A 57,671-nucleotide genomic window follows, 5' to 3' on the forward strand; every position below is an offset into this window, starting at 1 on the left:
ATCAACATTAGTAACTGGTTTTACAGATATTATGGCAACTCCATTTGAAGTATACACCGTTACTCCACTTAATAATGGGTTAGTTAGTGGTGGGATTTTTGCCGCTGCACCTGCGCCAGGAAATGCTTTAAAAGCACAAAAAGCATTGGAAGGATTGAATGCAGCAAGAGATCTTTTTAACAGTATTTCTCCAGCTTCAAAACCAGGCGGTAGTGATCAAGGTTCAGGCGAACTAGGAGCATTGACTTTAGCTCCAGGTGTTTATAAATCAGCAAGTGGTACCTATAAAATTACCAATGGTGATTTAACTTTAGATGCGCAAGGTAATGCAAATGCGACTTGGTATTTCCAATCAGCATCTTCATTAACAGTAGGTTCTCCAGCCGCAGTTAGAAGTGTTAAATTGATAAACGGTGCTAAAGCAAACAATGTTTTCTGGTACGTAGGTAGCACAGCAGTAATTAACTACGCCGGTGGTGGTGTAATGGTTGGAAATATTATTGCCGAAAATGGTGTGACATTGTCTGCACCTGCAAATAGTACTACTCTACCTGGTCAAGAAACTGTATTAAACGGAAGAGCTATTTCATTAGTATCCTCGGTTACTATGGTTAATACGATTATAAACGTTCCTGCTAATTAAGCAACAATCCTAAGTTTTACATATCCCGTCTTCGGGCGGGATATATTTAAATAAAACCTAATAATAAAAGAAAAAATGAAATCAAAAAATATTCATACTGAGAAACCATGTGTTGCATGGTCTCCTACTCATCTTACCATAAAAAGCGTCGGAATAATAGCTTTAGCTTGGTTAAGTTTTCAAACAACTGCTCAAGCGCAGGAAACTATTGCGGTTAAATATGCAAAACCATCCTGGTACTTTGGTGTAGCCGGTGGAGCCAATTTTAATTTTTACCGAGGTTCAACACAACAAATGAATGCAAGTTTTACGTCGCCAAAGACATTTCATGATGGATTTGGAGCGGGACTTTTCATTGCACCGCTTTTAGAATATCGCCCTGCTGATTCAAGATGGGGTGTTATGTTGCAAGCTGGTTACGATAGCCGTAAAGGTGATTTCGATCAAGTAACTACGGTATGCGACTGTCCAGCTGATTTATCAACTGACTTAAGTTATATTACAGTAGAACCAAGTGTTCGTTTTGCTCCTTTTAAATCTAATTTCTATCTATACGGAGGTCCTCGTTTGGCTTTCAACTTAGATAAATCATTTACGTACCAATTAGGAACTAACCCTGCATTCCCAGAACAAACAGCTAACGCTGCAGTAACAGGTGATTTTGATAGAATCGAAAAAACAATTGTTTCTATGCAAATTGGAGCAGGTTATGATATTCCTCTTTCAACAGATGCAAACAAAACACAATTTGTATTGTCTCCTTTTGTTTCTTTCCAACCTTATTTTGGTCAAAATCCACGTTCAACAGAAACTTGGAATAATACAACTGTAAGAGCAGGTGTTGCTCTTAAATTTGGACAAGGAAAAAATATCCAGGAAGCTACTGACATCAAAGCTGATAAAGAAGTATCGTTTTCTGTAGATTCTCCAAGCAATGCTCCAGGAGATTTGAGACTAACCGAAATTTTCCCTCTTAGAAACTATGTGTATTTTAACAATGGTTCAACTGAAATTGCTAATCGTTATGTTTTATTGAATAAAGATCAAGTAAAAGATTTTAAAGAAGACCAATTGGAAGTTTTTGCTCCAAAAAATCTATCAGATCGTTCAAAAAGACAAATGACTGTTTACTATAACATTTTAAACATTCTTGGTGACCGTATGCAAAAAAATCCAAATGCTACTATTTCTTTAGTAGGTTCGTCAGAGCAAGGACCAGCAGATGGTTTAGCTATGTCAGAATCTGTGAAAAAATATCTAGTTGATGTATTTGCAATAAATCCATCAAGAATAAGTACTAAAGGTCAAACAAAACCAAATATTCCATCAGAACAACCGGGTGGAACACTTGAACTAGGACTTCTTCGTGAAGGTGACCGTAGAGTATCTATCGAAAGTACTTCTCCAGCTTTATTGATGGAATTTCAAAGTGGGCCCGATGCGCAGTTGAAACCTGTAAAAATTATTCCTTTACAAGAAGCCCCTGCTTCTAGTTATGTAACTTTCAATAATAAAGGTGCTGCTGAAGCTTTATCTACATGGTCATTACAAATAACTGATGAACAAGGTAAAACACAAGCTTTCGGACCTTATACTGAAGACGAAGTGAAAATTCCTGGAAAAGCAATTTTAGGAAGTCGTCCAGAAGGCGATTTCAAAGTAAAAATGATAGGTCAAACTAAAAGTGGCGCTGTTGTAGAGAATGAAACTCCTTTACATGTAGTACTTTGGACACCAGCTAAAACAGAAGAAGGTCTTAGATATAGCATTATTTATGAATTTAATAAATCAAAAGCGATTTCAATCTATGAAAAATATTTAACTGATGTTATTACACCAAAAATTCCAGTTGGAGCAACAGTACTAGTTCATGGTCATACTGATGTTATTGGTGGAGAAGATTACAATAGAGATTTATCATTAGCTCGTGCAAACGATGTGAAAAATATAATTGAAAGTGCACTATCTAAAGCTAACAGAAAAGATGTGAAATTTGAATTAAATGGGTTTGGAGAGGATGAAAGCAAATCTCCTTTTGAAAACAAAACTCCTGAAGAGCGTTCTTATAACAGAACTGTTATAATTGATATTGTGCCAGTAAAATAATAAGTCAATGTAACAACAAACTTATTTTTTTAAATTTTAAAAAGAGGATAGAAACTTAACAGTCTATCCTCTTTTTTTGTTTAAATTTTATAACAGCCCTAATTCTACTACTGTTAAAATCAATTCCACATCTATTTTAAACTCTTAAGTCAATAAATATAATTATCTTTATAACAACAACTTAACCGTAAAAAAAGATGAGAAACCAACAATTGTTCATACCAGAAAAAATTGGCTCTATAGATTTAAAAAATCGGATTGTCATGGCACCTATGACCCGATGCAGAGCTATAAAAAATGTTCCCAATGAGTTGATGGTTGAATACTACAAGCAGCGTTCTAGCGCTGGCTTAATCATTACCGAAGGTACATCACCCTCCCTAAATGGACTTGGATATGCTAGAATCCCAGGGATATTTAAACAACGACAAGTGAGTGGTTGGAAAGAAATAACCAAAGCAGTACATAAAAACGGAGGTAAAATCGTTGTTCAGTTAATGCACTCAGGAAGAATAAGTCATCCATTGAATATGCCGGAAGGAAGTGAAATACTTGCCCCTTCTGCTGTTAAAGCTGACGGACAGATGTGGACCGATTTAAAAGAATTACAAGATTTTGTCGTGCCAAAAGAAATGAGTTTACAAGATATTATACACGCTAAAACAGAATATGTTTGCGCAGCAGAAAATGCCTTATTTGCCGGATTCGATGGCGTTGAATTGCATGGGGCCAACGGATACTTACTCGAAGAATTCCTATCACCAATAAGTAATATCAGAACAGATGAGTATGGCGGCAGCATTGAAAATCGATGCCGATTTGTGATCGAAGTAGTAACTGCCGTGGCAGAAGCCATTGGAAAAGACAAAACAGGAATTCGTTTATCTCCTTATGGTGTAGCCAGTGATATGCCACATTATCCAGAAATAGACGATACCTATGATTATCTATCAAAAGAACTGAATAAAATTGGTATCGCATATATCCATCTTGTAGATCATTCGGCCATGGGAGCGCCTCCCGTACCAATGGAAATAAAAAAAACAATTCGGAAAAACTTTAGAAATGCGCTAATTCTTTGTGGTGGCTATAACCAAGAAAGTGCAGAAGTTGCAATTGCAAGTGGACTCGCTGATCTGGTAGCCTTTGGAAGACCATTTATAAATAACCCAGATCTTGTGGAACGATTTAAAAATGACTGGCCACTTTCGCAAAATCTTAATGCCGATTTATTCTATACTGCTGACGAAAAAGGATATACTGATTATCCACGCTATACACCATAATTCAATATATATTTTCGAATTGAAGAATGTTATTTCATAAAACACAATTTAAAAATGGAAAATATTAACCAATTACTTGAGTTATTAGGGGCGGAAGAAGAGTTTTTGCTAAACCATGTTTGCAAAACAATTACTAAAGACCAAATTCATTTGCCTCATCCCGATTTCATAGATTCTTTTTTACAAAGCAATCGAAACGGACAAACTATTAGAAGCTTAACACAAATTTACAATCATGGTAGACTATCCGGTACAGGCTATCTATCAATTTTACCGGTAGACCAAGGGATTGAGCATACTGCCGGAAGTTCATTTGCTCCAAACCCAATGTACTTCGATCCTGAAAACATTGTGAAATTAGCTATTGAGGCAGGTTGCAATGCTATCGCTTCTACGATGGGTGGCTTAGCAATGCTTTCCAGAAAATATGCACATAAGATTCCCTTTATTGTAAAAATCAATCACAACGAATTACTAACTTATCCTAAAAAATACGACCAAATAATGTTTGGGAGCGTAAAAGACGCTTGGAATATGGGTGCTGTAGCAGTAGGCGCAACGGTATATTTCGGTTCAGCCGAATCAGATCGGCAAATAATAGAAGTTTCAAAAGCATTTGAAGAGGCTCATAATTTAGGAATGGCTACAATTCTATGGTGTTACGCTAGAAATAATGCATTTGTAAAAGACAATGTTGATTATAACTCAGCAGCCGACATAACAGCTCAAGCAAATTATTTAGGAGTATCCCTGCAAGCGGATATTATTAAACAAAAAATGCCCACAAATAACGGCGGATTTACAGCGATTGAGTTTGCAAAAACAGACCCAGAAATGTACACAAAGTTAACTAGTGACCATCCAATAGACTTATGCAGGTATCAAGTTCTGAATTGTTACGCTGGACGAATTGCCATGATCAACTCTGGAGGAGAATCAAAAGGGGCAAGCGATTTTAAAGCGGCGGTAAAATCTGCTGTAATAAACAAACGGGCTGGTGGATCAGGGATAATTATGGGAAGAAAAGCTTTTCAACGCCCTTTTAATGATGGAGTACAAATTATAAATGCAGTCCAAGATGTATATCTTGCAAAAGCGATCTCTGTCGCTTAGAAAGTAAAACACGATCCTAAAATTCAGCTTTTTAGAAAAAAAACAGTCTATTTCTTATATATTTTAAAAATAAAGCACTTTGAATTAAAAAATTCATTATTTTTATTCTTCTTTTTTTATAAATTATGACTGAAAACGAAAAAACCATAACTAAATTTTACGATGCGTTTGCTGATGGCGATGCTTCAAAAATGTGCGCTTGTTACCATCCTAATATTGAATTTAGAGATCCAATCTTCGGTTCTTTGAAAGGAAATGATGTATGTAGCATGTGGCAGATGCTGATGGCAAAGAGTAATGGAAATGTGAAAATTAAGTTTTCAGAAGTAAAAGCTAATGATTATAAAGGATCTGCTGTTTGGGAAGCCACATATAATTTTAGCAAAAATAATAGAAAGGTGATAAATCGTATTAGAGCGGAGTTCTTTTTTAAAGATGGTCTAATTATGAGACATTGTGATGATTTTGATATATGGAAATGGTCAAAGCAAGCACTAGGAATTCCCGGGCATCTATTGGGCTGGACTGGTTACATGCAAAAGAAAATACATGAAAACGCACTAAATTCTCTCAAAAAGTATCAAAAAACTACTGCATGATACTTCAAACTTTAAAGACGATTTTCAACAGAGATTTAAATCGACTAAAACAAGAAATTGAACTATATCAAAACGAAAGTCAAATCTGGACGGTTCAAAAAGGCATAACTAATTCTGCCGGAAACCTATGTTTGCATCTAGTAGGAAATCTAAACACCTACATCGGTGCGACTTTTGGAAACACCAATTATGCTAGGAATCGAGAATTGGAATTTTCATTAAAAGATATTCCAAAAATAGAACTGATCCGTAAAATTGAGGAGACTAGCACTTTAGTAGCCTGTTCGCTCGATAAACTAACTGAAAAGGAATTACTAATGGAATTTCCTCTTTTGGTTTTTGAAACAACAACATCAACCGAATTCATGTTGATTCATCTCACTACTCACCTCACCTATCATCTTGGTCAAATAAATTACCACAGACGACTGTTGGAAGAATCAAGTCAATAATTAATTACTACTTTTCTATTTCTTCGTATGTGGGGAAAATAAAAAAAATCATAACTAATTAAAAATCAATTAATTTACGTTATATCTGCTGTTCAAGCGATATTATAGGGGAAGGAATTAGTAATCTTATTTGGCATTTTATCACAAATGCCTATATTGCGGAGCAAAATGAAATAAATTCAAATACTATACAATGAAAAAGGTATTACATCCAAAATTAAATGAGTTACAGGCGACGGCTATTTGCGGAAACGACATTAGCTCTTCATGTCTTTATGTTTCAGCCCTTACCATTATGTATGCTGGGCAGTATGCGTGGATTTCATTATTATTTGTAGCTGTTGTTTTATTTTTATTCAGAAAAATATACGGTGAAGTCGTTGGAGCTTTACCTTTAAATGGAGGCGCATACAACGTACTTTTAAATACGTCTTCAAAAAGACTTGCTTCTGTAGCAGCAACACTAACCGTTTTGTCTTATATGGCAACTGCCGTAATTTCTGCCTCAGAAGGAATGCATTACCTGCACAATATAGCTCCCGGAATTAACATTACTATTTCTACTGTCATTATACTATTGATTTTTACAGGGCTAGCCATTATTGGTATAGGAGAATCCGCTATTGTTGCAGTAGTGATTTTTATAATCCATTTAACCACTTTAACTTTATTAGTAGTAGCATCCACTTGGTTTATTTTCATGAATGGATTAGAGATTTTCAACTTGAACTGGAGTCTACCCATAACTTCGGGAACGATTGTCAACGCTCTATTTTTGGGTTTTTCTGCAGCGATGTTAGGAATCTCTGGTTTTGAAAGTTCTGCCAACTTTGTTGAAGAACAAGAGCAAGGAGTTTTTCCAAAAACCCTTCGTAACATGTGGGCAATTGTAAGTTTTTTCAATCCTGTAATTGCTTTATTGCTTATTTGTATCATTCCATTGGCGCAAGTAGGTGAGCACCAAGAGTCACTTTTAGCACATTTAGGAGCAACAACTGGAGGTTCATGGCTAGCGTACTTGATTTCAATTGATGCAGTTTTAGTATTATGTGGTGCTGTTTTAACTTCATTTGTAGGGGTTTCTGGATTGTTAAACCGTATGACATTAGATAGAATTCTACCTAACTACTTTTTGAAACAAAATAAAAGAGGGTCTAATTATCGAATCATTATAAGTTTCTTAATCCTATGTATTTCGGTACTATTAGTTACAAAAGGGGATATCGTAGCACTTGCAGGAGTATATACTTTTTCGTTTTTGGCAGTGATGGGATTGTTTGGAGTGGGGAATCTATTATTGAAATTTAAAAGAAAAAAATTACCAAGACCAGAGAAAGCTCGCGGTATTTCAGTTGTAATAGCCGTTGCATTAATTGTGACAGCTTTTATTGGAAATATAAAATTGAATATCGATTCATTTTATACCTTTTTACAATATTTAATTCCGGCTTTTGGTTTTGTAGCCATTATGCTTAATCGTTCGTTGATAATTAGACTTTTAATTGAAGCATTAGAATATTTTTACAAACCTTTACGTAAAATGGTTATCTTTAGTAACCGTTATTTGGTGAAAATGAACCTAAAAATTGAATCACAAGAATTTGTGTTTTTCACCAAAGGGGATGATGTAGCAATCATTAACAAAGTAATGCAGTATGTTCAAAATAATGAATCTACGAAGAAATTGAAAATCGTGAACATCAATAAAGATCACGATAATAATGAATTGTTAATCTCTGATTTGAAAGTATTGGATAGAGCATATCCGGAAATCGATATCGAATTCATTGAGTTAGAGGGCGTTTTTGGCCCAGAAATAATTGACACTTTGTCTAATAAATGGAACATCCCAAAAAACTTTATGTTTATTGGTTCCCCTGGAGATCGATTCTCGTATAGAGTATCTGAATTAGGCGGTGTTCGATTAATTATGTAACTTTAGTCGGCTCTAGTATGAATTCCTAAGATCAATAGACTGTAAAAACATAAAATACATGAAGGAAATAATTGACTATACTCTTTTTCAAGACGGTGGTTTTAGCATTAAGGTTATTAGTATAATAAAGCTGATTCTTTTTATAATCGTAGTCCTACTGGTATTAAAACTTATCAGAAAAGCGATTTATAAAGTCGAAAAAATTGATGTAGCCAAAAAATATTCTATTTATAGGCTAGTTCGATATTTAATTATTCTAGTATCAATTATTGCCGGATTACAACTATTCGGTTTTAATTTATCAGTGCTCGTAGCTGGATCAGCAGCTCTTTTGGTCGGAATTGGTTTAGGGCTTCAGAATCTTTTTAGTGATTTTATTTCTGGAATTTTACTGTTGCTTGATTCCTCTGTAAAAGTGAATGACGTCATCGAATTAAATGGAATGGTTTGTACTGTGCAAGAAATTAATTTACGAACAACGACGGTTCTTACCAGAGACGACAAGTATATTATTTTACCTAATTCTGATTTAACTAAAAATCAATTAATCAACTGGACTCATAATGATCTTGCGTCGCGATTTGAAGTAACAGTTGGCGTTGACTATTCTTCAGATGTTAAGCAGGTAATGCAAATATTAAAACAAGCTGTGGATAATCAAAATAGCGTTTTAAAAGAGCCAAGTCCATTTATTCGTTTTACTGATTTTGGTGATTCATCATTAAATTTTTCAATAATTTTCTGGTCGGAAGAGTTGTTTCGAGTTGAAAATATCAAGAGCGAATTGAGAATAAAGATATTTGAATTGTTTAAAAACAATAACATTACCATCCCTTTCCCCCAACGCGTTGTTCACATTAATAAATAACAAATGGAAGAGCAAATCCAAGAATATCTCTACAATCCTACAGTTGGTAAAATTGTAAGCTTTTTTATTGGCATTGCAGTAATTTGGATGTTAATAAAAGCAATTCAAAAGAATCTTTTTTCGAAAATTAAAGACAACAACAATCGGTATAAGGCTAAGAAATTCAGTACTTTCATTGGTTATTTTTTAACAATAATTCTTTTAACGGTCATATTCAGCGATAAACTCGGGAACTTAACCGTAGCCTTAGGGGTTGCAGGAGCAGGTATAGCTTTTGCGCTCCAAGAAGTAATCGCCTCATTTGCTGGTTGGTTAGCTATTATGTTTGGAGGTTTTTATAATACGGGCGATCGCGTTCAGCTTGGTGGAATTAAAGGCGACGTCATGGACATTGGCGTACTAAGAACTACGATAATGGAAACAGGACAATGGGTTGACGGTGATCTTTATAATGGCCGAATTGTTTTGATTGCTAACAGTTATGTTTTTAAGGAGCCGGTATTTAACTATTCAGGTGATTTTCCTTTTTTGTGGGATGAAATAAAAATTCCTATTCAGTATGGCAGTGATTATGAAAAAGCCAAAGAAATAATTCTAAAAGCGGGAGTTGACGTAGCGGGAGACTTAACTGTCAGGTCCAAACAAAAATGGACTTCCTTACAAAACAAATACCGTTTAGAAGACGCACAGACCGAACCAATGATTTCCTTAATTGCTAATGATAACTGGGCTGAATATACCCTTCGTTATGTAGTAGGTTATAAAAGAAGAAGATTTACAAAATCAGAATTATTTACAAAAATCTTAACTGAAATTGAAAAAACAAACGGAGCTGTAAAAATGGCTTCTGCGACATTCCAATTAGTTCAGGCTCCCGACTTTAATGTTAATATCAAAAAATAAAAATGGATCTATTTCATCTTTTTTCAATACTTATCGTATTGTCAGCAGGCTTCGCTTATATTAATTTTAGAATTTTAAAATTACCAAATGCTATAGGCCTAATGTTAGTTTCTTTAATTTTTTCGTTCATAATCTTGATTCTCGGGTATTACTTTCCCACGTTTAAAGAGAGTATCGCGCTAAAAATGGACAATATTAATTTTAGCGAATTATTGCTAGAGGGAATGTTAAGTTTCATGCTATTTGCCGGAGCAATTCATATTAAATTCAAAGATTTGAATAATGAAAAACTCAGTATTTTACTTTTCTCAACTATTAGTGTTTTAATTAGCACTTTCATAATAGGTTTTGCTAGCTACTATTTACTGACTTTTATGGGAATTAACGTGAAGTTGATTCATGCCATGTTGTTTGGTGCTCTGATCTCCCCTACTGATCCTATTGCAGTTTTAAGCATCTTAAAAAGTGCTGGTGTTTCTAAATCATTAGAGACTAAAATTGCAGGAGAATCTTTGTTCAATGATGGTGTAGCGGTTGTCGTTTTTATCACGATTTTAAAATTAGCACAACCTGGAGCTAATTTAGAAATAAGCAGCATCTTATTATTATTTGGACAAGAAGCTATCGGAGGCTTGCTTTTAGGACTTGGAATTGGTTATATAGGCTATAAATTAATTGCAAGTATTGACAATTACCAAGTAGAGGTTTTAATCACGCTAGCCATTGTTATGGGAGGTTACACTTTCGCTCATTTCATACATGTTTCTGGACCTCTTGCTATGGTTGCTGCAGGATTAATCACGGGAAACCAAGGTAAAAAATTAGGAATGTCAGATGTAACTGCTGAATATATTGATAAATTTTGGGAACTTGTAGACGAGATTTTAAATGCCGTATTGTTTGTTCTAATAGGTCTAGAATTATTAATAATACAAACTAATGAAAAAATACTTTTTGCAGCTATCATCCTTTTATTAATTACTTTAATCACAAGGTATATTTCAATCTATATCCCTTCAATCGCCGTTCGTTTAAAAGAAAAAATTACTCAAAAAACTATTCTTATCTTAACTTGGGGTGGTCTTAGAGGAGGAATCTCTATAGCGCTTGCCTTATCCATCGCTCCTGAATTCAGTAAGGACATTTGGGTTACCATTACTTATGTTATTGTTTGTTTTTCAATTTTAGTACAAGGAATGACAATAGGGAAATTTGCAAAAAGAATGCAGTAAACCATACGTTGTTTATTTCTGCCAAACGATATTGAAAATTAATCACAAAAAAAACAAAACTTTTAAATTCATTAGGTTTTATTCCTTATATTTATCAGACCCTAATCTACTAATTACTATACCTATAAATTTTTAAAATTTGTATGGCGTACATATGTTTATGTATTCCTAACTTGAATTTATTAGCGATGGATTATACGAATTTAAATACCACTAAAATCGCCAACGATTTTTATAAACTACAACAAGATTACAATTCATTAAAAGAACGCTTTGATACAATAAACGACAAGAATCAAATTAATGAAAATCAAATCAATCAAATAAATGAAAAGCTCACCGTATCTTTAGAAAACATGTCCGATGCATTTGTTGCAATAGACAATGATTGGAAATATACTTTTGTAAACCAGAAAGCTGCTCTAATGTTTGGAAAACAACCCGAAGAGCTCATTGGTAAAAATGCTTGGGTTATATTCCCGGACGCCATTGATACACCATACCATAAAGTGTACTATAAAGCGATGAAAAACAAAAAGGAGGTCGTTTTTGAAGATTATTATGTACCATGGGATCGCTGGTTTGAAAATCGTGTAATACCTAGTAAAGAAGGTATAGTTGTTTTTTTTCAGGATATCACAGATCGAAAATTAGCTGAAAAAAATTTACTAGACCTGAACACGAAACTAGAGATTCGAAATAGAGAATTACATAAAAGTATTATTCAAATTCAAAAGATTAATACTGAATTAATTTATGCAAAAGAAACCGCTGAAGAAGGAGATCGTTTAAAATCTTCATTTCTAGCAAACATGAGTCATGAAATCCGCACCCCAATGAATGGTATTTTGGGCTTTACAGCTCTTCTAAAGGAACCAAAGTTAACTGGGAAGGAACAACGGGAATATATCCGTGTGATCGAAAAGAGCGGTGATAGAATGCTTAATATCATAGATGACATCGTTAGCGTCTCAAAAATAGAATCAGGACAAATGAATCTATCTTACAAAGAAACTTCAATTAAAGAGCAAATTGAATCTATTTACACCACTTTTAAAGAAGAAGCTGAGCAAAAAAATATTGCGCTTCAAATACATAATTCTTTAAGCGAAGCTGATAATTTAATACGAACAGATAAAGAAAAAGTCTATGCTATATTGTCGCATTTACTTACCAATGCATTAAAATTCACCGATCATGGACTAATTGAGATTGGATGTTTTAAAAAGAATAATTCCATTACCTTTTATGTAAAGGATTCTGGAATAGGTATTGATTCTAATAAAATAGACATCATTTTTGAACGATTCAGACAAGTGGATGATTCTTTACACAGGAATTATGATGGCGCCGGACTAGGTTTGTATATTTCTAAATCTTATACCGATCTTTTAGGCGGTAAAATCTGGGCAGAAAACAATACAGATAACGGGGCAGTGTTTTATTTTAAAATTCCATTTATCAAACCAAATGAAATTGAAAAAGAAGCCAAAACTCCATTGTCCTTAGTTCCTTATGAAACGCAAAAATTAAAAATACTTGTCGCAGAAGATGACAGTATCTCGCTAAAGTTTATTTCAAAAATTTTAAAAATATTCGGAGAAAACTTATTGATAGCCAGAAATGGATTTGAAGCGGTAACCTTATGCAAAAACAATCCAGATATTGACATCGTATTAATGGACATTCAAATGCCTGTTATGAATGGATATGAAGCCATCAAAAAAATAAGAGAGTTTAACGAAGACGTAATTATAATTACACAAAGCGCCTTCGTATTTACGGACGAAGCTGAAAAAGCAATTGAAGTGGGTGGTAACGGATACATTTCGAAACCAATTGATAAAAAGCAATTAATTGACCACATCAACAAACAAATAATCAAATCTAGAAACAAATCAAAAACCACGAATGTTTCATAATTTCAGTTAAACTGAAATTCTAGTCTAAGCTTTTTTTTGTACCAAAGTTGTCCATTAGACAAGTACAGAGCTCAATTTAAGTTTAGCATAAGAACTATCATGCCAAGTCCTTACAATTGATCCCGAATGTAATAAAGACATTCGAGTGAGTACTACTAAATTAATCGTTTCAATCCCGATTTTAGTGCAAGGAATCAAAATAAAATCCTTTATAAAGTAAACCCACCCCTATTAATATAGAACTCATTCTTTTTATTTCGTTTTAAAACCGATTTTAGTATATAAAGATTTTTCTCCTACTATTTTGTCAGGAAAACTAAATTTTACGTCTAGATAGAAAACCATTTATGAGAAAGTATATTATAATTTTATTAGTGGCTGTTTCAGCTCAATTTACACAAGGGCAAAGTCCATGGACAAAGGAAAAAGGAAAAGCATATATCCAGCTAGGAGTTTCAGGGCTCTTTTACAATAAAGCACAAATAAATGGAATAAACACTACCCTAGCAGCTGATTATACTGATATTACCACACAACTATACAGTGAATACGGTATTACTGACAAACTAGAAGCTTTACTTATTGTTCCAATAAAATTCGCTGGTTTCGAAACGGTTGTAAATAACACATCTAGAAATCTTTCCGGGCTAGGTAACCTAACTCTTGGACTAAAATACAAAATCTATAATGAAAAATGGAAAATTAGCACTGGATTACAGTACCAAGCCAACACTTCTAAAAACGATCTAATTACCGGCTTAAGCACTGATTTTAACGCCAACACTTATCTTCCTTATTTGAGTGCCGGAACTAGCACTGGGAAATGGTATTATTTTGGAAACATTGGTTATGGATATATGACGAATAACTACTCCGATTATTTGAAATTTGCTGCCGAAATTGGTTATAACATTAATCCAAAAGGACACCTTATACTTGCTTTAGATACTAAAAATCCTGTTGCAAAAGAAAGTGCATTCACTACTAACTTGACAAGATGGCCGTCTTATTTAGACCGTCAAACCTATAATGCAGTAGGATTAAAATATAATTATGAGTTTTCTCCAGACAAATACGGAGCTAATATTTCGGCATTTGGAGCTTTTGGAAATGACAACGCCCCCTTAGCTCCCTCAATTAATTTTGCTATTTACGCCAAATTATAAGTCACTTTATATTTAAAAAACAGCGACTGTTTTTTATGAAAAAACCGATTTTCACAAGCGTGTGAAAATCGGTTTTTTTAATATTTAATAACTAAAATTCCTTTTACAAAATTGACAATTCATCAATATTAAATTGCCAATCGCTTGCTTTCCTATACCAAAGATGTCCATCAGATACATCTAAAGGACAGTCAAAATTATTAGTATAAAGAGCACCTGTTCCGAGGCCTTGAGGCATCAAATTATCTTGCAAAAAAGTCCACTGAGCAATTGCATTTAAACCTACATTACTCTCCAAAGCAGACGTAATCCACCATCCAATCTGGTGCTTTTTAGCCAATGAAATCCATTCTTTAGTGCCCCGAAAACCACCTATAAAACTAGGTTTCAAAATGATGTATTGAGGCTTCGTTTTTAGCAATAACAGCTCTTTTTTCTCTACTGTAAATACACCAATCAGCTCTTCGTCTAAAGCAATAGGCAATGGAGTACTTTTACACAACTCTGCCATCCTGTCAGTATTGTTTTTTCGTATTGGCTGCTCTATACTATGTAGTTTAAATTCAGACAATTGCGTTATTTTATCTAAAGCGTCATTTAAACCAAAAGCACCGTTAGCATCTACTCTAATTTCAACTTGTTCTGGAGTGAAATACTGCCTAATATAACGCAATAAACCCAGCTCCTTATCAAAATCTATCGCTCCAATCTTAAGTTTCACACAAGTAAATCCTTGCGCTAATTTTTCTTCTATTTGCTGTTTCATAAAAGCCGCTTCACCCATCCAAACGAGACCATTGATTTGGATTGATTTTAAACCCTCAGTAAACTCCGAAGGAAATAGTAAAAAAGGGGTTTCACTATGCAACGATCGGAAAGCCATTTCTACTCCAAACTGTATCGAAGGAAACTCGATTAAGGCTTCCCAAAGTTGGTCTTCACCGAGATGAATATTAGCACATGTCCACTGCAATTTCTCTTCGTAATCTGGACGGTCATCAACGCTTAATCCTCTCAAAATACCACACTCTCCTATTCCCGTTTTTTCGTCTTTTTCAAGGACCAAAAACCAGGTTTCTTTTTCCGTCATAACACCTCTAGAAGTTCCAGAAGGACGTTTGAATTCCAGCATGTATTTGTGGTAAGTTGCTTTCATATTTTTCTTAACCGCTAAGGGCACTAAGGTTTTCGCAAGGTTCACTAAGTTTTTCTTCAATAGTATTCTCTAGTGCACTTAAATTGACAATTCAAATTAGGATTTAGGCTTTATTAAATAAGATAATCCAATTAATAAAATTCCGAAAACACACAACACAAGAAATAAATAAGTTGGCATTTCCTCATAAATATACATTTGGAGATTTAATACTATCCCTACAAAAAGAAAAAGCAAACCTACTAATCGCAAATAACCAATTACTTTTTTCATGTTTTCTAATTTGCTAACAATTTTAAAACTCTCTCAAAATCATCACTTTGAACCCCTGCCTTTTTAAAGATGGCAAAATCATGTTTTATTTTTTGAATCCAGCTTAGACTGTCGTTTACATTTTGAGATTGGTATTCCTTGTAAATTGATTTTGCATTTCTAAACTCATCGTTCAGTAGATACGCATGCGCCAAATTCAGTTTCACTAACAACTCTGTATCGTCCAACTTCTCACCTTCTTTCAGAAACTTAATCGCTTTTCCATATTGTTTGGTTACAATATAACCAAAGCCAATGTTACTGTAATCTATTGCAGTCGCTTTTCCATCATTAATTATCCTAGAGTATTGCACAATTGCATTACCATAATCACCCTTTTTAGTAAAATTTAAGGCTTGACTACGCAAATCACTATAGATTCCCTTAGAAACGCCCGTTTCATTAATACAGCTTTCTCCATTATCCTTATACACTTTGGCTTGTTCAATAACGAGTAGATTCTGAAATTCCTGAAACTTATACTTTTTTTGAATTTTCTCCTCAATACAAATACAAAAATCGTCAGAGTTGGCCAGCTTTCTAGCTAATGCCGAAGTTTTACATTGGTTGATTATGAATTTTCTATTTTCTAAAGTCCAGCCTCTGCTTAATTTACTATCTACCCAAGGCACTACTTCGAGAATGATTTTTTGTTTCATAATCCAGTTAGAGCTCTCAAAACCAAACCAAAGATTATCCGTTGTATTTTTCAAACAAGATGACTTATCGATTGACAGTCGCTTTGCATCTTTGCTTAACGGAGTCTCCTGCGCTAAACAGGCGTCATCCATTTTACCAGTTTTTTGATACGCTAACGCCAGTTCATTTGATGAAAAAACAGCATACTTACTTTTATCATCTCCTGAAATACGCGAAAGCAAAAAAACAGCACCAGCAGAGCCTTGGCTGATTCCTGTAGGATCCGGAATTGCTTTTAAAAGCGAAACCAAACTTCCAGCCATTTTTTGATTGTCATCCAAAAGGGTTATCCTGTAAATTAACTCTGTGGTTCCAATAGGAAAATCGTCGGTTTTAATGACAATCCGATCTCTTGCAGAAACGATAATTTCTTTAGTAGTGGCTCTATCTTTGTCCCAATAACCATCTTGTTGAGCAAATCCCGACTGATAAAAAATGCTAATCAATAGCAGAAAAATTACTTTGTTCACTGATGTATTTTGTGTTAACGATTCGCAATTAGCCCAGATGGAAGTGGAAATCCTTATGTGCCGGTGTTCGGCACATAAGATTGTAACACACAGCTGGAAATAGCTCCTAATTCTTTTTATAATTCGATACTCTCTCCTATTTTTAGCAACATCAGATCTTTTCCTTTGTCGAAAAATTGTTGAATAGCTGCTTTGTGATCAATTTCGATATAACCAAAGGTGTCATAATGATACCCGAGCACTTTATCACATTGTACAAAGTCTGAAGCCAGAATAGCGTCCTCAACATCCATAGTAAAATTGTCTCCTATAGGAAGAATTGCCAAATCTAGCTTGGTGCGCATCGGAATCAGCTTCATGTCCATTGTTAGCGCAGTATCGCCTGCGATATAGATGTTCTTGTGCTCTCCTTCAATAACGAAACCACCGGGATTACCACCGCTTGCGCCATTAGGAAAAGTACTCGAATGAATGGCATTTACATATTTTACTTTCCCGAAATCGAAAGTCCAGCTTCCACCGTGATTCATGGGATGCGCCTGAAACCCTTTAGCCGCATAATGTCCTGCTATCTCAGCATTTGAAACGATAACTGCATTCGTGCGTTCTGCAATGGCTTCGACATCCAGAATATGATCGCCATGTGCATGCGTCAGTAAAATATAATCTGCTTTTAGCGTATTGATATCAATATGTTCAGCTAACGGATTAGCCGAAATAAACGGATCTACTAAAATGTGCTTCCCACCTACTTTGATTCCCAAAGACGCGTGTCCGTAAAATGTAATTTTCATATACTTTATGTTTAAGAATTATTAACAATTAAATCAGAAAAGAAAAAAATCATACACAAAGCCAGCAGTACTGAAAGTGCAAATGTACTCAATGCTAATTTTTTTAATTCAGGATCTAATGCCTTCGGATCTTTGTTTTTATAAACGTTACTTAAATGTTTAGTTAAAGGGATGTAAGCCAATAAGAATAAATACTGATCAAACTTAAAACTATTAATTAAGGCAAAAATCAATACCAAAGACATAGCAAAAGTAACTAAAAAGTAATGGTATAGTTTTGCTTTTTTACCACCCATTTTAACAACCAACGTATTCTTTCCTACCTTCCTATCTGACTCTTCATCACGCATATTATTCAAGTTCAAAACACCAACGCTCAAAAAGCCTATTGCCATTGCCGGCAAAAAGAGTTCGATATCTATTTGTTTTGAATACAAAAAATTCACTCCCAAGGTACTCACCAATCCAAAAAACACGAATACAAATACATCACCAAGTCCACGATATCCATAAGCCTTTGACCCAATTGTGTATCGGATTGCCGATAAGATAGCCAGTATTCCTAATACCAAATAGAACAGCGAATAGAAAAGGTTTGTATCAGTAAATGCGAAATAGATCAACAATACAGCTGAAAGCAACGTAAGCAAGGAAGTAATTATAATTGCTACTTTCATTGCTTGTGGAGTAATCACGCCACTTTGAATTGCACGTTTAGGCCCAACACGATCTTCATTATCCGTGCCTTTTATCCCGTCACCATAATCATTGGCAAAATTGGATAAAATTTGCAATCCAAGCGTCGTTAATATGGCAAAACCAAATATCCTCCAGTTAAATACTTCTGTAGGAGTAAGTATATTATCCGTTGGGTTTGCCAAGGCATACATACTTCCCACAATTATACCAGAAACGGATAAGGGTAATGTTCTTATTCTTGCTGCTTCAATCCAATGTCTCATTTTGTTTTATTTTACTATATTTTTATAATTCATTCTTTTTTAAGCTTTTTTAATAGCTTACATCCAATTATCATTAGACGTTTCGACCTTGTACAGCCATAGGTTAACATAGTGTTTTATGGTACTAAAGTCTCCTAATTGAAACGTAAGGTTCCCTCCCGCTGTATGTATTATTATCGACCCAATATTAGCCTTCTTGTGCCAAAACAACTGCGAAGTAGTAATAGCCTGGATTTTACTAGGTTCAATTATTCTATTATCAATATCCCAAGCACCGCTTTGTTTAATTATAAAGTCATCGTTAATATAAAGCCTATTATTCTGAAAACCAAAATAAACAATTAGCCCTACAAACAACAGATACAGTACTACCGCATAGGTATAATCATAAAACAATGGCTGAATATATTTTGCAAAAGCAAAAAAAGCAACTACAGGCAGCAGCATTGACAGAAAGATGGAAAAAACAAGCTTGCGGTAATTCGGTTTTAAAACAATTCCTTTTACAGGTATTTTTTGAAATAACAGTTTAAAAACAGCCTCTTTTTCAGTTTCATTACAACCCGGAATTTCAATTACAGTTTTACTATTCTCTTTATCACTGCTCGTTGCTTGCCTAATTTTAATTTCCAAAATATTCATTTTCTTTTGAAAATAATTTCTGGTAACAGTGACTATTTGTACTTTTTCTGGCTTTACGATAGTATTCTTAGTACTTAACAGTCCGAAAGAAAGCAACAATGAACTGTTTTGTTTAGCCACCTTATAATCAAAATACTTGTAGACAACCCGAGCTAAATTGATTATCAAAACCAAAGCAAACATTAAGATGAAAAAAAAGACAATCGAACTAATTACTGAACGCTGTTCTACATAGGCATCAAACTGCTCTTTGTCAAAATCTGCGTCTGCTATAAAGCTTTTACTTTGTTCATATAAAGTTGTAAAAAAAGCCAAGATCAATCCCAAAGTTTTCACATAATTAGAAGTAATCCCTACTTTTAACAAGCTCAAGAAACTAATCTTAACGATCGACTCTTTCTCGACACTTTTCTCTTGAACAATCGTTTGCTCATCTGATAAAATCGAAGTTTTCTTCTCATCAGCCAATAATCTAGCTTTTAAAGCTAAGGCTAACGGGTGCGAAATTGCTTTAATCCTTCCTTCTTTCTTAGCACTTCCGGCCGTATCCACATTCAACTCATAAACACCTATAAAACGCTGAATTAAAGACTGATTTATATCTACTTGCTGGATTTTATCCAGTTGAATAATCGTTTTTGTTTTATTAAAAATTCCTTCGCTAATAATAAACTCTTCATTTTCATCCTGTAGGTAAAAAGTAAAGTTCAAATATTTCAAATAGGCTACTACTGCCGTTACTATTAAAAAAACTCCAATACCCGAAAAGATATAAACTTTATTTGAATCGTCAAACCTAACAACATAGACTAACAACACAGGCCATAAAGCACGTCCCCACTTTTGAATGGTATCAAAAAAAAGTATTACAATGCCAACAGCGGACTGTCTTTGAGGCTGATTGAACTGCTCCACCATTACAATTGCTTTTGTATTTTCCCCATCAACAATTGCTTAATATTTTCTGCTTGATCTATCGCTATTCCTGGAACTTCTAAATCACTCGAACTACCACCCGCGGTAAAAACTTCAATTTTTGCTAATCCAAAATACCTCGAAACTAAACCTTCATGTAAAGCCACATGTTGAATTCTGTTATAAGGAATTACAATTGTATTTGTCGCTATAATTCCATGCCTGAAAAGTACATCATGAGTCCTAAATGCAAATCCTTTTTTCTTATAGCTAATTCTCGAAAGTAACAAAACAAGAAAAAGAAATATAAAATAAGCTGCTAAAATCCCAACCGCAAAAACTAATAATCCTCGATTGAGAAACAGCAATACTCCCAAGCCTGCTCCCGCGAGTAAAAAAAAGAAAAAGACATTAAGCAAGGTTACTTTCCAATAATCAGCATGTAAAACAGTGAATTCTACTTCTTCAAATTTAGGAAGCTGCGTTGTATCGATGGTCTCGTTTGAGAAGTTCTCCATTTATTTTTTGTTAAAAGTTCAGTATTCAAAACGTTTAAAGTATGTTATCAAAATCAACTTCAAAATTCAAACTTTTTTATGGTAACCATTTTTTCTCAAAGTTTGGCTTACGTTTTTCAAGGAAAGCATTTCTACCTTCTTTGGCTTCTTCAGTCATATAGGCTAATCGTGTAGCTTCACCTGCAAAAACCTGTTGTCCTACCATTCCGTCATCGGTCAGGTTCATCGCAAATTTTAGCATTTTAATAGCCATGGGTGATTTGCCTAATATTTCTTGTGCCCACCCATAAGCGGTATCTTCTAATTCTGCATGTGGAATAACGGCATTTACCATTCCCATATCCATTGCATCTTGAGCTGAATAATTGCGCCCTAAAAAGAAAATCTCACGTGCTTTTTTCTGTCCTACCATCTTTGCAAGGTAAGCTGAACCATAACCACCATCAAAACTAGTCACATCAGCATCTGTTTGTTTAAAGATAGCGTGTTCTTTGCTCGCAAGTGTTAGATCGCAAACTACATGTAAACTATGTCCACCTCCTACTGCCCAACCAGGAACTACAGCAATTACTACCTTTGGCATAAAACGGATTAAACGTTGTACTTCTAATATATTCAAACGATGTTGACCGTCTTCTCCCACGTACCCTTGATGACCACGCGCATTTTGATCTCCACCACTACAAAAAGAATATACTCCATCTTTAGACGAAGGACCTTCAGCAGATAACAAAACAACCCCAATTGAAGTGTCCTCTTGTGCATCATAAAATGCGTTGTATAACTCAGCTGTTGTTTTTGGACGAAAAGCATTGCGGACATCGGGTCTATTGAACGCTATTCTAGCGACTCCATTGCATTTCTTATAGGTGATATCTTCGTATTCTTTGGCAGTGATCCAATCCATTATAATTGATTTAAATTATTTAAGTGTAAAAATAAATCATTTTTTGCATTTTATACTATTCTATGAGGGAAGCTTTGGAAATCCTTCCTTTACAAAACGGCTGTAAAGTGTTAAAGTTTAAAAAAAAATAACTTATTAACAGTGGTCAACTACTATAATGACTAATTTTAGATCATGCTAATCAGCAGAATAGGAATAAAAAATCCTGATTTAGCAATTATACTTCACTGATTTATTAACCTAAAAAAAGAATAATTTGAATTCAATTAAAAATTTTGTCGCTCCTTGTTCTATGGTACTAAATTCTGTTACTTTGACAATCGAGCTAATGAGAAAATCATTTATAAAACCAGCAAAAAAATAAAGAGTAACACCGACGGTTAAAAAAATAGAATTCTTTTCTCACTTACCATATTGGATAAGTTGACTAATGTTAGAGAAAGAATCTTGCAATATATATACAAAACCAATGGCTTTTAATGTGAAATTGATTCTTAGCTGCTAAGTAAATGTTTGAACATCTAAAGACAAGTATTCATTGAAGTAATTTTATGCTTGAGTCAATATTTTAAAAATAGTATTTATACTAGAAAACTAATTGCAAAAGCAATAGAACTACTATACAAATGAAATTGTAATTATTTTGGTGTCGTTTTATATTTTATGAAATGGCATTTAAGAGAGAAAGACTAACCCTTTTGGATTAGTCTTTCTTTTTTTTATTCTTTAATCAGGTATATCTCGTCTTCTTTATTTCGATTACGATAGAAAAACAATTCTCCACAAAACTAAATTCAGAAAAATAAAAGCAGCCTTTCAGTAAAGCGAATAAATTATTTTCATTCGTTTTTAACAATATAATCAGTATATTTAAGAATCGCTACTCATTATCAAATAGTTATTCATTTAATTCAGTACTTAATGAAATTTTGGAAAAAATATGTCTCGACCATAAAACATAATATTCTAATTTCTTTAGATCAAAATAGAAATTTGAAATATTGGAGAGACGACATGTTTTCTAATACCATTGTTTTTACAATTCCTTTTAGTATTATCGCTTTTATCCCCTCATTAATTTGGGCTTTAGATATGGGGTATTATACCTTAGCAATAATTGACGTATTCTCTGTTTTAATCGTGATGATAGTAGGTTTCAAAAAAGGAATCAAAATAAAATACAGAAAATTATTATTCATAGGCACCATGTACGTACTTAGTTTTACTTTGATTTATTATGTAGGTCTTAATAGTACGCTCTATTTACTTGCTTCCTGTTTTTTGTCTGTCTTTATATATTCTTTTAAAAACAAATACACACCAGCACTTTTAAACCTATACATAACAATACTTTATATTTCGTTATATTATTCAGACCTAATATTAATTCATAATAATTATTTTAAACTATATGAACTTCTAGCTGTATTTTCAAACCTGATTTTTATAAGTTTTTTAATATGTTCTTTAATTCCAAGGTTATTTGACCACTTGAATGATAGCTTCCAGGAAACCTTACTTCATACTAAAAAAATAGAAAAACAAAATGATTTACTCAAAGAAATAACTTGGATACAGTCTCATGTGGTTAGAACCCCACTATCAAGATTAATAGCTATTGTAGAACTTTTAAAAGATCCTGATAACTCCGAACAGGATAAAAAATTCCTTTTAGACAATGTAATGATTTCAAGCAGGGAACTTGACGAAGTCATAAAAGAAATTGTAGAAAAAGCTGAAACCGTACAGGCTAATGAATAAGCTTTCATTTTAGGCAAAAAAAAGACTAACCCAAAACGGTTAGTCTTTTTTTTATTATTCTTTAATCAGGTATATCCCGTCTTCTTTAATTTCGATTAGCTTTTCTCTATAGAGAGCTCCAATCGCTTTTTTGAATGTTTTCTTACTCATTTTTAAAACAGTCTTAATATCTTCTGGATGTGAACTATCAGTCAATCTTAAAAAACCACGGCTTGCTCTTAATTCATCTAGAATAATATCTGCATTAGGCTCGATACTTTGATATCCTTGAATCTGTAGAGAAACATCAATTTTATTGTCAGGACGAATATTTTTAATGTAACCACGCATACGATCTCCCGTACGAATAGCATCATCATATACCTCATCCTTATACAACAAGCCTTTAAACTGCTCGTTGATAATTACATTGATTCCTATTTCAGTTATATGAGAAACGATCAGCTCTACTTCTTCTCCTTTTTCAACAGTAAGCACTTCATTTTTAAGAAACTGATTCGTCTTACTTGAAGCAACTAATCGATTTGTTTTCTCATCCATATAAAGATACACTAAGTAGCGCTTTCCTTTTTCCATAGGACGAGCCTGTTCTTTAAACGGAACCAGAATGTCTTTTTCCATTCCCCAATCCATAAAAGCACCAATCTGATTAACATAATTCACACGCAAAAGCGCAAATTCATTTAATAAAATATAAGGCTCAAGCGTTGTTGCTACAGGACGTTCTTCATGATCTAAATAAACAAAAACAATCAACTCCTCACCTATCTCAAATTCGTTAGGCACATATTTATTGGGTAAAAGTATGTCGTGTATTCCCTCAGGATCGGTCTCTGGCGTACCCAGAAATAAACCAACTTTAGTATCACGAAGTATTGTAAGCGTATTGTATTTTCCTATTTCAATCATTTTATTCAATTTTCTAAGGCGCAAAGGTACGAAGTTTGAAAATAGTAAACCCATCCCATCATACAATTCCCTCGTATTTTCCTTATTAGAAGCAAAAACAACATAAATTACAAAAACGATTCGTCCCGCTATCCGCAGTATCTTTTGGGCTAAACCCCAGCCCAAAAAGGATACGCGCTTCTATCGGGGCTAAATTACAACGTTTCATTTTCTACAAAACCAACAAAAAGCTCCTTAAAACTCATTAAACAACTATTAAAATTATTTTTTCTACCTATTAAATTTCTTTTTTTACTTAATTTTAAATTCTCAAAATAAAACATCAAAAAACAAATGAAACCAAATCCTTTCTGTTACCTCCTTACCTTATTGTTTTTCACCCAAATCAGCTTCGCCCAAATCACTGTTGATGATCCCGAAATCAAAAAAATGATTACTGAAGTCAAAGCTGAAAGTCTTGAAAACACCGTAAAAAAACTTGTTTCCTTTGGAACCCGCCATACCTTAAGCGATACCAAAAGTAAAACGCGAGGCATCGGAGCAGCACAACAATGGGTGAAATCTGAATTCGAAAAATACGCTTTAGAATCAAATGGCCGACTTACGTCAAAAATAGATTATTTTACCATCAAAGCAGATGGAAGACGAATAGCTGTTGATAGCCAACTGGGGAATGTAATGGCAACCTTAAAAGGAACAGATTCCGGCGATGACCGTGTTTTGATTATCAGCGGACATCTCGACTCGCGAGTTACCGATGTTATGGATGCTAAATCAGATGCTCCCGGAGCAAATGATGACGGTTCTGGCGTTGCCGCCATGATGGAACTAGCTAAAATAATGAGTAAAAGATCTTTTCCTTACACCATCCTTTTTGTAGCAGTTACAGGAGAAGAGCAAGGATTGTATGGCGCCAGACATTTGGCAGAGCTTGCCAAGCAAGAAAATTGGAACATTGTCGCCATGCTCAACAACGATATGATAGGAAACAGCTTGTCTAGCGGAACAAACCTAAGAGACAATACTAAAGTAAGAGTATTTAGTGAAGCGACTCCTTATCTTGAAACGGAGGACGAAGCAAAAATGAGAAAACTAACCAATAGAGACAACGACAGCCCTTCCAGGTTATTAGCCCGCTACATCAAAACAGCAACTGATCAATACGTAGATCAGTTAGAGGTCAATCTTGTCTACAGAAACGATCGTTTTTTACGTGGTGGCGATCATACTCCTTTTAGTCAAAATGGTTTTACCGCTGTTCGTTTTTGCGAGATGAACGAAAACTATAATCACCAGCACCAGGACTTACGAACTGAAAATACGGTTAAATATGGCGACTTACCTGAATTTATGGACTTTGAATACCTACGCAAAATAGCTGCATCAAATTTAGCCACATTGGCTAATTTAGCTTGGGCACCAAAATCACCTACCAATGTGGGAATTGAGGTAAAAGACCTAACTAATTTCTCAACATTGGCTTGGAAAGCAGCTGATAATAAAAAAACGTACGGGTACCAGGTTCTAATTAGAGAAACATCAGCCACAAACTGGGAGAAAATGATTTTCGTAACAGACACCAATGCAACAATACCGTATTCTAAGGATAATTTTCTTTTTGCCGTTCAAGCAATAGATGAATTAGGACATGCGAGTTTGCCCGTTTTTCCAGTACCTATTCGTTAAAAATCATATGATTACCCAAAGAGAAAAGCGCTCTCTACCCCAAAAATAGTATAATCTAACACAAGTAATAATGACAGGAAAAAACAGTGACGAGAAACAATCCAAACAACTCATTAATCTAAAAATGATTAAGAAAAATTTATCGACAATTGTATTCCTAATCTTTATTGCTATTCTACTATTCAGCCCGGACGCAAAATCTTTTCTCATCAAGCAGTTGATGTTCACTGGTCTTTTCAACGCTGAGATTTCATCAGTTAACTCTTCAGACAATATACTCCGCAATCATTTTGATTTTAAAGATTACGAAGGCAATGTTAAGAATACAGCTGACTTGAAAGGTAAAGTTGTTTTCATCAACTTTTGGGCATCTTGGTGTCCACCATGTGTTGCTGAATTTCCTTCTATAGAAAAATTCCACTCTGAATTTAAAAATAATGATAAAATTGTTTTTTTGATGATCAACATGGATGATAATATAGCCACGGGAAAGCAGTTTTTAGACAAGAAAAAGTATTCGTTACCCATTTTTCAAGCCGTATCAGCCGTACCTCAAGAAATTTATTCTAGTTCATTACCTACTACCGTTGTTTTGGATAAATTTGGAATAATGAGATTACACCATGAGGGTTTCGCCAACTATGGCGGGAAAAAATTTAATCTTCAGATAAAACAGTTGCTTGAGGAATAAATATAGTAAAGACTCACTACCTACAATGTTATTTATAGAGATGAGACAGAACCAAAAAAAGCGCCCATAAGGCGCTTTTTTCATATTATAAAAAAAAATATTAATTGTAAACACTTTCTTTTTTGAAGTGAACTGCTAATAGGTAATAGACAACAGCTCTGTATTTATTTTTATTAGAGCGACCGTATTTCTCCATTACTGCATCGATACCTGCGTCTAAATTTGCTCCATCTGCTAAACCTAATTTTTTGATTAGGAAATTATTTTTAACTGTATCTAATTCTGCTTGCTGGCTTCCAGCCACTGTTGCAGCATCTGCGTTGTAAATTGACGGGCCACAACCAATAGTTACTTTTGTCAATAAATCCATATCTGGAGTTACACCACATTTATCTTTTAAATCTGCAGCATACTTTTCAATTAATTCGTCTCTCTTGCTCATAAATAAAAATTTAATAGTTTAGTTAATAGTTTATTATACTCTCAAATTTAAACATTTATTTATAAGAGCGCTTAGTTTTCTTAATAAATTAATCAAAACACAACCAAAACAAGGTGAAATATGACGCAAAAGGCCTTGAAAAACTGTTTTCAACAGTAAAATCAACAATTTCCCATTAAAACTCAGTTAGTCTAATTTATTTTAACAAACCGCTATTTTTAATTCTACAGATTACAACAACTCTTTAAAAAACTGCAATAAAATAGAATCGTTTTCAAGCGTTGGTGTAAAAATTTCCAGTATTCCGGGCTTTTCATTTTGACCATATAAAGTAGCTAAACCTTTTTCTAAGCTTAACTCATCACTAGCAATAGTATATTCAAAACCGTACATCCTAGCTAAATGTTCTGCGGTTAAACAGTGAGAGGTTTCAAAGAAAGTATTGAAAACAGGCGTTTCCTCATGTCCTGGTAAAATTCTAAAAATGCCTCCTCCTCCATTATTAATCAAAATTATTTTGAAGTTTTTTGGGATATAATTGTTCCATAAGGCATTGCTATCATATAAAAAACCAATATCACCCGTTATAAATACGGTTTGTTTTTCATTGGCAACAGCCGCACCAATTGCGGTAGAAGTACTTCCGTCAATTCCACTAGTTCCTCGATTGCAATACACCTCAATGGATGGATCAATAGCAATCAGCTGTGCGTAACGAATGGCAGAACTGTTACTGATTTGCAACTGTGAATTCATTGGTAAACTCGGAATCACTTTTTCGAAAACTTTAAAATCCGAGAATGGGATTTTATCTAAATAGATCTTGCTTTTTTGTTCACGTAATTTATTGACAGCATCCAAATTCTTGAAATAGTTGCTCTCAACTGATCTTGTCAACGGTAAAAACACGTCGAAGAATAAATTTGGTTCTACTTCAAAATGCTTTGTCAACGCATTGAAAGTATCGTACGCTCTTAGAGAATCGATATGCCAATGGTGTTTTGGTTTGTATTTTCGTAAAAAGGCTTTAATCCGCTTCGAAACAATCATCCCTCCAAAAGTGACTAATATCTCAGGACGAAAATCCTCAAAATCCGCACTAGTAAAAGGAGTGATTAAAGTATCTATGGTATTGATAAATTTAGGATGATGTACATTTGACGTCGTTTCTGTCAAAACTACCACCGATTCATCAGCAGCTAAATTTTCGATTATACTTTCACTAATGGCATCAGGGTAATTCACGCCTACTAATAGCATTTTTTTTGTAGCCTGGTTCCAAATCGTCGCATACTCGGCTACCTTATCGTGTGAAAGTGACTGCGTATCTTTTGCGGAAGCGGTAACACTCACACTCACGGCAAGCTCAGAAGTTGTTTCATACAAAGGCTCTTCAAAAGGCGCATTGATATGTACAGGGCCTTTTTGAGCAATTGAAATGTCAATCGCCTCTTTTATTTTATTGTCATTTTCAACAGAAACCATTTCGCTCAAATTGGCATTGTATAAAGAATGATTTGCAAATACATTTTCCTGACGGATGGTTTGTCCGTCACCAATATCAATTTTGCTTTGTGGTCTGTCAGCAGAAATGACAATCAATGGAATCTGACTGTAGTAAGCTTCTGCAAGAGCAGGATAGTAATTCAATAATGCCGAACCAGAACTGCAAATTAATACTACTGGTTTTTTAGTCTGTTGGGCTATACCTAAACCAAAAAAAGCAGCGCAGCGCTCGTCCGCAATACTGTAGCAATCAAATGCAGGATTATTTGTAAAACCTATAATTAAAGGAGCATTTCTCGATCCTGGAGAAATTATTATGGTGGTAATTCCTTTGGCTAAACAAGTTTGAATAATGCTTTGCGCTAAAGGTATTTTGGGGTAAATCATTAAATTTTAGTTTAAAGTTTAAGGTTTAAAGTCTCTAATATTCTTCAAAACCTTAGTCCAAGCAAAGTTACAAACTTGCTCCTTCTTTTCGTCGCATTTTAACTGATTTTTCTTAAATTTGGAAATAAATTTTACTGATCAAAATGGAAATCAAAATTCGACCTTACCAAGCTGAGGACACTCAAGCAATATTAGATATCATCAACTATAACATCTTAAACTCAACGGCCTTATATGATTATAATGTGCGTAGCTATGAACAGCAAAAGACAATTTTAGAGGATAAAATCGCTAAAGGATTCCCTGTTATTGTAGCTGAATTAGATGGAGTTGTTACCGGTTTTGGAATGTACAGTGAATTCCGATTCAGAGAAGCGTATAAATATACCGTAGAACATTCCGTTTATGTGGACAATGATTTTCATGGCAAAGGAATTGGAAAAATACTGCTACAAGAATTAATTGTCTTAGCTAAAAAACAAGGACTGCACACGATGGTTGCCGTTATTGATGCAGAAAATCAAAGTAGTGTAGTCTTTCATGAAAAATTTGGATTCACAACCGCAGGAATAATAAAAGATTCTGGATTTAAATTTGACCGCTGGTTGCACTCTGTTTTTATGCAGCTAATTTTGGAATAATAAAAAAAGCGATTTTCTTAAATGAAAATCGCTTTTTTTATACTGTAAACTAAAAAAAACTATGCTTTTATCCAGTCGATAACAGACGCATCAGTAGGTAATGTTTGAGGTGCAATCACTTTTTCTAATTCACCGTTTTCATTGATTAGGTATTTTTGAAAATTCCACGACACCTCTGAATCTTGTACCCCGTTTTTAGACTTTTGTGTCAAAAATTGGTATATCGCACACATATCATCTCCTTTTACAGATACTTTGTCCATCATAGGAAAAGTAACGCCATAATTAAGTTGGCAAAAAGAAGCGATTTCCTCGTTAGTACCCGGTTCTTGCGATGCAAAATCGTTTGCAGGAAAACCGACAATCACAAATCCTTTGTCTTTGTATTCTTTATAAATCACTTCAAGATCTTTGTACTGAGGCGTTAACCCACATTTTGACGCCGTATTTACAATCATTAATTTTTTTCCTTTTAGGCTCGCGAAATCGAACACATTTCCTGATAAATCTTCGACCTTAAATTGATAAATATTTTGTTTTTCCATAGCGATTTCACTTTTATTTTTATTTGATTTTTTGGTTTGTGCCTGATTTTGGCAACTGAAAAGAAATAATGCACTACACGTTAGTACCAATAGCTTTTTCATAATTAATTTTTGATAAAATTAAACAAATTCAAAATTACTTCTGTCTATTCTAAACTCTATTTTTCATTGAACAAACGTTAAAAAAATACGTGACATATTTACGTTTTAGTACATAGCTTTCTGGAATAAAAAAGCCTGACGCACAAAAAGTAGTAACGGCAGGCCTTTCTAACAAAACAAACAAAATCATTTATTCTTTACTAAAACTTATACGTTATTCTTGCTTTCATAAAAAACGGTGTTCCAGGTGTAAAATGAATTTCTTCAACACTGTTAGACTCATCTTTTAATCGTGATTCAGTGGCAAATTGAGTTTCATTCCATTTTGTATTCAATAAATTCTCTACCGAAACTCCAAAAGTGACACTTTTAAATTCATAATTAATATTAAAATCTGCTATTGCATATCCTTTGGCTACAATTGAATTATCTTCATTTGCAGGACGACTTTTTAGATAACGGTAACGCAATCCTCCTGAAAGTCCGTTCCGTTTTTGAAAGCTTAAACCACCAGTAGAAGTGAAATCTGGTGCAAGTGGAATGTAGTTTTGCCCATTAGGCTCATCAATGCTTCTGGCGTAAGTATAATTTGCATCAGCATCAAAATACAACCAATCATTCAATTGATAACGCAATCCTAAATCTGCTCCCATTCTTCTTGTTTTTCCGCTAGGTTCAATAATCCCTGCGTCTCCCACATAGACAAACTCTTGCTGTAAATACAAATACCATAACGCCGAATTTACAATTAACCTTGGGAAAGGTTTCCAAATCGTTCCTACATCAGTTCCTATCGCAGTAGGCAAAATTTGTTTTCCATTATTTTGAACCACAACGCGAGTATCATTCGAATGAAAGCCAATTCCTGATTTTACAAAAAATTGCAAATTGTTATTTTGTGAATATATAAAATTAAGTTTCGGAGATACTTTTACCTCATTTTCGGTCTGTGTTTTATAGATAGGAGCTAGCTTATCTCTGTAATTAAATTTAAAATAATCTAATCTTACTGCTGGATTGATCGTCAATTTCCCGAATTTGAATTCTGAATTTAAGTACGTAAACGCATTGGTCTCATCAATATCTCCTAATTTAATATTTTCTAAAGTAATACTTCTGTTCAAGGTGTGTGACAGTTCAGTATCAATAGTAGCATCAGCACGAAAACCTACGCCTAATTGAAATGAAGCATCCCAATCATTACTTTTTACTTTCTTATTTAATTCTGCATTCATCCCATAAATAGAACGGTTTTCCTTTTGCTTGATTTGATCTCCGTTTATCGGATCTTCTAAGAAGAAAGTGAAATTAGAATACAGTTCAAAATCATATTTTGAATAAAAAGCATTGGCTTTCAAAAACGTATTTTCATCTATAGGTTTGCTTAACGACGCATTAATATTTGTTCTGGACGTAGTCCCTCCTTCGGTATCATCAACTGATCCAAATCTAGAAATAGTTCCATTATCTACTAATCGTTGTGGTATTTGTCCAGATGCATCCCAAGTACTGGAAAAATGAGAAGCAGATACTGAGAACTTACTATTGTCATCCAAAACTGCCGAATATTTCCCTAACAAATTGATTCTATTAAAATTTTGAGGTGACTCAAATGGACCATCCGTCAAAATGTATTCTGTAGCGATGTAGGAACTTTGTTTTTTCTGGTTTCCCAAAAGATTAAACATTCCTACCGTTCTTAGCGTATTAAACTGGCCCGCTTCTACACTTATACTACTCTTGTCTAACTTTTCTTTAGTTTGGAAGGCGACGTACCCTGCCGTTGCAAAATCCCCTTTACTGGCATAATACGTCCCTTTTCCAAAATCTATCTTTTCTACCGTTTCTGGAATCACAAAATGCAAATCAGCGTAGCCTTGACCATGTGCATGCGATACCATATTTACAGGCATTCCATCTACAGAAATGGCAATGTCAGTTCCGTGATCTATATCAAATCCTCTTAGGAATATTTGTTCTGCTTTCCCTCCTCCAGCATGTTGACCAATAAATAATCCTGGAACTTTCCGTAAAATTTCCTGAGAAGAATTTACCGGTGTAGTTTGTAAATCAATTTTTGAAATTACATTCATTGCCGAAAGCTGTTGTTGAATCACTATCTCATCTAATCTAAAGATATCCTCTTCCAACAGAATTCTGTTTTCTGAGTCAATTATCGTATAGTTTGCCTTTTTGTGTCCCAAAGCAGTTACTTTCAAAACATTTCCTACTACTGATTTATCAATGCTGAACATTCCCAACTCATTAGTATGTGCATGTGCCTCCGAATTAGTATTTACGATATAAGCGTTCTCAATTGCATTCCCAAATTCGTCTACAACAACTCCTTTTTGGACCTGACTTTGCGATACCAACCCTAAAAAGGCAAGTACAATTGTAAAAAAATATCTCATGATGGGATTATAATTTATTAACCTTTTTCTCTAAATTAGGACCTAATTCATACATACTAGAAAGCAATTCTTCCTTTATAGGTGCTACTTTTTGGTTCTCATTATTGGACTTGTAAATCATTGCCAAGTGGTATTGCACCTTTGGTTCAAATGATTTGCCTACCACATATTTCTTGGCAATTTCTAATGCTTTATCCTTTTGTCCCATATTCAAATAAGACCAAGCTAATAAATCATATGAATCTGGTGTAGGTCTGTGATCCACTTCTATTTTTGCAATTTCTAATGCTTTAGGCGCTGTTTCTTTTGCATCAGCATAAATCAAAGTGTTGTATTTATTATACATCGCTCCGTAATTATTCTTTTCAAGCATTGCAAAATAAGCATTCCTATCTTCTAAAGCTGCTGCATCATCCCCTTCAAATTGGGCAATCTGAGATTTCAATAAATAAAAATCTGGAGTGTTGTGTGTGATTTCAATAGCTTCCACAATTCTTTTTGCTTCTTTAGTATTTCTTTCATGAGAAAATACAATCCAAGCAATTCCTTTTAATGCATAGGAATAATTGGGATCTATTGCTAATGTTTTTAAGTAACTGTCATACGAATCTTGAATTCTTCCAGCGTGACCATAAAAATCACCTAGATTCGAATAAGACCATATTTTAAGTGTTTTATTATCTTCCTTCTCAGCAATATCTCTGGCTTTCTCCATAAATGTAATCGCCGTTTTCAAATCGCCTTTATGATCATTCCATTTTGCTAAACGAATTAGATAATCATAATCATTCATGTCTTTTAAAGCATTCAAATTACTTTCTGCTTCAGCGAAATTTCCCAATTCCATCTGAACATCAAACAGTAATTTCTGAGTTTCTTTTCGTCCTTCGCCTATAGCCAAAGCTTTATTAGCTAAAACTAACGCTTCTTTGAATCTATGTTGCGCAATATAATTTCTTCCTAGTGAACGAATTGTCGATACTTTGGAATACTTATTAGCTTCATTCGATTGGACAAGTAAATCTTCTGTTTTATATAAATTTTTAATGTCGCCCGTATATTCAAAAAGAGTGGCATACTTAGAAGCAATTATTCCTAAGTAACTTTTTTGATTAGGAGCTGCATCGTATTTTTTTTGCCAAAAATCAATTTCTTTATTTGCAAAATCCAATGATTCATTACCATCAACATTCAAGTATTTATTATAATCGGAAGTATTTGTAATCTGGTTCTGTTTTTTAGTATCGCAAGCGAAAATAAAAAGGATTGTAAAAACCAGGACGGGGATAAGTTTATAAGGTTTCATAATCTATGTGTTTTGTTTATTGTTAGAAAAAAAAAACAGAGCTCACTAATTCTGACAGAGCTCTGTTTTTTTGAAAATTTATTACCAGGCTGCAGCCAAGTAAGGAAAAGAAGTGGTAAATGCTTTATCATTTGCATCTACGTGATCTGAAGTAAGACCAGTATTAGAACCACCTGTTGGCCCACCAAAGATTAAGATTAGCTCAACATCAATTACATCATCAGCCAAAGCTCTACCTGTTAATACATTAGTACCATCGAAAAAAGTTGTTTTTCCAGAAGTTTTCACGTTTAAAACATCAGTTGCTAGTACTCCTGTAAATTGGGCAGCGGTCAACCCTAAAGCATTTGTTGTATATCCAGGGTTTAACGCCTTTAATCTAGATTCGAAAATTGGCTGGTATTTTGCTCCCATTGCAGAAGGTATAGCCGCATTAAAGTCATCTTTAGGTTGTCCCGAAGCAATAAAGACTGTGTTTATAGCTGGTCTAGCCATTTGATCTTGTTGAACAAAAGTTCCTGAGAAGTCAGCACTTGCCATTGCATCTCCGTTATTGTCATCATCGTTACAGCTTACTGTAGCTACTGCACATACAAGTGCTAGAGTTATGATTTTGAATTTATTTGTCTTCATGATTTTGAATTTTTTAGAATAAAATTTATTATTGTTTTTTCTTAGTTTCTGCCCATACATTTAAAGAGGCTGCTGTACCTAACATTGTTTTTGGTACTTCAACCACAACTGACAATACATTTGAACCTGCAAAAGTATCTGTACCTGGATTTTTAAACGCTGTTGCGCTTCCGCCAAGGATTGCTTGAAATTGACCTAAGTCAAAAAAGAATGGATCGTCTCTTGGTCCTGCAAAAAATTTCATTCCGTTTTCAGTAGATGTTACTGCTGTTGCACCATATTTGGAAATGGCAACACTTCCTGAAGCGGCACTAGTTTTAATTGTACTGGATGTTCCAGTTGCTCCTGGAGCATATGGTCCGAAGAAGTACATCTTATCTCCTTTTCTAATTGCTTGGATAACCAAGTCTTCCACATTATCACCTGTATTGTCGATGTTAATTTCAATCATCACATTTTCATTGAATGCTGCGGCACCCGTTGCATTAGGACTTAACAACCCTTGAGTGTTAACGGCAAAAACTAAATTATTAGTTTCTTGTCCTTGAAAAGTGTACATGTCTGTAATGTCTGCTGCATTACCTGTTACTGATGGAGCATCTACGTGATCCGCTGCTACTAAGATTAAGCCTGAAATCGCAATTAGCGAAAGACCTAATACCATTTTTGTTTTTTTCATTTTGTTATAATTTAAAAGGTTATAAAAGCATTTACGGGATTGTTTTCCTTTTGGTTTTAAAAAAATTAAAAAAAAGTTAATATATTTTTTAATCATTTGATTTTCAAGTACTTAAAATGTAAATAAAAACACAATTATTTTAAGCTACTTTATCAATTACACAGACAATCAATATAATTTATCTATTTGTAAATAAGTTTGTATAAGTTTGTAAGAGTAAAACATAAAGTATATGACCCAGGAAGAGTTATTAGTATTAATATACAAGAAAGACGAAAGAGCTTTTACACATCTATATGATATGTATTCTAAAAGTTTATTTTCAGTTATTAATGTTCTTGTAAGAAATAGAGAAGAAGCTGAAGATGTACTTCAGGAAGTATTCATTAAAATTTGGAAGAATATTGATTCCTATAATGAAAGTAAAGGACGCTTCTATACATGGATCCTTAATATAGCAAGGAATACTTCTATAGATAAACTACGATCTAAAAATTTTAACAACAGTCAAAAAAACCTTTCCTCAGATAATTTCGTAAATCTATTAGACGACAGTAACAAACTAGTCAACAAAGTGGATACAATTGGAATACAAGAGTTTGTCAAAAGACTCAAACCAAAATGTATACAAATAATAGATTTATTGTTCTTTAAAGGATATACCCAACAAGAAGCTTCGGAAGAGTTGGAGATCCCTTTAGGAACTGTAAAAACACACAATCGAAATTGTATTAATGATTTAAGAAACTATTTGAAAGTATAATGGAAACAAAAGAATATAATGACTCCGGAATATTAGAACTCTACGTTTATGGTTTGCTAAGCGATACCGAAAATGAAGAAGTTACTACCATGGCTAATACGCATCCTGAAATTAAGGATGAAATTATTGCCATTGAGAAAGCAATTGTAGCCTTGTCCTCTAGTTTTTCACCCTTCCATTCGGTGGCTAATTATGAGAAGATTAAGGCCAAGCTAGAACTAAAACATGCCCCAGTAATAGAAATGGAAACATCAAGAAACTGGTCGCAATACATTGGATGGGCAGCTGCCGTTCTTCTATTGGTTGGTATTGGATTCCAATACAATCAATTGGAACAAACCAGCAATCAGGTTGTAAGTACTGAAATTGAAAAAGCAAAAGTTGAAAAAGAACTTAATCAATTAGAACTTCAAAACAAGCAAAACGAAATAGGTCTTGCAGTCGTAAGAGATACCAAGAATACAGTTGTAAGTTTAGGTGGACAGGCTGTTGCACCAGAATCATCTGCAAAAGTATATTGGAACAAAGAAACTCAAGTAGTTTATGTTGATGCGGCAGGCTTACCAGAACCTCCAAAAGGAATGGTATATCAGGTTTGGGCTCTAAAACTGAATCCTTTGACTCCAACAAGCATTGGATTACTAGACAAGTTTGATGAAAACAACCAACGCATTTTTGCTGTTAACAGCACTGGTGATGCAGAAGCTTTTGGAATTACATTAGAACCTGCCGGCGGAAGTTTAAGCCCTACAATGGAGCAATTATATACCTTAGGAAAGGTATAGAAATTTATACAATAGCATTTACATTAAAACCAGACTTTCAAAACTAGAGTCTGGTTTTTTTTTCTTAAAACTACTTTGGTCAACATATCTGATAAATGGAAACCATAACAATATAAAGTACCTTATATTTGCATTTTTTAAACAGTACATGAACTACACCTTACTTTCCTCTCCTTTACAAGGATTTACAGATTTCCGTTTTAGAAATGCGCAAAACAAAATTTTTGGCGGAATAGATACTTTTTATGCGCCTTACATCCGCTTAAATGGAAAGATGGTTATTAAATCCTCCTATCAGCGTGATTTATTACCCGAGAACAACTCCGAACTTGAAGTGATTCCGCAAATTATTACTAATGATGCCGATGAGTTTTTGTTTGTATCCAAGTATGTGCAGGAATTAGGTTATAAAGAATTGAACTGGAATTTAGGTTGTCCCTACCCCATGGTAACTAAATGTGGAATGGGTTCTGGATTAATTAAAAATTCGGAGAAAATTGAGCAGATATTGCACAAGGTGCAAAACGAATCAGATATCATAGTTTCTATGAAAATGCGTTTGGGATACGATACTACGGACGAAATATTAGATGTTTTACCTATTTTAGAAAAATATAAGGTGAAAAACGTAGCTGTACATGCCCGTTTAGGGAAACAGTTATACAAAGGTGGTGTACATTTGGATGCTTTTCAAACTTGCGTAGATCAAAGTAAAGTAAAATTGTATTATAATGGTGATATTACTACAGTAACTAAGTTTCACGAAATGCAAGCGCGTTTCCCTACCATAGATCATTGGATGATAGGTAGAGGCTTAATTGCAGATCCTTTTTTGCCCAGTATGATAAAAAGCAACAGCTTAGAATACCCAAAAAACAAAATGGAATTGTTTAGTGAATTTCACGACACCTTATACGCAGGATATAGCGAATCCTTATCTGGTTCTACGCACATCTTATTGAAAATGCACCATTTATGGGAGTACTTCTCTGTTATTTTTTCGAATCCGCACAAAGTGTCAAAAAACATACGAAAATCAAAGAGTATTCGTAATTACGAGCAAACGGTTAAAGAAGTTATAAAAGCGGGCTAACGCTATAACGTCTCGTTGCGTGAGGGATAGCAGTGGAGCTCTTTTTATCAATTGCCTCGGGTTTAAACCCGAGGCAATTGATAAAAAAGCGGGAACGAATAGCCCGACCCGAAGTTGCGAGGCGCTAGCCAGAGTAACTGTAGGGCACGCCCAAAGAAAAATTAGAGCACAAAAAAAGGTTCAACTTAATGGTTGAACCTTTTTTATTTGAAGCAAAAGATGCTTATTATTTCTTATAATACTTTCTATATTTTGGATAGGTAATCGCCCCAATAAAAGTGATTGTTCCTAGTGAATACCAGATCCAACTTAAGGAATGGGCTTCACCGCTTGCATAAGAATGCAGTCCAACCAAGTGAAAGTTTACACCATAATAGGTAAACAAAATCGAAACGAAAGCAAACATACTCATCAGGTTAAACGTCCATTTCCCTCTTAATGACGGTACAAATCGAGCGTGAATTACAAAAGCATAAACCATGATGCTGATTAATGCCCAAGTTTCTTTTGGATCCCATCCCCAGTAACGTCCCCAACTTTCATTGGCCCATTGTCCACCAAGGAAGTTACCAATAGTAAGCATAATCAAACCAACAGTTAATGCCATTTCGTTGATATAGGTAATCTCTTGAATATTCAAATCCATTTTAGCTTTGTTCTTTTCGTTGGTAAAAAAGATCAATAATAACGATACAAAACCAAGAATCATTCCTAAAGCAAATGGTCCATAACTTGCTACAATAACAGCCACGTGAATCATTAACCAATAGGAATTAAGTACTGGTTGTAGATTGGCAATTTCTGGATCAATCCAGTTCATATAAGCTGCAGATAAAATAATTGCCGATACAAAGGCAGATGAAGCAACAGTTAACTTAGATTTACTATCAAAAGCTAATCCAAAAAACATCGTTGCCCAAGCTACATAAACAATAGCTTCGTAGGCGTTACTCCATGGCGCATGACCAGATATGTACCAACGAGCTCCTAAAGTTATTGTGTGCAAAGCAAACAAGATTGCAATGATAACATGCATGCTATTTACCAAAATACGCAGTACTTTACGATCTTTGAAAATCTGTAAAATAGTAAACAACATCATTAATAGCGCTGCAGTTAGATATGCCCATGGCAGTTTTTGCAATAGGTCGTATTTGTTATAGGTGATTTCTAGAGAGATTCTATCATCACTTGGTCTTACTTTGGCACCAAATCTCTTTTGGAAACCATTTAAACTTTCAACTAAATCATTTGCATTTTTATAATCATTTGAAATTGATGCGTTATTTAGTGATCCATAATACAACGGCAAAACACTTTTGGTATACGTAGAATCCATTCCTTTTAATCCAGCTTCATTCAATTCTAATGACGAAACCCATTTGTTATTCGGATCATTCGGAATCGGGAAAATCTTTAATATTCGTCCGCTCAAGGCCGATTCCATTAAATTCACCTTTTTATCCGTTTCAATAAAATCTTTCTCAAACTGATTCGGGTTGGCTGCTTTGTAAGCTGCATCCAAGTATGGTGCTAATTTATAATTTCCTTTTGCATCAAAAAAGGCAATAAAAGGAGCTGTTCCATCCTTTACATCAACACCAATCAATTTACGAATGCTGTCGTTTCCTGTTCTTAGATAGATAATCGGAATTTCAATCCACAACTGTGCGTACTGAGACATGGACAAAAACACTTGGTCTGGATTCATGCCATTGTAAGAATTAGAATGACTCACTTTACGCAATAACTCAGAAGAGAAAGTGTTTACGGGTTTCATTCTACCACCAGCATCCTGAATCACCAAACGCCCAAATTTTGCGGCGTGCTCTTCGGAAACTTTAAATTTATTAAGCAAAGAATCTAATTGTTTTGCAGTTGGTGCAACACGCATGTGACCACTATCTTCGGTATGATCTGCATGATCTCCATTAGCATCATGATCATGATTGTGCGCTTGAGAAAAGCCACTCATACTTATCATTAAAACCAAAATAGTAATCAATTTTGATTTTTTAGTTTTAACCACTTCTAATTTTCGTTTCAAATCAGCAAAACGAGAGTATTTTGTAAACATAATAGACATCATTGCAAAAAATAACATAAAATAACCGGCATACGTAATGGCTGTTCCCCAAAAATCGTGGTTTACAGATAAGACCGTTCCCTTTTCATCTGGATCAAATGAAGATTGAAAGAAACGATACCCTTTGTAATCCAAAACATTATTCATAAAAATCCTTGCGTCAAATACCTCTGTAGAATCTTGAACTGTCACTTTACTTTCAAAAGAAGAGTAACTTTTCTCCGTTCCCGGGTATTTAGCAGCGATAAAATCATTTAGTTTTATCTTGAAAGGTAAAACGTAAGCTTTACTACCGTAGAAAAAAGTATAATCTAACTTCCCAATTTTTACCGTTTGAAAGTCTCCTACTCTTCCCTTAGATCCCACAACAGTTACTTCTTTTTCCTGTCCCTCTGCTTTCACTTTAAGTACTAAAGCATCAGTATGATTTTTTGCTTTAAAATCATTGCTTGACTCATAAGCAATCACTCCTTTTACAGCAGGATCAGGAAAAACAAATCTTTTCTCTCCTATGCTATAAAGCGAACGCATCATCAACGGCTGCACAATATCTTTAGTTACTGCACCTTCTAGTTTATCAGCCATTCTCATGAAATTCCCTTCAAATGGCGTTTGAATTGTATATCCGTCTCCAGAAGTGCTAATATTTATTGCACCATCCGTTGGTTTATTTAATGAAAATAAAACATTGTGAATGTTTTGAACTTCTCCTTCTTTTAGAAAATGCTCTTCACGTCCGCCATCCCCTGCTTCTACAAGTTTGAAATACAAAACGCCCTTAGGATCCGCTTTTACATATTCCTTAGCACCCATGATAAAATTTTCGTATTCCACTTCAAACGAAGTGTCTGCAAACTTATCAGAGATCGAAAAATTGTTATTAGTAACCGGAGAAAGCAACAATGGCTGTTCAAAAACCCTACGTTTCATTTCCCCTTTATATTCCCCATCGATAAAAACGGTTAGGAATGTTTTGTCTGAATAAAACTGATTTTCAGCAGCACCTTCACGTATTGGCATCATCCCTTCATAACTAATATAACGAGTTACAAATGCACCCAAAAGGATAAAAACAAAAGATAAATGTAGTAATAAAGTAGCCCATTTTTCTTTTTTTAATAATTGGTAACGCTTAATATTCCCTATGAAATTGATCATAAAAAACACCATTATCGCTTCAAACCACCAAGAATTATAAATTAAAATGCGAGCTGTATCTGTATTGTATTTACTTTCGATGAAAGTTCCTGCGCCCATTGCTATTGCAAAAGAGAGAAAAAGAAGCGCCATTAATCGTGTAGAAAACAAAAATGAGAATATTTTTTTATCCATTTGTAAGGAATTACGTTTTTATAAAAGTGCGACAAAAGTACTTAAAATTGTTGACTTCTATCTTGCTACAATTGTTAATTTAATCCAAAATTAAGGGTTTAGAATCCCTAATGCCGCCTTTCTTTTGGGCGTGCCACCGTCCCTAAAAAAGGGCTACATCACTTTGTCTAGATAGGCCCTTTTTCGGGAAGCTGTCGGGTCATGCGCGCTACTAAGGTAGCCAGCTTCTACCCCTCACGCAAATTCGCGTTAAAATGATGTATTACTTTTACTATTAGAACTATTTGTAATCCTATTTTTATAAATTAACAAAAAAAGCGTTTTATGGCACATCGTCACATTTGCCTACAAACTACCTAAGCGACCGGCTACGATCACGCTTTTTACAGATACAGTTTTAGAAATTGCAAACAATTCTATTCAAATAAAAATGGTTGATGTATTAAATTGAGTTACTCTTATTGATATAAAGCCGTTCTTTGCAAAGTTTGATATTAGAACAAACACTATATTTGGATTGTTAGATAATCAAGAAAATATTCCTAGTAAAGAACTTCATTCTGATGAACGTTATAAATTATAATACCTATGACAAATAATATACTTATTGAAAATCAATATAAAAGAACCAGTATATTTGAAAAAGAAAATGTGAATTATCTGGTTCGCGTTTTAAAAAGATTCAACACAGTACCTAAAATAAACAACATAAATATTATTACCTCAACTACTGAGCCTGATATATTTAAAATTGTACCCAACAAATCGATTATAATTGGTTCGTCATTACTAAACAAACCCGTTTTAGCTTTGGTTTATTTAAGATATGGCATTGAATGGCAGCTTTGGTATAAAGCCTTGAATAATGAAAAACAGGATACTATTTTATGTGATATAGCAGCGCTTGAAGTGACTCGAATATTTTATCAATTGTTACCTAAAGACGATAAAGAAAAATTAGAAAACCTTGATTATTTTTTAATTGATTTGATTAAAAATGAAAAAAAAATAGATCCTGAGTCTGTATTACAATACGAAGAGTTGCAAGCTTTTCATGGGACGAATATTGCAAACAAAACATTTAAAGATTCTTGGAAACCAATTATTGAAAACCTAGCAAAACCAACAGAATATTTATTAATGTCAGGTGGAGACCTTAGATTGAATATTGATGAAATTGATTTGTTAAATAAATATGGTTGCCGACCATTTCCAAGACCCGATGCATTCACTTTTGCCTCATCAACTGGAACGAGTGTTTCTAATTTTGCGTTTGATAAAACAGATAAAGTTAGAAGTATTTTAATTCGAAACAGCTTAAAAAATGGTTTTAAAAAGACAACCATCGAGTTTTCTGAATTACTAAAAGACAACCTTAGAAAGATATTTAAATTAAATGAGGAGTGTGAAATAATTTTTTCCCCATCAGGAACCGATTCTTCACTTCAAATAGCAGCTATAACTCAAATTATGTCCGATAAAGACATTACGCATATTTTAGTAGCATCTGATGAAACTGGTAGCGGAATTCCTGCGGCATTAAAAGGATGTCATTTTGAAAACACAACCGCCTTAAATCACCCTATTAAGAAAGGGGACAAAATTGAAGGATTTAGAGATGTTGATTTGATTAAAATTACTTTTAGAGATGAAAATGGTGCGCTAAAATCATCCAGTCAATTAGACGAGGAAGTCTATAATGCCATATCTAAAACCAATGAATCAGGCAGACACGTAGTACTGCATACTATGGATCAATCGAAATTAGGATATCAATCGCCTAGTGACGCATTAATTCAAAAATTGAATACAATCGATGCCTTATCAATGCAAATCATTGTGGACGGTTCCCAACTTCGATTAGATCCTAAAGACATACAAAATTATTTAAATAAAGGATATATTGTTACCGTAACAGGAAGTAAGTACTTTACCGGGCCTCCCTATTCAGGTGCATTACTTCTACCCGAAAGTGTTAGTAAATTAATCCATTCTGCAAAAAATAAGTTGCCAAAAGGATTAACCCAATATTACAATCATTCTGATTGGCCAACTTCATGGTTCTGTTCAAATGATTTATCAGATGGATACAATTATGGCTCTTACATGCGCTGGAACGCTGCAATAGTTGAAATGGACCGCTACTATAAAACACCCGTTTTATACAGAAACATGGGTATTGAGATGTTCTGTAATTTTATTGACGATTCAATAAAAGAAGCCACTTTTTTAGAACCCATTTATGCTGATGATACAAAAGCGAATAGTTATAATAGTCAAGAATTTGGAATAAGAAATATCCGTACCATTTTCCCTTTCTTCATCCTTAAAAACAATGAAGTACTATCAGTTGATAATGTGAAAAAACTATACACTTTACTAAATTCGGATATATCTGATCAATTTGAAGATTCTTCACTAGAAATTATAAGGCTTGCTGCCCAGAAATGCCATATAGGACAAGCCGTTAATGTAAAGTATGGCAACGATATTGAAAGTGCTGTTTTAAGAATTAGTTTGGGCGCAAGAGTTATTTCCGAAAGCTGGGTTAACAGAGATATTAGTCTCTTTTTTAGAAATATAGAAACACAAATGAATCAAATTACGGTAATCATAAAGAAAATAGAATTGATCCTCAGCAATCCCGATTTGTTGAAATAAATAAATTTAAGATACCAAATTATCTGGGCGTGCCACCGTCCCTAAAAAAGGGCTAATTCACTTTGTCTAGATATGCCCTTTTTCGGGAAGCTGTCTGGTCATCCGCGCTACTGCGGTAGCTAGCTTCTACCCCTCACGCAAAACCGACTAAAAGTGATGTATTGCTTATATAATTTTAGTTATATGCAATACAAATGATTGATTTTAAAGTGAAAACTCAAATAGTGTGATAATTTAATTATCTAAAACATATCTGACTGCACAGCTTTAAAAAAAAGTTAGTGCAGTGTTCTTTTTTATGTGAACATAACAACAAATCACCGCTACCGCGTGAAACCTTTAAGACGGTTAAATGCAATGATAATTACTAATCAAACTACACACTTATAAAACCGCTGCTTTTAAAGGGTATCATCTACCCTTTTTTCAAAAAAAATACCAGCCATTATTTACTACAATGGCTACACTTTTTTTTCCTGATTTTAACAAATGATTAAAGTTATTGTGATAGGCTTCATGAATGTAGCTCAATATTTAATTGCTACTTTTTAAAACTCTAAAAAATATAGGAGATGAAATTAATTACTAATCCGAGTATTCACTATGCATCTATTCATAATTTTACAATAACAAAAAATAGTAAAAACCATCTTTTTCCTTAACAATTCCACTCGTCGACACTTTAGATAGATTCACCGATAGTTAAACAACTCTAAACGAAAATAAAAAACAGCATCAGTTAATACCTATAAATTTACGCTATATAAATTAGTGTAAAACATGAAAAAGTACGAGTTACCAAGCTATTTGGATGGATATGATGTTACTTCATTAATAAAGTCTAACACAATATTCAAAAGCTTTTTCCCTTATTTTTTATTCGTAATTCTCTTTTTCAAATTGAATACGCTACAGGCACAAATTCAAAATAACAGTGATCTATACATTGGCGATAATAGTTTATTTTATGTTGGAGCCGAAAACTTTATCTTTAGCTCAGCCGTAGCAAAAAAACAACAATAAAAACCAGCAGAACAAAATTGAATTATGGTGTTTTGTCTTTTCCTATTGGAGCATGGTGTAGTGGAGCGAGCGAAAACGCTTTTGTAGATGGATATGCTCAAACTCTAAGCCACGAGGCCTTCATCTTACCGATAGGGCAATCAGGCGTTTATGCTCCAATTCAAATAATCCCGTCAAGTACTGGCGGTGTAGATGCTGCTTATTTTAGAGCGACACCAAACTCAATTGGTAGTGCTTTGGACACATCCATATCTTCAATCTCTTCGGTTGAATATTGGGATATAAAAAGTAACGGAGTAAATGCCGGTATTTCGCTAAGTTGGAGACCCTCAAGTGCTATTTCAGATTTAACATCCTCTTCACTATCTAATTTAACTATTGTAGGTTGGAATGGATCTACATGGGTCACAATACCTTCGATAGTTGATGAACATTCTATACTAGCGGCAATAAGTGACTTAGGTTCGGGCTCTATTAGTACGAATGCGAAAGTAGACTTATCTGCTTTTTCGGCTTTTTCTTTAGGCGCAAAAAAGAAGCAATTAGTGGTTACTGAATTTAATAAAGTAGAATTAACAGTATATGTAAATAAAAACATGTTATTTATCGAAGCTTCTCAACCTATAAAGACTTTGATTGTTCATGATGTTACAGGCAAACTAGTATTCATAAAAAATCTAAACGGAGACTTAAAATACAGTCAAAATTTTAACTATGAACTTGGTCTGTACATTGTAACAACGGAATTATCTAATGTTAATTCACTTATTAAAAAGAAAATAATTAATAATAGCTATTAATTTATAATCTACGATAAATCTCTCCTAAATATAAAATCAATGCAAAAAGTCAAAAATTACTTATTTATTTTAATTATACTTATTTCGGGTGTTATTAGTGCTCAAACAGGTATTGGGACCAAAACCCCCGATGAATCCTCAGTTCTAGATATTAGTTCTACAACCAAAGGGTTCCTTTTGCCGAGAATGACTTCAAAAGAACGTGACTTAATTTTAAGACCTGCTAAGGGTTTGATGATATTTAATACTACGGTTAACGCTATTGAGAATAATATTGGTACAAAAGACATCCCAAAATGGGCTTCAGAGGGAAACAATGGAACTAATACTAGTAAAGGTCCAAAAGGAGACAAGGGAGATAAAGGAGATAAAGCACAGACTGGAGATGATGGAAAATCAGCTTATGAAATATGGTTATCACTTGGAAATACAGGTACCGAACTTGAGTTTATCACTTCTTTAAATGGTACCGATGGTGTTGATGGAATAAATGGTATTGACGGTGCAACTGGTGCAAAGGGAGATACAGGTATAAATGGTATTGACGGGGCTACTGGAACAAATGGTATTGACGGAAATGATGGTGCAACTGGAGCGAAAGGAGATACTGGAACAAATGGTATTAACGGTTTAAACGGTGTTGCCGGAGCGAAAGGAGATACTGGAATAAACGGTATTGCTGGAGTAGACGGTGTTACTGGAGCAAAAGGAGACGCTGGAACAAATGGTATTGACGGAATAATAGGTGCTACTGGTGCAAAAGGAGATACTGGAATAAACGGTATTGACGGTGTAACTGGAGCGAAAGGAGACACTGGAACAAATGGTATTGACGGTGCAACTGGAACAAAAGGAGACAATGGAATAAATGGTGTTGACGGAATAAACGGTGCTACTGGTGCAAAAGGAGACACTGGAACAAATGGTATTGATGGAATAAACGGAGATACTGGATCGAAAGGAGATACCGGAATAAACGGTGTTGACGGAATAAACGGTGCTACGGGAGTAAAAGGAGACACTGGAATAAATGGTATTGACGGAACCAACGGTGCTACTGGAGCAAAAGGAGACACTGGAATAAATGGTGTTAACGGAAATGAGGGTGCAACTGGAGCAAAAGGAGACACTGGAGCAAACGGTATTGACGGTGTGAACGGTACTACTGGCGCAAAGGGAGATGCTGGAACAAATGGTGTAAATGGAGCGAAAGGAGATACTGGAATAAACGGTATTGATGGAACAAATGGTGTTAACGGAAATGATGGTGCGAATGGTATTGACGGTACAAACGGTATTGACGGAACAAACGGTGCTGCTGGAGTAAAAGGAGATACCGGAACAAATGGTATTGACGGTGTAACTGGAGCAAAAGGAGACGCTGGAACAAATGGTATTGACGGAATAATAGGTGCTACTGGTGCAAAAGGAGATACTGGAATAAACGGTATTGACGGTGTAACTGGAGCGAAAGGAGACACTGGAACAAATGGTATTGACGGTGCAACTGGAACAAAAGGAGATACTGGAATAAATGGTGTTGACGGTACAAACGGTGCTACTGGTGCAAAAGGAGACACTGGAATAAACGGTATTGACGGAATCAACGGGGCAACTGGTGCAAAAGGAGATACTGGTATTAATGGTATTAACGGAAATGATGGTACTACTGGTGTAAAAGGAGATACTGGAATAAACGGCGTTGACGGAATAAACGGTGCTACGGGAGTAAAAGGAGACACTGGAATAAATGGTATTGACGGTATAAACGGTACTACTGGTGCAAAAGGAGATACTGGAATAAACGGTGTTGACGGAATAAACGGTGCAACTGGAGCGAAAGGAGATACTGGAATAAACGGTGTTGACGGAATAAACGGGGCTACGGGAGTAAAAGGAGACACTGGAATAAATGGTATTGACGGTACAAACGGTGCTACGGGAGTAAAAGGAGACACTGGAATAAATGGTATTGACGGTATAAACGGTCCTACTGGTGCAAAAGGAGACACTGGAACAAATGGTATTGACGGAACAAACGGTGCTGCTGGAGTAAAAGGAGATACTGGAACAAATGGTATTGACGGAATCAACGGGGCTACTGGAGTAAAAGGAGACACTGGAACAAATGGTATTGACGGAACAAACGGTGCTGCTGGAGTAAAAGGAGACACTGGAACAAATGGTATTGACGGAATCAACGGTGCTGCTGGAGTAAAAGGAGATACCGGAACAAATGGTATTGACGGTGTAACTGGAGCGAAAGGAGACGCTGGAGTAAATGGTGTTAACGGAAATGATGGTGCAACTGGAGCGAAAGGAGACACTGGAACAAACGGTGCTACTGGAGCAAAAGGTAATACTGGAACTGACGGTGCTGATGGTCTAAAAGGAAGTACAGGCTCAATTGGTGCGACAGGAGCCAATGGTAAGACAGCATATGAAATATGGCTTTCTGAAGGAAATACAGGGACTCAAACTGAATTTATTACTTCATTAAAAGGAGAAACGGGAGCCGTTGGACCTCAAGGGCTATCCCCTAGCTATAGTTCTACAGATGATTCAGTCACTACTTCAACTTCATCAACTTCAGATGTTTTAATATCCGGAATGAGCAAATCACCAGAACCTGGTACTTATTTGGTCTTTTTTAATAGTGAATACAGTATCGCTCCTGCTTATGAAACAGCTATTGTTACTACAGACGATGCAATTGCCGATTTAGAAAAAATCTATACAGATATAGATAATATGGGGCAAGGTACTTATCAAGCCGCTGCCGGTGACATAGGTGGAAAAACAATTAAGCCAGGAATATATTCTTATGGAGGAGCTCTAAGCATTGGGACAAATGTTACTTTAGATGCACAAAATGATCCCAATGCAGTTTTTATCTTCAAAACAGCAGGTGCGTTTAATACCACTGCGGGGATTACAGTTAAATTGGTCAACGGAGCTTCAGCAAAAAACATCTTTTGGGTAGCTACAGGAGCTATTGGATTAGGAGCTAATTCCATATTTTTCGGATCTCTTTTATCTAGGCTTGCAGTGGCTGTCGGTGCTGATTGTACCATTGAAGGAAGAATGTTGACTACTGCAGGAGCACTAGCATTTGGACCAGGGACAATTTCCGTTCCGTTGGGGACTTCACAAATTAGCTTAGGAGCAGTACAATCTTTTGTTTTGCTTACGAAGTCTGGAGCAATTGCAAATACTGGTATATCTACTTATACTGGACAAATCGCCACTAATCTAGGTGCTATAACGGCCTTTGAAACAGCTATTCATTATGGAGAAATTGTTCCTCCTGGTGGCAATGTTGAGGTAATTAAGGAGATTCCTGGTAATGCTACTTTTAGCCTTTATAATCATGGGGTGCTAATCCCTAATTCTACCAGAACCAGAACGACAAAAGTTAATACGGTAGATGTTACTTTACAGGCAATGGCTACTATTGCTCAAGATGAAAAAATTGAGGCAAGATGGAGTATTGATGCGGGAACCTTGTCTGTTAAAAATAGAATTTTAACTCTAATTAAGGTGAATTAAAAATAAAAAATTACATTGAATTAAAAAAGGGCGTTTGGTGCTAAACCAACCGCCCTTTTTCATTAGTAAGAAACTGAGGTGAAAAATAATTAATACTCACCCAACCTACCCATCTTATTTGTAACCTGTAAGTTATATTGTTTCCAGAACTTTCTTCGTAAGATACGAAACCGAAAAAGAAGAATAATTGTTAGAACTCCCAAAATCTTCTATCCCTTTATTTGCCATACTACTTCATTTTTTTTGCTAATTTTGCCAAATGGTTAAAGTTATTATTATAGGCTCCGGAAATGTAGCGCAACATTTAATTGCTGCTTTTCAAAACTCCAAGAATACAGGAGATGAAATTGAATTAGCACAGGTGTTTTCTAGAAAAGCGAACACACTGGCAAACGTATTAGACGCTAGTCTCATCACAACGGATATAGCTAATTTATTAGAGGCCGATCTCTACATCATTGCGGTCTCAGATGATGCCATTGGAAATGTTGCTGCACAATTAGCTTTTAAAAACCGATTGGTAGTACACACCTCAGGCAGTGTAGGACTAGATGTTTTAGATGACAACAACCGAAGAGGTGTTTTTTACCCGCTTCAAACCTTTACTAAAAATAAAGCAGTAGATTTCAAGACGATTCCCATTTGCTTAGAAAGCGAAAACTCTACTGACTTCAGATTATTGGAAAAGGTGGCTAAAGTGATTTCAGATAAAGTATTTGCTATTAACTCTGAACAACGAAAAGCATTGCACGTAGCGGCAGTTTTCGTAAATAACTTTACCAATCACTTATACACCATTGGAAATGAAATTTGTCAGGAGAATCAAGTTCCTTTCGATATTTTAAAACCTTTGATTTTGGAAACAGCTCAAAAAATAATGACCATTTCGCCCAAAGACGCCCAAACAGGACCAGCAAAGCGAAATGATTTAAAGACAATTGAATCACATCAATTATTTTTATCGGACAAAAATCAATCAACTATTTATAAAATCATAACACAATCTATACAAGATAATGGCAAAAAGTTATAAAACAATAATGAACGACATCACCACTTTTATTTTCGACGTGGATGGCGTACTTACAGACAGCGCGGTATTTGTAACCACTGAGGGAGAAATCCTTAGAACGATGAATATCCGTGACGGTTATGCTATGAAAGCAGCTGTGGAAAGCGGCTATAATGTTTGCGTTATTTCGGGAGGAAGTAATGAAGGAGTTCGCGTAAGATTGCGAAATCTGGGGGTAACAGATATCCATTTGGGTACTCCTGATAAAGTAGAAACGTTTAAAGAATACATTGAATTGTACAATATCAATCCAGAGCAGGTTTTATATATGGGAGATGACATCCCTGATTATCATGTGATGAAATTAGTAGGTTTACCAACGTGTCCACAGGACGCTACGCCAGAAATAAAATCTATTTCTACTTACATATCGCATATAAATGGTGGAAAAGGAGCGGCTCGCGACGTTATCGAGCAGGTAATGAAAGTACAAGGAAAATGGATGTCTTATTTTGACGGCAAGCTTGATTAATAATTAACAGTGATCACTATTCAGTTATGGAATAACAGTCTAATCCGCAACTGAATACTGAATAAATGAATAAATGAAATACCTGAAACTCATTCGATACCAAAACCTACTGATGCTTGCCTTTATGCAATTGATCTTTAGATACGGTTTTTTGAAATTGCAAAATATTCCTTTGGCGTTAAGCGATTGGCAATACGGATTATTAATACTGAGTACCGTTTTAATCGCGGCGGCGGGTTATGTAATCAACGACATTTTTGATCAAAATACAGATTTAGACAATAAACCAGATCGAGTTATCATTGGTAAAAACATTTCTGAATCTGCTGCTTATAACATTTATGCCACTTTAAATATAAGTGGAGTCCTCCTAGGTTTTTATTTGTCTAACGTTATTTTAAAGCCTTCATTTGCCGCTATTTTTATTCTGATTGCAGCAACTCTTTATATCTACGCGACCAGTTTAAAACAAATGATGGTATTAGGTAATGTTGTTGTCGCACTGTTACTGGCATTTAGTGTCGTGATTATTGGTGTTTTCGATTTGTATCCTGTAATTGACGCAGGGAACCAACTTCTAATGGCCAATTTGTTTTCTATTCTATTAGATTATGCCTTATTTGCTTTTTTAATTAATTTTATTCGGGAAATAGTTAAGGATTTAGAGGATATCAACGGTGACAAAAACCAAGGCATGAAAACGCTGGCTATCACTTTAGGCATCGCAAAAACAACAAAATTAGTTTTTACATTAGGACTTGTATCGATAATCGCGCTATTCGTTTATACTAAAACCTATTTTGTCGCCAATGATTTATTTATTGCAACACTGTACTCCTTTCTTTTTGTTTTGGCCCCACTTATTTTTTTTACCATTAAGATTTGGACAGCCAAATCCAAAGAGGAATTTCATACCTTAAGTACTCTACTAAAATGGATTTTATTTTTCGGAATTCTATCCATAGTAATCATCACCTTAAATATAAAATACAATGCTTCAAGATAAATTAAAACAATACAAACTGATTTTGGCCTCCGGTTCTCCCAGAAGACAACAATTCTTTAAAGATTTGGAACTGGATTTTGAAATTCGATTGAAAGAAGTCGAAGAGATTTATCCACCACATCTAAAAAGAGAAGAGATCACAAACTATCTAGCCGAATTGAAAGCTGGTGCTTTTGAAGGAGGATTACAAGAAAATGAAATTCTAGTAACGAGCGATACTATTGTTTGGCATAATAATAAAGCTTTAGGAAAACCAACCGACAAGCAGGATGCCTTTGCTATTTTAAAATCGCTATCGAATGCTACTCATGAAGTAATTACATCCGTTTGCTTTAAAACCAATTCGAAAACAGAGCTGCTACACGAAATAACAAAAGTTACTTTCAACGAACTCAGTGATGAGGCAATTAATTATTATATTGATAATTACAAACCTTTCGATAAGGCTGGAGCATATGGTATACAGGAATGGATAGGATTTATAGCTGTTTCAAAAATCGAAGGTTCTTATGCTAATGTAATGGGGATGCCTGTGGACAAGGTTTATGAATATTTGAGTAACTTAGCTTAAAACAAAAAAAACATGTCTTTTTTTAACGATTTTACAAAAGAAGTAATTGGAACTGGGATTCTATTACTAATTGTTTTTGCTTTGCGAATAATCACTTCAAGACTGGTTAGACGCTTTGCAAGGGTAACTCATATTATAGAACATCGAACAAATTTAGTTGTCAAATACTTACATCTACTGACTAATATTCTGGCAATAATTGCTTTAATATTGATCTGGGGTGTCCAACCGAAAGACATCATCATCGCCATTTCCTCCATCACAACCGTTGTAGGTGTGGCTATGTTTGCTCAATGGTCTATTTTAAGTAATATTACTTCAGGTATTATTCTGTTTTTCTCTTTTCCATTTAAAATTGGAGATGTAATCCAAATTCATGATAAAGATTTTCCTATAGTAGCCGAAATTGAAGATATTAAAGCGTTCCATGTATCTTTAAAAACGAAAGAAGGTGAAATGATTATCTATCCAAATAACTTGCTTTTTCAAAAAGGCATTTCGATTATGAAACATCATTTTGATGACAATGAGTTTGTTGACTAGTTTTATTTTGCAAAAAATTAAATGGTACTATTTATTTGTTCTAAATTTATGGTTTGCAAGTAGTAATTATATAACAAATAATAAAAAACATATAACGGACTACAATCAATAAAATATCAAATTTGCCTGCAAAGCATTAAACGATTACTATAGCATTTAGTTTCTATAAATATAAAATTGTATGAATACCTTAATCAAAATTCCTTTTTATGTTAGACTTACTTTTTCACTAGTAAGTTTGATTGCCATCACCTATATTTTCTATATGGGGAAAAGTGTTTTAATTCCAATATTACTTGCCTTTTTATTTGCGGTATTATTGTTACCAATGGTTCACTTTTTAAATTCTAAATTCCGTTTCCCGCATGTGCTGGCCGTTTCAATAACCGTAATACTTTTTGTTTCGCTAATCATTGCGATACTTGCCTTTATCTCTTATCAAATTAGTGACATTGCAAGTGATTTTGCTGAGATTAGAAAAAATATTAATCTTTTTACAACAGATATTCAAAGATACATAAGAACCAATTTCCATGTAAGTATCTGGGAACAAAGAAAATATCTTGAAGATGTAACCCAAGATTCTGTAAAAAAAGGAAAAGAAACTATCGGTACTACTCTAATATCTGTTACGAACACCCTTTTGGATATTACATTAATTCCTATTTATACGTTCTTGATTCTTTTATATAGAACACATTTCATCTTGTTTTTAACTAAGCTATTTAGAAAAGAACACCATCCAAAATTACAGGAAATCTTAACTCAAATAAAAGGTTCCGTTCAAAGTTATATTTCAGGTCTGATAATCGAGATGATCTTTGTTTCTATTTTAACAAGCATCGGTCTTTATATTATTGGTGTCCCTTACTTTATTTTATTAGGTATAATTACAGGTATCCTAAATCTAATTCCATATATCGGGATTCTGGTTGCCGGAATTTTAACAATTCTATCTTCACTAACGGGTACTCCAGACTTGTCTATAATTCTGGGAGTTATTGGTGTAAATATAGTAGTTCAAATAATAGATAATAATATCCTTGTCCCGCTTATTATAAATACAAAAGTTCAAATAAATGCGTTCGTCTCCATTATAGGTATCATATTAGGAGGTGGAATTGCAGGGATTGCAGGAATGTTTTTAGCCATTCCTATATTAGCTATACTTAAAATTATTTTTGACAGAATTGAATCTTTAGAAGCCTGGGGCTATTTGATGGGAGATAACTTACCTAAAAATTTTATTTGGAAAAATAAAAACCCACTAGTACCGGAAAAGCCATCGGAAATGGGTCAAGTGAAAATTACTGTTTCTGATGATGACTTTACAGAACCTATAACGGAATCGAATACAAACTAAAATAGCAATTTTCACCCTCAATATCGACAATACAACACCGTAATAGTGTGTTACAGTAAACTAAAAAATGTTGCGCTTTAATTCTTATTTTAAATATTTTTAAATGCCTTCACAACCAAAAATAGTACTGTTTATTTTGATGCTTTTTTGCTATCAGCTTTCTTTTTCGCAAATTAAAAAAACGGAGAAAGACAGCTTGGAGGTGTATGAAAATATTCAAACCTATTCTAAAAAAAATAAATTCACTCGATTTTTACATACCATTATTTTTGAACCGATAAATTCAAAAAAGAAAAAGCAGGCCGTAAAACCACAAAAAAAACTAATCGTTGAAGGTAAAATAATTAGGAGTATCAATATTATAACTTTAGACCCTTTTGGTTATTCCGACGTTGATACTACAAAAAACCCTAGGAATTGGGGAGAACGAACAGGAAACAGATTACATCTGAAAAGTAAAAAAATAGCCATAAAAAACCTCTTGCTTTTCAAAAAAAATACACCCTACAATGCATTCTTAATAAAAGAATCTGAGCGTATTATTAGGATGCAAAAATTTGTAAACCGAGTTACTATCTCAGTTGAAACACCTACTTCTCAATCTGATTCTGTAGATGTTTCTATTCGAGTATTAGATTCTTGGAGTACTATCCCTAAAATTGCGCTTTCAGGCACTAAAATGTCGTTAGGCGTTAATGAAAGAAATTTTTTTGGTATTGGTCATCAACTGGATTATATCTATACCCATCGTTCCAGCGATGGAAAAAGTGCTAATAATTTAGCCTATACTGTTCCTAATATCAGAAATACTTTTGTTAGAACCGTATTTAAATATCAAAATGATTTAGAAGATTATTATTCGAAAAGCATAGCGGTTGAACGCCCTTTCTATTCCCCTTTAGCAAAATGGGCCGGTGGTATTTATTTAGATCAGCAATTTAGAAAAGATACTTTACAGACCGCAGATTTAAACTATGTAGAGCAAAATTTTAAATTTAGTTCCCATGATTTTTGGGTTGGAAAAGCATTTCAAATTTTTAAGGAGAATACAATCAATGATCGAACTACAAATTTAATTTTAACTGGACGGTTCTTGAATATCAATTATATTGAAAGCCCTAGTATTGAATATGATCCTATCAATTTCTTTTCGGGCGAACAATTAATTTTATCGGGAATTGGTATTAATACCCGTCAGTTTATTAAAGATCAATATATTTTTAGAAACGGAATAGTGGAAGACGTACCAATAGGCAGAAGCTACGGTTTAACATTTGGCTATCAAAAGAAAAATTATAGTTGGAGACCGTATTTAGGCGCACAAGTTTCTTTTGGGAAATACCATAAATGGGGCTTCTTAAGTACTAATTTTGAAGTGGGCACCTTCTTTAATAATTCGAAAACAGAACAAACTGCTTTTTCATTTCAAGCTAACTATTTTACCAAATTGATGGAACTGGGAAATTGGAAATTAAGGCAATTTATCAAACCCCAAGTCATTATTGGTATAAATCGACAGAATTCGATAGGTGATAGATTAACTATTAATGAAGATTCTGGAATTCAAGGTTTTAATAGCGCTATCTACGGAACCAGTAAAATGATAATGACTTTACAAACTCAAGCATATGCTCCAAAAGATATTGGAGGATTTAGACTGAATCCTTATTTTAATTACTCCATCGCCTTATTAGGAAATAATGTGGATGGGAGAACAACAAATAAAGGGTATTCTAAAATCGGTATTGGTGTGATCATAAACAATGATTACTTGGTCTTCCGTTCTTTCCAATTATCGCTTTCCTATTATCCAACAATTCCTTTTCAAGGCGATAATATCTTTACAACTAATGCTTTTCAAACATCAGATTTCGGACTGCAAAGTTTTGAACTAGCTAAGCCCCGAACAGTTCTATATAAATAATGAAATAAGTAAACTCACTTATTACAGTATCAATATCCACCATCTTACAAACACTAATCCTTTAATAAAAGTGTGAATTTTATAAAAATAGTGCTTAATTATACAACTCTGATTGCCAAATTGTTATTACCTTTATAAAAATAATCATGTTAAATTAAAACCAAAAAAAGATGAAAAAACTAAGTTTCTATTTAATGATAATGGTATTATCATTATGTGCTGTTCCAACTACAATGTTAGGAGCTGAAAAAAATCCAGTTGCAAAAGAAGTTCCTGCTGAAGTGCAAACAATGCTTAATCGTTTAGAAGAAATTAAAGAAATGGATAAATCTTCTTTAAATTCTTCAGAGAAAAAAGAACTACGTAAAGAAGTTCGTGAAATTAAATCAGAATTAAAAGCATCTGGAAATGGTGTTTATTTCTCTGTAGGAGCAATAATAATTATTATTCTTTTATTGATTTTATTATTATAATAAATCACCCCTAAGTTTTAAAAAAAAAGAAGCGTGCATACGTTTCTTTTTTTTTTGAAAAAACTTAAATGAATGTTAACACAATTAGTCTGGCACAATAGTTGGCTATAGTTATTGTGTATTGAAAATATAAATACCTCAAATCGAATATTAATTAAATATAACAAAAATGAAAAAATTTAAATTACTTGCGCTGGGAATAGTTCTCTTTATAGCAGGATCAGTAAGTGCACAAGTTTCTGTAAACGTCAATATTGGTACTCCTCCAGCATGGGGTCCTTCAGGATATGCAGAAACAGAATATTATTACTTACCAGATGTTCAAGCGTATTACGACATTAGAGCATCGCAATTTATTTATTTTGGAAACGGTAATTGGGTACGATCAAGATACTTACCTAGACAATATAGAAACTATGATTTATATAGTGGATACAAGGTGGTATTAAACGATTATCACGGTAGAACACCTTATAAATATTATAAAGGCCATAAAGCAAAATATTTTAAAGGATATAAAGGTAAACCACAAAAATCAATAGGAAAAAGAAATAGTAGCCATTCTAATAGCAGTAGTAAAGCAAAAGGTAATGGAAAAGGAAACAACGATCATGGAAAGGGAAAACATTAATTTCTATTTCCTACTAAAAAAAGAGAAACGCGAACTGCGTTTCTCTTTTTTTTTGGGCCTAGATTAACATCCAACTATATGTTAATAAAATCATCTTGGCACAGTTGTTGGATTTACCATAAAAGTATCATTCTAGACAATACGATATTAAATATAAATACAAAAAAAAACAGAAAAGATGAAAACATTAAAACTATTAGCCGTTGGAATAATTCTACTCG

At 34.3% G+C, this 57,671-nt stretch carries 49 protein-coding genes (2 of these 49 cut by a window edge); 33 read left to right on the forward strand and 16 right to left on the reverse strand.

The window, feature by feature from the left end:
• The 12 genes from BLV35_RS05715 to BLV35_RS05770 all read left to right on the forward strand — a co-directional run.
• On the forward strand, positions 1-643 hold the 3' end of the coding sequence (locus BLV35_RS05715; RefSeq protein WP_091086121.1) for an Ig-like domain-containing protein. Its footprint begins 1,151 nt before the window's first position; only the last 643 of its 1,794 coding nucleotides appear in the window; its start codon lies off the left edge, out of view; the stop codon is at positions 641-643.
• A 75-nt stretch (positions 644-718) separates the two neighbouring features.
• Positions 719-2,749, forward strand: coding sequence for an OmpA family protein (locus BLV35_RS05720; protein ID WP_091086123.1), 2,031 nt, complete (start codon positions 719-721; stop codon positions 2,747-2,749).
• Between the two features lie 197 nt (positions 2,750-2,946).
• Complete coding sequence (locus tag BLV35_RS05725) at positions 2,947-4,035, forward strand: alkene reductase (protein WP_091086126.1); 1,089 nt, start codon at positions 2,947-2,949, stop codon at positions 4,033-4,035.
• A gap of 54 nt (positions 4,036-4,089) precedes the next feature.
• Positions 4,090-5,148 (forward strand): class I fructose-bisphosphate aldolase, encoded by a 1,059-nt coding sequence (locus BLV35_RS05730; RefSeq protein ID WP_091086129.1) that lies wholly within the window; start codon positions 4,090-4,092, stop codon positions 5,146-5,148.
• A gap of 125 nt (positions 5,149-5,273) precedes the next feature.
• Positions 5,274-5,747, forward strand: a complete 474-nt coding sequence (locus tag BLV35_RS05735) for a nuclear transport factor 2 family protein (protein WP_091086132.1) — start codon at positions 5,274-5,276, stop codon at positions 5,745-5,747.
• Positions 5,744-6,199, forward strand: coding sequence for a DUF1572 family protein (locus BLV35_RS05740; protein WP_091086136.1), 456 nt, complete (start codon positions 5,744-5,746; stop codon positions 6,197-6,199). Before BLV35_RS05735 ends, BLV35_RS05740 begins: the two co-directional genes overlap by 4 nt.
• Before the next feature lie 193 nt (positions 6,200-6,392).
• A complete protein-coding gene (locus BLV35_RS05745; protein WP_091086139.1) occupies positions 6,393-8,135 on the forward strand; it encodes an APC family permease in 1,743 nt (580 codons plus the stop codon).
• Between the two features lie 58 nt (positions 8,136-8,193).
• Positions 8,194-9,003 carry a mechanosensitive ion channel family protein gene (locus BLV35_RS05750; protein WP_091086143.1) on the forward strand — a complete coding sequence of 270 codons (810 nt, stop codon included), beginning with the start codon at positions 8,194-8,196 and terminating at the stop codon, positions 9,001-9,003.
• A 3-nt stretch (positions 9,004-9,006) separates the two neighbouring features.
• Complete coding sequence (locus tag BLV35_RS05755) at positions 9,007-9,906, forward strand: mechanosensitive ion channel family protein (RefSeq protein ID WP_091086148.1); 900 nt, start codon at positions 9,007-9,009, stop codon at positions 9,904-9,906.
• Between the two features lie 2 nt (positions 9,907-9,908).
• Positions 9,909-11,138: a cation:proton antiporter gene (locus BLV35_RS05760; RefSeq protein ID WP_091086151.1), complete on the forward strand. Its 1,230-nt coding sequence runs from the start codon at positions 9,909-9,911 to the stop codon at positions 11,136-11,138.
• A 143-nt stretch (positions 11,139-11,281) separates the two neighbouring features.
• Positions 11,282-13,060 carry a PAS domain-containing hybrid sensor histidine kinase/response regulator gene (locus BLV35_RS05765; protein ID WP_245712021.1) on the forward strand — a complete coding sequence of 593 codons (1,779 nt, stop codon included), beginning with the start codon at positions 11,282-11,284 and terminating at the stop codon, positions 13,058-13,060.
• Positions 13,061-13,407: 347 nt separating this feature from the next.
• Positions 13,408-14,226 (forward strand): transporter family protein, encoded by an 819-nt coding sequence (locus tag BLV35_RS05770; protein WP_091086157.1) that lies wholly within the window; start codon positions 13,408-13,410, stop codon positions 14,224-14,226.
• Between the two features lie 103 nt (positions 14,227-14,329).
• Here the strand turns inward: BLV35_RS05770 and BLV35_RS05775 are convergent, their stop codons facing one another.
• The 7 genes from BLV35_RS05775 to BLV35_RS05805 form a co-directional block, all read right to left on the reverse strand.
• Positions 14,330-15,382: an o-succinylbenzoate synthase gene (locus BLV35_RS05775; protein WP_091086707.1), complete on the reverse strand. Its 1,053-nt coding sequence runs from the start codon at positions 15,380-15,382 to the stop codon at positions 14,330-14,332.
• A gap of 278 nt (positions 15,383-15,660) precedes the next feature.
• Positions 15,661-16,863: a tetratricopeptide repeat protein gene (locus BLV35_RS05780; protein ID WP_245712022.1), complete on the reverse strand. Its 1,203-nt coding sequence runs from the start codon at positions 16,861-16,863 to the stop codon at positions 15,661-15,663.
• A 116-nt stretch (positions 16,864-16,979) separates the two neighbouring features.
• Positions 16,980-17,657 (reverse strand): metal-dependent hydrolase, encoded by a 678-nt coding sequence (locus BLV35_RS05785; protein WP_091086161.1) that lies wholly within the window; start codon positions 17,655-17,657, stop codon positions 16,980-16,982.
• Positions 17,658-17,668: 11 nt separating this feature from the next.
• Positions 17,669-18,619: a 1,4-dihydroxy-2-naphthoate octaprenyltransferase gene (menA, locus tag BLV35_RS05790; protein WP_091086164.1), complete on the reverse strand. Its 951-nt coding sequence runs from the start codon at positions 18,617-18,619 to the stop codon at positions 17,669-17,671.
• A gap of 57 nt (positions 18,620-18,676) precedes the next feature.
• Entirely contained in the window at positions 18,677-20,179 is a 1,503-nt protein-coding gene (locus BLV35_RS05795; RefSeq protein ID WP_091086168.1) for a PH domain-containing protein, read from the reverse strand.
• The gene (locus BLV35_RS05800) at positions 20,179-20,694 is read right to left on the reverse strand and encodes a PH domain-containing protein (protein WP_091086171.1); all 516 of its coding nucleotides are present in this window, start codon (positions 20,692-20,694) and stop codon (positions 20,179-20,181) included. The genes BLV35_RS05795 and BLV35_RS05800 overlap by 1 nt, the downstream gene beginning before the upstream one ends.
• Positions 20,695-20,770: 76 nt before the next feature.
• Complete coding sequence (locus BLV35_RS05805) at positions 20,771-21,601, reverse strand: 1,4-dihydroxy-2-naphthoyl-CoA synthase (RefSeq protein ID WP_091086176.1); 831 nt, start codon at positions 21,599-21,601, stop codon at positions 20,771-20,773.
• Between the two features lie 921 nt (positions 21,602-22,522).
• On the opposite strand from BLV35_RS05805, the gene BLV35_RS05810 reads away from it, so the two are divergent.
• A complete protein-coding gene (locus tag BLV35_RS05810; RefSeq protein ID WP_091086179.1) occupies positions 22,523-23,362 on the forward strand; it encodes a hypothetical protein in 840 nt (279 codons plus the stop codon).
• Between the two features lie 54 nt (positions 23,363-23,416).
• Here BLV35_RS05810 and BLV35_RS05815 read toward each other — a convergent pair whose 3' ends face one another.
• Positions 23,417-24,271 carry a CvfB family protein gene (locus BLV35_RS05815; protein WP_091086714.1) on the reverse strand — a complete coding sequence of 285 codons (855 nt, stop codon included), beginning with the start codon at positions 24,269-24,271 and terminating at the stop codon, positions 23,417-23,419.
• A 333-nt stretch (positions 24,272-24,604) separates the two neighbouring features.
• On the opposite strand from BLV35_RS05815, the gene BLV35_RS05820 reads away from it, so the two are divergent.
• A complete protein-coding gene (locus BLV35_RS05820; RefSeq protein ID WP_091086182.1) occupies positions 24,605-25,957 on the forward strand; it encodes a M20/M25/M40 family metallo-hydrolase in 1,353 nt (450 codons plus the stop codon).
• Positions 25,958-26,027: 70 nt separating this feature from the next.
• Positions 26,028-26,648 (forward strand): TlpA family protein disulfide reductase, encoded by a 621-nt coding sequence (locus tag BLV35_RS05825; RefSeq protein ID WP_091086186.1) that lies wholly within the window; start codon positions 26,028-26,030, stop codon positions 26,646-26,648.
• A 100-nt stretch (positions 26,649-26,748) separates the two neighbouring features.
• Here BLV35_RS05825 and BLV35_RS05830 read toward each other — a convergent pair whose 3' ends face one another.
• Together BLV35_RS05830 and menD are read right to left on the reverse strand one after the other, a co-directional pair.
• Positions 26,749-27,090 carry a DUF2853 family protein gene (locus tag BLV35_RS05830; RefSeq protein WP_091086189.1) on the reverse strand — a complete coding sequence of 114 codons (342 nt, stop codon included), beginning with the start codon at positions 27,088-27,090 and terminating at the stop codon, positions 26,749-26,751.
• Positions 27,091-27,321: 231 nt separating this feature from the next.
• Positions 27,322-28,983, reverse strand: coding sequence for a 2-succinyl-5-enolpyruvyl-6-hydroxy-3-cyclohexene-1-carboxylic-acid synthase (menD, locus tag BLV35_RS05835; RefSeq protein ID WP_091086194.1), 1,662 nt, complete (start codon positions 28,981-28,983; stop codon positions 27,322-27,324).
• A 143-nt stretch (positions 28,984-29,126) separates the two neighbouring features.
• Between menD and BLV35_RS05840 the strand changes: the two genes are divergently transcribed.
• The gene (locus BLV35_RS05840) at positions 29,127-29,624 is read left to right on the forward strand and encodes a GNAT family N-acetyltransferase (protein WP_091086197.1); all 498 of its coding nucleotides are present in this window, start codon (positions 29,127-29,129) and stop codon (positions 29,622-29,624) included.
• 59 nt (positions 29,625-29,683) lie between these two features.
• Here BLV35_RS05840 and BLV35_RS05845 read toward each other — a convergent pair whose 3' ends face one another.
• The 5 genes from BLV35_RS05845 to BLV35_RS19630 all read right to left on the reverse strand — a co-directional run bounded on the left by BLV35_RS05845 (position 29,684) and on the right by BLV35_RS19630 (position 35,303).
• Positions 29,684-30,271 (reverse strand): glutathione peroxidase, encoded by a 588-nt coding sequence (locus BLV35_RS05845; RefSeq protein ID WP_091086200.1) that lies wholly within the window; start codon positions 30,269-30,271, stop codon positions 29,684-29,686.
• 200 nt (positions 30,272-30,471) lie between these two features.
• Entirely contained in the window at positions 30,472-32,685 is a 2,214-nt protein-coding gene (locus BLV35_RS05850; RefSeq protein WP_091086204.1) for a TonB-dependent receptor, read from the reverse strand.
• Between the two features lie 7 nt (positions 32,686-32,692).
• Positions 32,693-33,991: a tetratricopeptide repeat protein gene (locus tag BLV35_RS05855; RefSeq protein WP_091086208.1), complete on the reverse strand. Its 1,299-nt coding sequence runs from the start codon at positions 33,989-33,991 to the stop codon at positions 32,693-32,695.
• An 81-nt stretch (positions 33,992-34,072) separates the two neighbouring features.
• Positions 34,073-34,624, reverse strand: a complete 552-nt coding sequence (locus tag BLV35_RS19625; protein ID WP_091086718.1) for a DUF4331 family protein — start codon at positions 34,622-34,624, stop codon at positions 34,073-34,075.
• Between the two features lie 28 nt (positions 34,625-34,652).
• Positions 34,653-35,303 (reverse strand): DUF4331 family protein, encoded by a 651-nt coding sequence (locus BLV35_RS19630; protein WP_091086722.1) that lies wholly within the window; start codon positions 35,301-35,303, stop codon positions 34,653-34,655.
• Positions 35,304-35,535: 232 nt separating this feature from the next.
• Between BLV35_RS19630 and BLV35_RS05870 the strand changes: the two genes are divergently transcribed.
• The 3 genes from BLV35_RS05870 to BLV35_RS05880 all read left to right on the forward strand — a co-directional run bounded on the left by BLV35_RS05870 (position 35,536) and on the right by BLV35_RS05880 (position 37,944).
• Positions 35,536-36,066, forward strand: a complete 531-nt coding sequence (locus tag BLV35_RS05870) for an RNA polymerase sigma factor (protein WP_091086212.1) — start codon at positions 35,536-35,538, stop codon at positions 36,064-36,066.
• The gene (locus BLV35_RS05875) at positions 36,066-36,851 is read left to right on the forward strand and encodes an anti-sigma factor (protein ID WP_091086215.1); all 786 of its coding nucleotides are present in this window, start codon (positions 36,066-36,068) and stop codon (positions 36,849-36,851) included. Before BLV35_RS05870 ends, BLV35_RS05875 begins: the two co-directional genes overlap by 1 nt.
• Before the next feature lie 148 nt (positions 36,852-36,999).
• Positions 37,000-37,944, forward strand: a complete 945-nt coding sequence (locus BLV35_RS05880; protein WP_091086218.1) for a tRNA dihydrouridine synthase — start codon at positions 37,000-37,002, stop codon at positions 37,942-37,944.
• 226 nt (positions 37,945-38,170) lie between these two features.
• Here BLV35_RS05880 and ccsA read toward each other — a convergent pair whose 3' ends face one another.
• Entirely contained in the window at positions 38,171-41,362 is a 3,192-nt protein-coding gene (gene ccsA, locus BLV35_RS05885) for a cytochrome c biogenesis protein CcsA (RefSeq protein ID WP_091086222.1), read from the reverse strand.
• A gap of 588 nt (positions 41,363-41,950) precedes the next feature.
• Here ccsA and BLV35_RS05890 point away from each other — a divergent pair.
• From BLV35_RS05890 to BLV35_RS05955, 14 genes are all read left to right on the forward strand, one after another.
• A complete protein-coding gene (locus BLV35_RS05890) occupies positions 41,951-44,023 on the forward strand; it encodes a hypothetical protein (protein WP_091086226.1) in 2,073 nt (690 codons plus the stop codon).
• Between the two features lie 780 nt (positions 44,024-44,803).
• The gene (locus BLV35_RS05895) at positions 44,804-45,046 is read left to right on the forward strand and encodes a hypothetical protein (RefSeq protein WP_091086229.1); all 243 of its coding nucleotides are present in this window, start codon (positions 44,804-44,806) and stop codon (positions 45,044-45,046) included.
• A gap of 17 nt (positions 45,047-45,063) precedes the next feature.
• Positions 45,064-45,846: a hypothetical protein gene (locus tag BLV35_RS05900; protein WP_091086233.1), complete on the forward strand. Its 783-nt coding sequence runs from the start codon at positions 45,064-45,066 to the stop codon at positions 45,844-45,846.
• Between the two features lie 39 nt (positions 45,847-45,885).
• Entirely contained in the window at positions 45,886-49,395 is a 3,510-nt protein-coding gene (locus tag BLV35_RS05905; RefSeq protein WP_091086236.1) for a beta strand repeat-containing protein, read from the forward strand.
• Positions 49,396-49,654: 259 nt separating this feature from the next.
• Complete coding sequence (locus BLV35_RS05910) at positions 49,655-50,428, forward strand: Rossmann-like and DUF2520 domain-containing protein (protein WP_091086239.1); 774 nt, start codon at positions 49,655-49,657, stop codon at positions 50,426-50,428.
• Positions 50,412-50,939 carry a KdsC family phosphatase gene (locus tag BLV35_RS05915; RefSeq protein ID WP_091086243.1) on the forward strand — a complete coding sequence of 176 codons (528 nt, stop codon included), beginning with the start codon at positions 50,412-50,414 and terminating at the stop codon, positions 50,937-50,939. Before BLV35_RS05910 ends, BLV35_RS05915 begins: the two co-directional genes overlap by 17 nt.
• A gap of 73 nt (positions 50,940-51,012) precedes the next feature.
• Positions 51,013-51,945 (forward strand): geranylgeranylglycerol-phosphate geranylgeranyltransferase, encoded by a 933-nt coding sequence (locus tag BLV35_RS05920; protein ID WP_091086246.1) that lies wholly within the window; start codon positions 51,013-51,015, stop codon positions 51,943-51,945.
• Complete coding sequence (locus BLV35_RS05925) at positions 51,932-52,516, forward strand: Maf-like protein (RefSeq protein WP_091086249.1); 585 nt, start codon at positions 51,932-51,934, stop codon at positions 52,514-52,516. Before BLV35_RS05920 ends, BLV35_RS05925 begins: the two co-directional genes overlap by 14 nt.
• Positions 52,517-52,528: 12 nt before the next feature.
• Positions 52,529-53,059: a mechanosensitive ion channel domain-containing protein gene (locus tag BLV35_RS05930; protein WP_091086254.1), complete on the forward strand. Its 531-nt coding sequence runs from the start codon at positions 52,529-52,531 to the stop codon at positions 53,057-53,059.
• A gap of 181 nt (positions 53,060-53,240) precedes the next feature.
• The gene (locus BLV35_RS05935) at positions 53,241-54,422 is read left to right on the forward strand and encodes an AI-2E family transporter (RefSeq protein WP_091086256.1); all 1,182 of its coding nucleotides are present in this window, start codon (positions 53,241-53,243) and stop codon (positions 54,420-54,422) included.
• A 103-nt stretch (positions 54,423-54,525) separates the two neighbouring features.
• Positions 54,526-56,346, forward strand: coding sequence for a BamA/TamA family outer membrane protein (locus BLV35_RS05940; RefSeq protein WP_091086259.1), 1,821 nt, complete (start codon positions 54,526-54,528; stop codon positions 56,344-56,346).
• Positions 56,347-56,516: 170 nt separating this feature from the next.
• Positions 56,517-56,819: a hypothetical protein gene (locus BLV35_RS05945; protein WP_091086261.1), complete on the forward strand. Its 303-nt coding sequence runs from the start codon at positions 56,517-56,519 to the stop codon at positions 56,817-56,819.
• Positions 56,820-56,988: 169 nt separating this feature from the next.
• Positions 56,989-57,450 carry a hypothetical protein gene (locus BLV35_RS05950; protein ID WP_091086264.1) on the forward strand — a complete coding sequence of 154 codons (462 nt, stop codon included), beginning with the start codon at positions 56,989-56,991 and terminating at the stop codon, positions 57,448-57,450.
• Positions 57,451-57,628: 178 nt separating this feature from the next.
• A protein-coding gene (locus BLV35_RS05955) for a hypothetical protein (protein WP_091086267.1) crosses the window boundary here: on the forward strand, positions 57,629-57,671 show its 5' portion. 572 nt of this gene lie beyond the right edge of the window; only the first 43 of its 615 coding nucleotides appear in the window; the start codon lies at positions 57,629-57,631; its stop codon lies beyond the right edge, outside the window.

The sequence above is a fragment of the Flavobacterium gillisiae genome (genome assembly GCF_900107635.1).
Lineage (GTDB): Bacteria > Bacteroidota > Bacteroidia > Flavobacteriales > Flavobacteriaceae > Flavobacterium > Flavobacterium gillisiae.

What these genes read in the sequence shown, in the direction of transcription:
- BLV35_RS05720 (WP_091086123.1), top strand. Translation starts at nt 719, where the DNA reads ATGAAATCAAAAAATATTCATACTGAGAAACCATGTGTTGCATGGTCT.
- BLV35_RS05935 (WP_091086256.1), top strand. Translation starts at nt 53,241, where the DNA reads ATGAATACCTTAATCAAAATTCCTTTTTATGTTAGACTTACTTTTTCA.
- ccsA (WP_091086222.1), bottom strand. Translation starts at nt 41,362, where the DNA reads ATGGATAAAAAAATATTCTCATTTTTGTTTTCTACACGATTAATGGCG.
- menA (WP_091086164.1), bottom strand. Translation starts at nt 18,619, where the DNA reads ATGAGACATTGGATTGAAGCAGCAAGAATAAGAACATTACCCTTATCC.
- BLV35_RS05870 (WP_091086212.1), top strand. Translation starts at nt 35,536, where the DNA reads ATGACCCAGGAAGAGTTATTAGTATTAATATACAAGAAAGACGAAAGA.
- BLV35_RS05925 (WP_091086249.1), top strand. Translation starts at nt 51,932, where the DNA reads ATGCTTCAAGATAAATTAAAACAATACAAACTGATTTTGGCCTCCGGT.
- BLV35_RS05880 (WP_091086218.1), top strand. Translation starts at nt 37,000, where the DNA reads ATGAACTACACCTTACTTTCCTCTCCTTTACAAGGATTTACAGATTTC.
- BLV35_RS05875 (WP_091086215.1), top strand. Translation starts at nt 36,066, where the DNA reads ATGGAAACAAAAGAATATAATGACTCCGGAATATTAGAACTCTACGTT.
- BLV35_RS05735 (WP_091086132.1), top strand. Translation starts at nt 5,274, where the DNA reads ATGACTGAAAACGAAAAAACCATAACTAAATTTTACGATGCGTTTGCT.
- BLV35_RS05945 (WP_091086261.1), top strand. Translation starts at nt 56,517, where the DNA reads ATGAAAAAACTAAGTTTCTATTTAATGATAATGGTATTATCATTATGT.
- BLV35_RS19630 (WP_091086722.1), bottom strand. Translation starts at nt 35,303, where the DNA reads ATGAAAAAAACAAAAATGGTATTAGGTCTTTCGCTAATTGCGATTTCA.
- BLV35_RS05845 (WP_091086200.1), bottom strand. Translation starts at nt 30,271, where the DNA reads ATGAAAAAGCTATTGGTACTAACGTGTAGTGCATTATTTCTTTTCAGT.
- BLV35_RS05820 (WP_091086182.1), top strand. Translation starts at nt 24,605, where the DNA reads ATGAAACCAAATCCTTTCTGTTACCTCCTTACCTTATTGTTTTTCACC.
- BLV35_RS05760 (WP_091086151.1), top strand. Translation starts at nt 9,909, where the DNA reads ATGGATCTATTTCATCTTTTTTCAATACTTATCGTATTGTCAGCAGGC.
- BLV35_RS05830 (WP_091086189.1), bottom strand. Translation starts at nt 27,090, where the DNA reads ATGAGCAAGAGAGACGAATTAATTGAAAAGTATGCTGCAGATTTAAAA.
- BLV35_RS05765 (WP_245712021.1), top strand. Translation starts at nt 11,282, where the DNA reads ATGGCGTACATATGTTTATGTATTCCTAACTTGAATTTATTAGCGATG.
- BLV35_RS05890 (WP_091086226.1), top strand. Translation starts at nt 41,951, where the DNA reads ATGACAAATAATATACTTATTGAAAATCAATATAAAAGAACCAGTATA.
- BLV35_RS05745 (WP_091086139.1), top strand. Translation starts at nt 6,393, where the DNA reads ATGAAAAAGGTATTACATCCAAAATTAAATGAGTTACAGGCGACGGCT.
- BLV35_RS05895 (WP_091086229.1), top strand. Translation starts at nt 44,804, where the DNA reads ATGAAAAAGTACGAGTTACCAAGCTATTTGGATGGATATGATGTTACT.
- BLV35_RS05825 (WP_091086186.1), top strand. Translation starts at nt 26,028, where the DNA reads ATGACAGGAAAAAACAGTGACGAGAAACAATCCAAACAACTCATTAAT.
- BLV35_RS05810 (WP_091086179.1), top strand. Translation starts at nt 22,523, where the DNA reads ATGAAATTTTGGAAAAAATATGTCTCGACCATAAAACATAATATTCTA.
- BLV35_RS05815 (WP_091086714.1), bottom strand. Translation starts at nt 24,271, where the DNA reads ATGATTGAAATAGGAAAATACAATACGCTTACAATACTTCGTGATACT.
- BLV35_RS05785 (WP_091086161.1), bottom strand. Translation starts at nt 17,657, where the DNA reads ATGAAAATTACATTTTACGGACACGCGTCTTTGGGAATCAAAGTAGGT.
- BLV35_RS05940 (WP_091086259.1), top strand. Translation starts at nt 54,526, where the DNA reads ATGCCTTCACAACCAAAAATAGTACTGTTTATTTTGATGCTTTTTTGC.
- BLV35_RS05805 (WP_091086176.1), bottom strand. Translation starts at nt 21,601, where the DNA reads ATGGATTGGATCACTGCCAAAGAATACGAAGATATCACCTATAAGAAA.
- menD (WP_091086194.1), bottom strand. Translation starts at nt 28,983, where the DNA reads ATGATTTACCCCAAAATACCTTTAGCGCAAAGCATTATTCAAACTTGT.
- BLV35_RS05930 (WP_091086254.1), top strand. Translation starts at nt 52,529, where the DNA reads ATGTCTTTTTTTAACGATTTTACAAAAGAAGTAATTGGAACTGGGATT.
- BLV35_RS05950 (WP_091086264.1), top strand. Translation starts at nt 56,989, where the DNA reads ATGAAAAAATTTAAATTACTTGCGCTGGGAATAGTTCTCTTTATAGCA.
- BLV35_RS05755 (WP_091086148.1), top strand. Translation starts at nt 9,007, where the DNA reads ATGGAAGAGCAAATCCAAGAATATCTCTACAATCCTACAGTTGGTAAA.
- BLV35_RS05910 (WP_091086239.1), top strand. Translation starts at nt 49,655, where the DNA reads ATGGTTAAAGTTATTATTATAGGCTCCGGAAATGTAGCGCAACATTTA.
- BLV35_RS05730 (WP_091086129.1), top strand. Translation starts at nt 4,090, where the DNA reads ATGGAAAATATTAACCAATTACTTGAGTTATTAGGGGCGGAAGAAGAG.
- BLV35_RS05905 (WP_091086236.1), top strand. Translation starts at nt 45,886, where the DNA reads ATGCAAAAAGTCAAAAATTACTTATTTATTTTAATTATACTTATTTCG.
- BLV35_RS05920 (WP_091086246.1), top strand. Translation starts at nt 51,013, where the DNA reads ATGAAATACCTGAAACTCATTCGATACCAAAACCTACTGATGCTTGCC.
- BLV35_RS05800 (WP_091086171.1), bottom strand. Translation starts at nt 20,694, where the DNA reads ATGGAGAACTTCTCAAACGAGACCATCGATACAACGCAGCTTCCTAAA.
- BLV35_RS05775 (WP_091086707.1), bottom strand. Translation starts at nt 15,382, where the DNA reads ATGAAAGCAACTTACCACAAATACATGCTGGAATTCAAACGTCCTTCT.
- BLV35_RS05840 (WP_091086197.1), top strand. Translation starts at nt 29,127, where the DNA reads ATGGAAATCAAAATTCGACCTTACCAAGCTGAGGACACTCAAGCAATA.
- BLV35_RS19625 (WP_091086718.1), bottom strand. Translation starts at nt 34,624, where the DNA reads ATGAAGACAAATAAATTCAAAATCATAACTCTAGCACTTGTATGTGCA.
- BLV35_RS05725 (WP_091086126.1), top strand. Translation starts at nt 2,947, where the DNA reads ATGAGAAACCAACAATTGTTCATACCAGAAAAAATTGGCTCTATAGAT.
- BLV35_RS05770 (WP_091086157.1), top strand. Translation starts at nt 13,408, where the DNA reads ATGAGAAAGTATATTATAATTTTATTAGTGGCTGTTTCAGCTCAATTT.
- BLV35_RS05750 (WP_091086143.1), top strand. Translation starts at nt 8,194, where the DNA reads ATGAAGGAAATAATTGACTATACTCTTTTTCAAGACGGTGGTTTTAGC.
- BLV35_RS05850 (WP_091086204.1), bottom strand. Translation starts at nt 32,685, where the DNA reads ATGAGATATTTTTTTACAATTGTACTTGCCTTTTTAGGGTTGGTATCG.
- BLV35_RS05915 (WP_091086243.1), top strand. Translation starts at nt 50,412, where the DNA reads ATGGCAAAAAGTTATAAAACAATAATGAACGACATCACCACTTTTATT.
- BLV35_RS05855 (WP_091086208.1), bottom strand. Translation starts at nt 33,991, where the DNA reads ATGAAACCTTATAAACTTATCCCCGTCCTGGTTTTTACAATCCTTTTT.
- BLV35_RS05795 (WP_091086168.1), bottom strand. Translation starts at nt 20,179, where the DNA reads ATGGTGGAGCAGTTCAATCAGCCTCAAAGACAGTCCGCTGTTGGCATT.
- BLV35_RS05740 (WP_091086136.1), top strand. Translation starts at nt 5,744, where the DNA reads ATGATACTTCAAACTTTAAAGACGATTTTCAACAGAGATTTAAATCGA.